Annotated in this window: 44 protein-coding genes (2 of these 44 running past the window's edge); 24 read left to right on the top strand and 20 right to left on the bottom strand. The window is 43.7% G+C overall.

Features of this window, described 5'->3' with window-relative positions:
- From ACS8FC_RS08150 to leuS, 4 genes are all read right to left on the bottom strand, one after another.
- Nucleotides 1-911: the 5' portion of an efflux RND transporter periplasmic adaptor subunit gene (locus ACS8FC_RS08150; protein WP_439296428.1), read on the bottom strand. Its footprint begins 430 nt before the window's first position; only the first 911 of its 1,341 coding nucleotides appear in the window; it begins with the start codon at nucleotides 909-911; the stop codon falls past the left edge of the window.
- A gap of 264 nt (nucleotides 912-1,175) precedes the next feature.
- Nucleotides 1,176-2,246, bottom strand: a complete 1,071-nt coding sequence (gene holA, locus ACS8FC_RS08145; protein ID WP_439296427.1) for a DNA polymerase III subunit delta — start codon at nucleotides 2,244-2,246, stop codon at nucleotides 1,176-1,178.
- 75 nt (nucleotides 2,247-2,321) lie between these two features.
- On the bottom strand, nucleotides 2,322-2,999 hold the full coding sequence (locus ACS8FC_RS08140; RefSeq protein ID WP_439296426.1) for an LPS-assembly lipoprotein LptE: 678 nt from the start codon (nucleotides 2,997-2,999) through the stop codon (nucleotides 2,322-2,324).
- 61 nt (nucleotides 3,000-3,060) lie between these two features.
- Nucleotides 3,061-5,748, bottom strand: a complete 2,688-nt coding sequence (gene leuS / locus ACS8FC_RS08135; protein WP_439296425.1) for a leucine--tRNA ligase — start codon at nucleotides 5,746-5,748, stop codon at nucleotides 3,061-3,063.
- A gap of 214 nt (nucleotides 5,749-5,962) precedes the next feature.
- On the opposite strand from leuS, the gene ACS8FC_RS08130 reads away from it, so the two are divergent.
- On the top strand, nucleotides 5,963-6,340 hold the full coding sequence (locus ACS8FC_RS08130) for a Spx/MgsR family RNA polymerase-binding regulatory protein (protein WP_439296424.1): 378 nt from the start codon (nucleotides 5,963-5,965) through the stop codon (nucleotides 6,338-6,340).
- 85 nt (nucleotides 6,341-6,425) lie between these two features.
- On the opposite strand, the gene argB is transcribed toward ACS8FC_RS08130, so the two are convergent.
- The 10 genes from argB to ACS8FC_RS08080 form a co-directional block, all read right to left on the bottom strand.
- A complete protein-coding gene (argB, locus tag ACS8FC_RS08125; protein WP_439296423.1) occupies nucleotides 6,426-7,337 on the bottom strand; it encodes an acetylglutamate kinase in 912 nt (303 codons plus the stop codon).
- Nucleotides 7,338-7,485: 148 nt separating this feature from the next.
- Nucleotides 7,486-9,378: a phosphohexomutase domain-containing protein gene (locus tag ACS8FC_RS08120; protein ID WP_439296422.1), complete on the bottom strand. Its 1,893-nt coding sequence runs from the start codon at nucleotides 9,376-9,378 to the stop codon at nucleotides 7,486-7,488.
- 113 nt (nucleotides 9,379-9,491) lie between these two features.
- Nucleotides 9,492-9,956 carry a dUTP diphosphatase gene (dut, locus tag ACS8FC_RS08115; RefSeq protein ID WP_439261253.1) on the bottom strand — a complete coding sequence of 155 codons (465 nt, stop codon included), beginning with the start codon at nucleotides 9,954-9,956 and terminating at the stop codon, nucleotides 9,492-9,494.
- Between the two features lie 155 nt (nucleotides 9,957-10,111).
- Nucleotides 10,112-11,515, bottom strand: coding sequence for a magnesium transporter (locus ACS8FC_RS08110; RefSeq protein WP_439296421.1), 1,404 nt, complete (start codon nucleotides 11,513-11,515; stop codon nucleotides 10,112-10,114).
- A gap of 238 nt (nucleotides 11,516-11,753) precedes the next feature.
- Nucleotides 11,754-13,787, bottom strand: a complete 2,034-nt coding sequence (locus tag ACS8FC_RS08105; protein WP_439261249.1) for a UvrD-helicase domain-containing protein — start codon at nucleotides 13,785-13,787, stop codon at nucleotides 11,754-11,756.
- 310 nt (nucleotides 13,788-14,097) lie between these two features.
- Nucleotides 14,098-15,105, bottom strand: a complete 1,008-nt coding sequence (gene hemB, locus ACS8FC_RS08100; RefSeq protein WP_439261247.1) for a porphobilinogen synthase — start codon at nucleotides 15,103-15,105, stop codon at nucleotides 14,098-14,100.
- A 238-nt stretch (nucleotides 15,106-15,343) separates the two neighbouring features.
- A complete protein-coding gene (locus ACS8FC_RS08095) occupies nucleotides 15,344-17,137 on the bottom strand; it encodes an efflux transporter outer membrane subunit (RefSeq protein WP_439296420.1) in 1,794 nt (597 codons plus the stop codon).
- Entirely contained in the window at nucleotides 17,134-20,358 is a 3,225-nt protein-coding gene (locus tag ACS8FC_RS08090) for an efflux RND transporter permease subunit (protein ID WP_439261244.1), read from the bottom strand. Before ACS8FC_RS08090 ends, ACS8FC_RS08095 begins: the two co-directional genes overlap by 4 nt.
- Before the next feature lie 35 nt (nucleotides 20,359-20,393).
- Nucleotides 20,394-21,791, bottom strand: coding sequence for an efflux RND transporter periplasmic adaptor subunit (locus ACS8FC_RS08085; RefSeq protein ID WP_439296419.1), 1,398 nt, complete (start codon nucleotides 21,789-21,791; stop codon nucleotides 20,394-20,396).
- Nucleotides 21,792-22,670: 879 nt separating this feature from the next.
- The gene (locus tag ACS8FC_RS08080; protein WP_439261240.1) at nucleotides 22,671-23,696 is read right to left on the bottom strand and encodes a polyprenyl synthetase family protein; all 1,026 of its coding nucleotides are present in this window, start codon (nucleotides 23,694-23,696) and stop codon (nucleotides 22,671-22,673) included.
- A 436-nt stretch (nucleotides 23,697-24,132) separates the two neighbouring features.
- Here ACS8FC_RS08080 and rplU point away from each other — a divergent pair, with 436 nt between their 5' ends.
- The 17 genes from rplU (at nucleotide 24,133) to ACS8FC_RS07995 (ending at nucleotide 44,097) form a co-directional block, all read left to right on the top strand.
- Nucleotides 24,133-24,444 (top strand): 50S ribosomal protein L21, encoded by a 312-nt coding sequence (gene rplU / locus ACS8FC_RS08075; RefSeq protein WP_439261238.1) that lies wholly within the window; start codon nucleotides 24,133-24,135, stop codon nucleotides 24,442-24,444.
- A gap of 91 nt (nucleotides 24,445-24,535) precedes the next feature.
- On the top strand, nucleotides 24,536-24,793 hold the full coding sequence (gene rpmA, locus ACS8FC_RS08070; protein ID WP_068034744.1) for a 50S ribosomal protein L27: 258 nt from the start codon (nucleotides 24,536-24,538) through the stop codon (nucleotides 24,791-24,793).
- A gap of 491 nt (nucleotides 24,794-25,284) precedes the next feature.
- The gene (gene lolA, locus ACS8FC_RS08065) at nucleotides 25,285-25,977 is read left to right on the top strand and encodes an outer membrane lipoprotein chaperone LolA (RefSeq protein ID WP_439296418.1); all 693 of its coding nucleotides are present in this window, start codon (nucleotides 25,285-25,287) and stop codon (nucleotides 25,975-25,977) included.
- Between the two features lie 872 nt (nucleotides 25,978-26,849).
- Nucleotides 26,850-27,473, top strand: coding sequence for an NADH-quinone oxidoreductase subunit A (gene ndhC, locus ACS8FC_RS08060; protein ID WP_439296417.1), 624 nt, complete (start codon nucleotides 26,850-26,852; stop codon nucleotides 27,471-27,473).
- A gap of 70 nt (nucleotides 27,474-27,543) precedes the next feature.
- A complete protein-coding gene (locus ACS8FC_RS08055; protein ID WP_299219093.1) occupies nucleotides 27,544-28,212 on the top strand; it encodes a NuoB/complex I 20 kDa subunit family protein in 669 nt (222 codons plus the stop codon).
- Nucleotides 28,213-28,360: 148 nt separating this feature from the next.
- On the top strand, nucleotides 28,361-30,136 hold the full coding sequence (gene nuoC / locus ACS8FC_RS08050) for an NADH-quinone oxidoreductase subunit C/D (RefSeq protein WP_439296416.1): 1,776 nt from the start codon (nucleotides 28,361-28,363) through the stop codon (nucleotides 30,134-30,136).
- A gap of 140 nt (nucleotides 30,137-30,276) precedes the next feature.
- On the top strand, nucleotides 30,277-30,786 hold the full coding sequence (nuoE, locus tag ACS8FC_RS08045; protein ID WP_299219096.1) for an NADH-quinone oxidoreductase subunit NuoE: 510 nt from the start codon (nucleotides 30,277-30,279) through the stop codon (nucleotides 30,784-30,786).
- Nucleotides 30,783-32,207 carry an NADH-quinone oxidoreductase subunit NuoF gene (nuoF, locus tag ACS8FC_RS08040; protein WP_439296415.1) on the top strand — a complete coding sequence of 475 codons (1,425 nt, stop codon included), beginning with the start codon at nucleotides 30,783-30,785 and terminating at the stop codon, nucleotides 32,205-32,207. The genes nuoE and nuoF overlap by 4 nt, the downstream gene beginning before the upstream one ends.
- Nucleotides 32,208-32,217: 10 nt before the next feature.
- Nucleotides 32,218-35,355 (top strand): NADH-quinone oxidoreductase subunit NuoG, encoded by a 3,138-nt coding sequence (gene nuoG, locus ACS8FC_RS08035; protein ID WP_439296414.1) that lies wholly within the window; start codon nucleotides 32,218-32,220, stop codon nucleotides 35,353-35,355.
- 52 nt (nucleotides 35,356-35,407) lie between these two features.
- On the top strand, nucleotides 35,408-36,400 hold the full coding sequence (nuoH, locus tag ACS8FC_RS08030; RefSeq protein WP_439296440.1) for an NADH-quinone oxidoreductase subunit NuoH: 993 nt from the start codon (nucleotides 35,408-35,410) through the stop codon (nucleotides 36,398-36,400).
- A 44-nt stretch (nucleotides 36,401-36,444) separates the two neighbouring features.
- Nucleotides 36,445-36,993, top strand: a complete 549-nt coding sequence (gene nuoI, locus ACS8FC_RS08025) for an NADH-quinone oxidoreductase subunit NuoI (RefSeq protein ID WP_058368352.1) — start codon at nucleotides 36,445-36,447, stop codon at nucleotides 36,991-36,993.
- On the top strand, nucleotides 36,990-37,697 hold the full coding sequence (gene nuoJ / locus ACS8FC_RS08020; RefSeq protein ID WP_439261226.1) for an NADH-quinone oxidoreductase subunit J: 708 nt from the start codon (nucleotides 36,990-36,992) through the stop codon (nucleotides 37,695-37,697). The genes nuoI and nuoJ overlap by 4 nt, the downstream gene beginning before the upstream one ends.
- 98 nt (nucleotides 37,698-37,795) lie before the next feature.
- Complete coding sequence (nuoK, locus tag ACS8FC_RS08015) at nucleotides 37,796-38,104, top strand: NADH-quinone oxidoreductase subunit NuoK (RefSeq protein WP_439261304.1); 309 nt, start codon at nucleotides 37,796-37,798, stop codon at nucleotides 38,102-38,104.
- A gap of 4 nt (nucleotides 38,105-38,108) precedes the next feature.
- On the top strand, nucleotides 38,109-39,983 hold the full coding sequence (gene nuoL, locus ACS8FC_RS08010) for an NADH-quinone oxidoreductase subunit L (protein ID WP_439296413.1): 1,875 nt from the start codon (nucleotides 38,109-38,111) through the stop codon (nucleotides 39,981-39,983).
- Nucleotide 39,984: 1 nt separating this feature from the next.
- Nucleotides 39,985-41,613, top strand: a complete 1,629-nt coding sequence (gene nuoM, locus ACS8FC_RS08005) for an NADH-quinone oxidoreductase subunit M (RefSeq protein ID WP_058368355.1) — start codon at nucleotides 39,985-39,987, stop codon at nucleotides 41,611-41,613.
- Between the two features lie 3 nt (nucleotides 41,614-41,616).
- The gene (locus ACS8FC_RS08000) at nucleotides 41,617-43,095 is read left to right on the top strand and encodes an NADH-quinone oxidoreductase subunit N (protein WP_439296412.1); all 1,479 of its coding nucleotides are present in this window, start codon (nucleotides 41,617-41,619) and stop codon (nucleotides 43,093-43,095) included.
- A 168-nt stretch (nucleotides 43,096-43,263) separates the two neighbouring features.
- Nucleotides 43,264-44,097, top strand: coding sequence for a ferredoxin--NADP reductase (locus ACS8FC_RS07995; RefSeq protein WP_439296411.1), 834 nt, complete (start codon nucleotides 43,264-43,266; stop codon nucleotides 44,095-44,097).
- Nucleotides 44,098-44,211: 114 nt separating this feature from the next.
- On the opposite strand, the gene ACS8FC_RS07990 is transcribed toward ACS8FC_RS07995, so the two are convergent.
- The gene (locus ACS8FC_RS07990) at nucleotides 44,212-44,982 is read right to left on the bottom strand and encodes a hypothetical protein (RefSeq protein ID WP_439296410.1); all 771 of its coding nucleotides are present in this window, start codon (nucleotides 44,980-44,982) and stop codon (nucleotides 44,212-44,214) included.
- A gap of 399 nt (nucleotides 44,983-45,381) precedes the next feature.
- Here ACS8FC_RS07990 and ACS8FC_RS07985 point away from each other — a divergent pair, with 399 nt between their 5' ends.
- A complete protein-coding gene (locus tag ACS8FC_RS07985) occupies nucleotides 45,382-46,269 on the top strand; it encodes an energy transducer TonB (RefSeq protein ID WP_439296409.1) in 888 nt (295 codons plus the stop codon).
- A gap of 180 nt (nucleotides 46,270-46,449) precedes the next feature.
- Entirely contained in the window at nucleotides 46,450-47,325 is an 876-nt protein-coding gene (locus ACS8FC_RS07980) for a mechanosensitive ion channel family protein (protein ID WP_299219117.1), read from the top strand.
- A 45-nt stretch (nucleotides 47,326-47,370) separates the two neighbouring features.
- Here the strand turns inward: ACS8FC_RS07980 and ybeY are convergent, their stop codons facing one another.
- A complete protein-coding gene (ybeY, locus tag ACS8FC_RS07975; protein ID WP_439296408.1) occupies nucleotides 47,371-47,976 on the bottom strand; it encodes an rRNA maturation RNase YbeY in 606 nt (201 codons plus the stop codon).
- Nucleotides 47,977-48,249: 273 nt separating this feature from the next.
- Nucleotides 48,250-49,347 carry a PhoH family protein gene (locus tag ACS8FC_RS07970; protein ID WP_439296439.1) on the bottom strand — a complete coding sequence of 366 codons (1,098 nt, stop codon included), beginning with the start codon at nucleotides 49,345-49,347 and terminating at the stop codon, nucleotides 48,250-48,252.
- 584 nt (nucleotides 49,348-49,931) lie between these two features.
- Between ACS8FC_RS07970 and ACS8FC_RS07965 the strand changes: the two genes are divergently transcribed.
- The 4 genes from ACS8FC_RS07965 (at nucleotide 49,932) to ACS8FC_RS07950 (ending at nucleotide 54,052) form a co-directional block, all read left to right on the top strand.
- Nucleotides 49,932-51,185: an FAD-dependent monooxygenase gene (locus ACS8FC_RS07965; protein ID WP_439296438.1), complete on the top strand. Its 1,254-nt coding sequence runs from the start codon at nucleotides 49,932-49,934 to the stop codon at nucleotides 51,183-51,185.
- Nucleotides 51,186-51,432: 247 nt separating this feature from the next.
- A complete protein-coding gene (locus ACS8FC_RS07960) occupies nucleotides 51,433-52,686 on the top strand; it encodes an FAD-dependent monooxygenase (protein WP_439296407.1) in 1,254 nt (417 codons plus the stop codon).
- 17 nt (nucleotides 52,687-52,703) lie between these two features.
- Entirely contained in the window at nucleotides 52,704-53,294 is a 591-nt protein-coding gene (locus ACS8FC_RS07955; protein WP_439296406.1) for an OmpA family protein, read from the top strand.
- A 77-nt stretch (nucleotides 53,295-53,371) separates the two neighbouring features.
- Nucleotides 53,372-54,052 carry an OmpA family protein gene (locus tag ACS8FC_RS07950; protein WP_439296405.1) on the top strand — a complete coding sequence of 227 codons (681 nt, stop codon included), beginning with the start codon at nucleotides 53,372-53,374 and terminating at the stop codon, nucleotides 54,050-54,052.
- 24 nt (nucleotides 54,053-54,076) lie between these two features.
- Here the strand turns inward: ACS8FC_RS07950 and ACS8FC_RS07945 are convergent, their stop codons facing one another.
- The 3 genes from ACS8FC_RS07945 to nadA all read right to left on the bottom strand — a co-directional run.
- Nucleotides 54,077-54,985 carry a LysO family transporter gene (locus tag ACS8FC_RS07945; RefSeq protein ID WP_439296404.1) on the bottom strand — a complete coding sequence of 303 codons (909 nt, stop codon included), beginning with the start codon at nucleotides 54,983-54,985 and terminating at the stop codon, nucleotides 54,077-54,079.
- Nucleotides 54,986-55,094: 109 nt separating this feature from the next.
- Nucleotides 55,095-57,008, bottom strand: a complete 1,914-nt coding sequence (gene nadB / locus ACS8FC_RS07940; protein WP_439296403.1) for an L-aspartate oxidase — start codon at nucleotides 57,006-57,008, stop codon at nucleotides 55,095-55,097.
- A gap of 1 nt (nucleotide 57,009) precedes the next feature.
- On the bottom strand, nucleotides 57,010-57,671 hold the 3' portion of the coding sequence (gene nadA / locus ACS8FC_RS07935; RefSeq protein ID WP_439296402.1) for a quinolinate synthase NadA. 478 nt of this gene lie beyond the right edge of the window; 662 of the gene's 1,140 nt are visible here — the last part of the coding sequence; its start codon lies off the right edge, out of view; its stop codon occupies nucleotides 57,010-57,012.

Below are 57,671 nucleotides of genomic sequence, written 5' to 3'. Positions count from 1 at the left end.
AGTATAGAATCAAACTTTTGATCAGGATTGCCAATGATATTGAAATAGACTGGCATGCCAGCTTTAACATTGATTACATCAGCTTCAGAAATCTGCGCATTGATACGTACGGTCGATAAGTCCGCTAAGGTAACGATGGTCGGGGCTGTTTGATTGGCATTGACGGTAGTGCCTTGTTCAGTAGTAACAGAGACTACAGTCCCTGACATGGGCGCGCGAATAGTGGTATAGCTTAAGTCTTCCTCAGCAGTACTGACGTTGGTTTGGGATTTGCGTAGTGCTGCTTGCTGACTATTGATATTTGCTTCTGTGGTGGCGATAGCAGCCTTAGCCGTATCGATAGCTGCACGCGCATTGGCAACGGCAGCTTTTGCTGTCTCAACACTCGTCGCTTGGGTGTCATACTCCTGCTGTGATATTGCGTCAATGGCAACCAAATCTTGTAAGCGAGCAAAATCAGATTGTGCTTGTTTGAGCTCAGATTGACGGCTGGCAAGATCGGCATAGGCGCTTTTAAGGCTGGCTTGTCGACTTAAATATTCTGCTTGTGCGCTTTGAATGGCCGCTTCACTTTGCTCAAGGCTTGCTTGCTCATTACTTAAGTTGTTTTTTTGCGTGACTTGATCGATCTGAGCAATGAGATCGCCTTCTTGTACTTCATCACCCACCTCTACATAGAGGCGTGTTACTTCACCAGATACCTGTGCACCGACGTCAACGGTATTCAGCGCTTTAACTTTGCCTGAGGCCATGACATTGTTTTCAATATCACCAATTTCTGCAGTCGCTGTTAGATAGCTAGGTTTTTCTTCTTCTGGTTTTAAAGTAGCATAAGCCAACGCAGATAATGCCACGATAACTAGGACGATGATGCCCCATTTGATAGCAGACTTTTTGCTTATTTTGCGCATAAAAAACAATCCAATCACAGTGAACACAAGTGTAGGTATGATAGAGCCTTGATAGGCAAAATGGAAACATAATTAGTTTGCGAAAGGTTAAGGTTGCTCTAAAAAAACAAAAGTGTAGAAGGTAAGTTGAGGCTGAAGATAGATTATCTGAAGTAGGCTATATAAAGATCAGTCGAAAAATAAGAAAGATGACTGTCGTAATTGTTGATGTAATTGGTTTTACAATAATACTTATAAAGAGCAGATGAAATATATTTCTGTTACTTATTGCATAGCGAACAACCTGCGCCCTGATAGCTCTAATGCTGCTTGTAATAGTAGCTCCCAAGCTGGCTGACGAACAAGACCTTTTATCGCTTGGTCACAGCGATACAATAGGGCAGGCCATTTGGCTATTTGCGCTCTTGTTTGGCGGCGGCACGCCTGCTGATATAAGCCTTGTTTGCTACGCCAAATGCCAAGAGCTTGCGGGTCTTGTCCATCCATCAGTTGCATAATTTGGCGCATGTCTTTACTGATCGCCCATAATACTAAGGTCGTTGGCTCATCAGTTGCTTTCAGCTGAAACATGATTTTCGCTACTTGCGCGCTATTACCTGCAAGCATTGCATCCGATAGATCAAACACGCTAAATTGGGCGTCATTGACTAAGGCAGCTTGTAAGTCTTTGACGTCTAAGGCGACGTTGGTAGCAGGCTTAGAGATGTTGTTTTCTGTAGTCTTATCGCTATTTGCCATCAATTGCGGTGCGAACAGATAAGACAATCGCCATAACGTTTGATAAGCACTTAAGAGATGATGCTCGGTATGGGACATGAGTAGTTGCCACGCTTCTTGCGATAGTTTCAAGCCAAACTGCTGTGCTTGTATCTGCAATAGCTGCTGACGTTGTTGTTCATTATATAAATTGCAATCAATAACGTGACCATATTGAGCAAACGGTGCGAACCATTTACTGCTCTGAGACCGCTTGTCTTGTTTAGATGTTAACCATAACAAACTATGACTATGCGCTCCTGTTTGTGCCTCTTGAGCGAAGCGTTCTAGCTCAGCGATGACGGCTTTGTCTGGTTTATGGTTGCCCGTCACGATGAGCGCGCTGGCATCGTCGAATAAAGATTGGCTACCCAGCTCTGACAAAACTTCTTGCCAGCTTTTAACAGATATTAGCTCAATACGCTTAATCGCGTAGTTTTGTGCGCGCCAGTGTGGACGCATGGCATCGATAAGCCATTGACTCAGTAACGGCTCATCACCATGTGCAAGCCACAAGCCTGCGACTGCAACGGTAGGTTGTAGTAGCTTTGGATAGGCTTGTATAAAGGTGTCTTGCATAAGGATTGAGCCATAACCTTTTAAGGTTGAAAAATTAAGGTATAAAAGTAAACAATAATAGCTTGAGCTACCGATCTAAGGGTTGGGTGCAACAATGTTGGTAGTCTCTGGGCTTTCAATCATCGGAGCTGAGTTAGGAGCAACCTTAGGTAAAGATATGGCCACATATTGATCTGTGATCCGGCGTGCTAAGCTATCATAAAGCCAATCGCGGATTTGGTCGCCTTGCTGATCATCAGTACTAACGGACGCCTCATTATACTGATAGCTACGCTCGACTTGGATTGGATTGGTTAAAGTCACAGGTTTGCCATTTTCGACAGTTTGATAATTAACATCTGCTGTCAAGACTAAGCGAATCTCTGTTAATACGCCAACCAGCTCATAACGCTTAAAACGTATGTTTTTTACTGTAATAGCAGCGATTGGTGCAGCATCAGTACTTTGATTGTTGTTCGCTACATCGGTCAGAGTCATGTTATCAATGACATCGACCCCCAAGGCTTCTAAGCGCAGTGTTAATGGCAATTTTAAAGGAAAGGAGGTGCGATCATCTTCAACAATCACTGCTGTTTTGGCAACATCAAATAGCATTGGTGTATCGTAACCACGTAATTGAAAGCCGCAGCCACTAAGTGCTGTCGCGGCACCAAGTACTGTCATCATTGGCAAAGCGGCAAGTAACGCTGTCGCTAGTTTTTGTGCGCTTGCGCTTTTGGGTTGTGACTGTGCAGCTTGATGCTTATACGACATAATCGCTATCCTTACGTTTTAAAAAGGCTTGGGGTCATCAAAATCTCCAAGCCTAAAAGATCTAACCTACCACCACGATATTGACCAATTTATTAGGGACAACGATTTCTTTTTTGATGTCACCAGTTAAGAATTTTGCCACACCTTCAATCTCTTTTGCCTGCGCTTTTAGCAGCACAGGATCGCTGTTAGGGGCGACATCCATCTTACCGCGCATTTTACCATTGACTTGCACCACCATCGTGATCGTGTCTTGCACAAGTGCGCTTTCGTCAACGGCTGGATAATTTAGCGTGACCGTATCGAGTCCCAACTGCTCAATTAAGTGCTCACCGACGTGCGGGGCATAGACTGACAACATAATTAACAAGTCAATCAAAGCCTCATGCTGTACTTGCAGATCTTGCTCATTAGTTGCTTTAAAGCTTGCAAGCTCGTTTGCAAGTTCCATAAGGCTTGATACTGGAGTGTTCAAGGCCAAACGATCACCCAAGTCACTATCAATCTTAGCAATTGTCTCATGCGTCTTGCGGCGTAAATTTTTCGCTTCTTTACTTAGGCCGTCAGTTTGCAGCGCTTCATTGTTTAGCGTATCAAGGCTCAAATTGGCCGCTGCTAACGCTTGCATATGCTCGGTTGCGATACGCCAAACCTTTTTAACAAAGTTATACGGACCTTTTAGTGCGTCATCTGACCATTCTAGCGTTTGATCGGCAGGGGCGGTAAATAGCGTATATAGACGCACCGTATCAGCGCCATACTTATCAATAGTGATTTGCGGATCGACACCATTATTTTTTGACTTAGACATCTTTTCGATTTTACCAATCGTGACTGGCTGTCCGTCAGTTTTTAAAATTGCTTTAATCGGCTGACCACGGTCGTTGTAATCAATCTCAACATCTTCAGTGAAATAATATGTGGTACTGCCATCAGCATTGACGCGGTAGAAAGTACCAGCAAGTACCATACCTTGCGTCATTAAATTGGCAAATGGCTCATCACCTGATACTAGAGACTCATCGCGCATCAATTTATGGAAAAAGCGCGCATAAAGTAGATGCATAACCGCATGCTCGACACCGCCGATGTATTGATCGACAGGCAGCCATTTATTGGCAGCAGATTTGTTGACCATATTTTGCGCATCGTTTGGACTAGCAAAGCGCGCGTAGTACCAACTTGACTCAACAAAGGTGTCAAACGTATCCGTCTCACGCTCAGCAGGATTGCCACACTTAGGACAAGTAGTATTCACAAACTCTGGCATGTTTTTCAAAGGATTACCGCGGCCGTCTGGAACGACGTCAGTTGGCAGTACAACGGGCAAATCCTGCTCTTCAACAGGGACTGTGCCGCAATGCTCACAGTTGACCATTGGGATAGGGCAGCCCCAATAGCGCTGGCGAGAAACACCCCAGTCACGTAGGCGATATTGGATTTTTTTCTTAGCTAGCTCTTGTGGTTCAAGCTTGGCAAGCATAGCTTCAAACGCTTGATCAAAATCCATACCGTCAAATTCATCTGAATTGACTAGGGTGTTGCGCTCAGTATAAGCAAGGTTTGGCTCAGAACTATCTGCTTTGGCGTCAGCGATGACAGACTCAGCATAACCATCAGGAGACTGGATGACATGTTTGATAGGTAGATTGTATTTGGTTGCAAACTCGTAATCGCGCTCATCATGGGCAGGAACCGCCATTACCGCACCTGAGCCATAGCTCATCAGTACATAGTTGGCAACCCAAACTGGCACTTTTTTGCCAGTCAATGGATGCGTCACGGTAAGGCCAGTATCCATACCGATCTTTTCAGCTTTAGCCAAATCTGCTTCAGCGACTGAGCCTTTTTTACATAGCGCATTAAACTGTGCGATGAAGTCATCTTTTTCAGCAGCATATTGAGCCAATGGATGCTCGGCCGCGACTGCCACATAAGTCACACCCATCAAAGTATCAGGGCGAGTAGTGAACACGTCTAAAGTATTGGTTTCGCCAGCCAGCTCATAAGGGAAGTGTACTTCCATACCAGCACTACGACCAATCCAATTGCGCTGCATAGTCAGTACTTCAGAGGGCCAGTGACCTTCTAGCTGGTCTAAATCGTCAAGCAGCTCATCGGCATAATCAGTGATGTTAAAGTAATACATGGGGATGTCGCGCTTTTCAACTGCAGCGCCACTACGCCAACCTTTACCATCAATGACTTGCTCGTTGGCTAATACAGTATTGTCGACCGGATCCCAGTTAACTGTCGCAAGCTTTTTGTAGACCAAGCCTTTTTTGTATAGCTGTAAAAACAACCATTGCTCCCACTGATAATATTCAGGGCTACAAGTAGCAAATTCACGTGACCAATCAATCGATAAACCAAGCAGTTTGAGCTGTGCACGCATGTTGTCAATATTGGCAAACGTCCATTCAGCAGGGGGCGTTTGATTGGCAATCGCTGCGTTTTCAGCTGGCAAGCCAAAACCATCCCAGCCCATTGGCTGCATGACCTCGAAACCTTTAAGACGATAATAACGGCTTAAGACATCAGAGATGGTATAGTTACGCACGTGACCCATATGCAGCTTGCCACTTGGATAAGGGAACATCGAGAGCATATAGCGAGCAGGCTTGTCGCTTGGCTCATTACCAACTTCAAAGCGCTTGTCTGTTGCCCATTTGGCTTGCTGCGCCGTTTCTATCGCTTGCGGATTGTAATGATTGTTTTGTATTTGATCGGATGTCACAGTATTGCTCATAGTCGGCTCGAAATTGAATATTACAGATAAATGGGGTGAAATTTTCCAATGCCATAGCATAGCCTAATTCGGCAAAAATTGCGATGATATGGTATTGTCTTTAATCAATCGTTTTGCTGTTTGAATAGTACATTTGGTTATTGAAGTTTGACTATTATCAGCCCGTGACAATATTTAAATATTATAAAAAAACATAAGTTAATAAGGAAAAGCAATGACCATTACTATTTACGGTATCAAATCTTGTAGCACCATGAAAAAAGCTTTTACCAAGCTTGATGAGCTAGATGTAAGCTATAATTTTCATGATTATAAAAAGCAAGGCATCGATAAGAAAAGCGTACAGCGCTGGGTAGATGAGCTTGGTATTGATAAAGTACTAAACAGGCGCGGAACCACGTGGCGTAAGCTGACAGATGAGCAAAAACAAGTGGCTAATGCCAATGTAGAGAGTGCCATTGATTTGCTCATAGAAAATACCAGCATGATTAAACGACCAATCGTAGAAGGTGAATGGGCAGCCAAAAATAAAGGGCAGCCAATATTGCTTTGCGGCTTTGATGAAGAGGCATTTAAAATGACTTTTTCATAAACGATGCTGATGTAGTCAATTATAAGAAAGCCCGAACTTAATATATAAGTTCGGGCTTTCTTATATGAATGATCGTCACAGCCTGTTAGCTCATTGAAGAGTCTAAATTGCGACTAATCAACGTACCGACACCTTCATTGGTGAAAATCTCTAATAGCGTAGCATGCGGCACACGGCCATCGACGATAACTGCGCTTTTTACACCGCTACGCACCGCATCAAGCGCGCATTGAATCTTAGGAATCATGCCACCTGAAATCGTACCATCTTCGATTAGGCTGTCGACTTTCTTTGGTGTTAGGCCAGTGACTACTTTTCCATCACGGCCTAGTACGCCTTTAATATTGGTCAGCAGCATTAGCTTTTCTGCTTGCAAAAACTCCGCCACCTTACCCGCAACCAGATCCGCATTAATGTTATAAGTGTTGCCTTCTTCATCGACCCCAAGCGGTGCAATGACTGGAATGAAGTTGGAAGCAATGAGCATATTAATCACGTCTTTATTGACGCTGACTACGTCACCGACGTAGCCTAAATCCACAGGTACCGCAACGCCGTCTGCGCCGGGTTTTTCTACTAGCAGCTTTTTAGCTTGAATAAGATTGGCATCTTTACCAGTCAGGCCAATAGCGCTGCCGCCATGTTTATTAATCAGGCTGACGATAGATTTGTTAACACTGCCACCAAGTACCATTTCTACGATATCCATGGTGCGCTTATCTGTCACACGCATACCGTCAATACGGTCAGACTGTCGACCAAGCTCTTTCAATAAATTATCGACTTGTGGACCACCGCCATGGACGACTACTGGATGTAGGCCGACCGTCTTTAGGAGTACGATATCACGTGCAAATGAGCTCTCAAGTGCAGGATCGGTCATCGCATTACCGCCGTATTTGACCACGATAAGCTTACCGACAAAGCGTTGAATATAAGGTAGTGCCGTGGTTAGCACCTCAGCAGTGTTTTTGGCATCATCTAAATTAAGCGACATCAGGCCCTCCTAAAATACAGTAATAAAGTGCAAGTTGTTTATGCACTTTTAGCTTATTATTGTGCCAGTAGTGGCAAAAGTATTGTATTAAACGCTATTTCTCAAGTAACGTTATTATTAAAAATAAAGCACTTATGTCTATTGAGTTTTACTCAGCAGAGATAGCCGCAATTTGCTCAGCCAACTGCGTATCAAAAGCTTGACATAAGGCGATAAAACGCGTTTGCACCTCTGTCATAGCAGCCAAATCATCTCCTGCAAAACGTACCGTAAGACTATGACTAGTGTTTGATTGACGCAATACGCCAAAACCATGCGCAAAATCTAGACGTACGCCGTCGATACGAGACAAAAGCGTACCCTTTGGCAACAGCTGCTCAGCCTGGGCTGGCGTTATGTGTTGCACGCTATCAAAACAATGACAAGGTGGCAACGCGACGTCATGAGTATCCTCAACCAAATGCTGTAAATAATGACAAAGGACTGCCAAATGATGCACAATTGAACAGGTAGTAGTAGCACTCTTAGGCAAGGGCAGGTAGTTGTCAGCGGTACTGACAAGCGTAGGTAGATACCATGTAATATCAGTTAGTCGATACGGCAGAGTCGCTCTTCTACGCGCCCCCCATGCATCGTAAGCTGGCGGTAGCGTATGAGTATTGGAATGAGTATCGTTACCTAATAGTGCGGTAATATCAGACTTGATAACGGTTGATGCCAGCCAATGCAGCAGACGTAGTCCAGCATACATAGCATCATCATAAACAATAAAATAATCGTCGTTAAAGATAAAATGTCCTGATAACTCGCCAGCAAAAATAGCACGATTGTCATGTGATTGAAGCTGTTGGCGCAGTAAACTGCTACCCGTTTTACTCATGACTGGTATTGCGTCGAGTTTTTTGAGTAATCGTGGTAAATGGTGAGAGCACTTTACATCAAATAAAACTTGCGGTGCAGTGGGCTTTTTATTGGATATGGGACGCTCTACAATGGCGACTCGCGCTAGCAAATACAATAAATGATCCGGCGTTACAACCTTACCACTGTTATCAACGATCATCAGTCTATCACCATCACCATCAAAAGCCAGACCCATATCTGCTTCATTAATAATAACGGTTTGCTGAAGCTCGGCTAGACGATTAGGCTCAGTAGGATCTGGATTGCCTGTCGGAAAGTTACCATCAGGAATATCATTTAGCACAATGACTTGCTGACAAAAGCGTTCAAATAAAGGCAGTGCAATTTTACTGGTTGCTCCATTTAGACAGTCAATAACGATTTTTAAATCAAGTTTATTGGTAACATTAGAGCGGTCAGGGGAGTAGTTTTGCGTTTCGATCCGAGTAAACACTTGCGCGATAGCGTCAATGTAAGTAGACACAACGGTATCGGTAGGTAGGCTAACAGGATCGGTTGCCTGTATCTGCGTACAGTAATTATTCGAAGATGGCGCTTTGGGTTTATTGGCAGGATAATCAGCAAGGCTTTTATAAATAGCTTGAATGTCGGCGTCACTAGGAGAGCCGTTATTAACCAACCATTTTATGCCTAAAGTGTTTTTTTCAGAGTGGCTGGCAGTGACTATAATGCCATGCCCCGTATATTGCTGCGCCCAAAATGCCATCATCGGCGTTGTGATAAGCCCCAGCTGGATAACCGTTAACCCATGTTGACTTAAACGATTGGCAAGCATATGCGCTATGGTATCGCTATCACAGCGTACATCATAGCCAATGACCACCACATTAGCTGATGGCACAGAGCGATAAGTTTGAGAATGAGGGTGAACTAAAAATTCTTCTTTATTGTGTTTGTTTTTTAGATTAGGATTTTTTAAATTGTGCTTTTGTATGTCATGTCTTTTTGAATAACGGTTTTTTAGAAAACGACTTTTTATTGAGTGGCTGGCTTGTGTTTTATATAGCTGTGCAAAAACTTCACCCAACGCCGCGATAAATTCAGTAGTAAAATACTGGCGTGCTCCGCGAATATCATAAGCACGAAATAGAGGGAGCTGGGCGGCAAAAGTCGGCATGACTATAAACTCCTCATATCCCTATTTATAATAAATGGCGTACTTACTTACTAAGTTCACCGCGGCTATATATATGTTACTCTGATCTAGGTTTTAACGCAGTTGTTTTAAATTTAATGACGGCCTGAATGTCCAAAGCCACCTGCACCGCGAACACTTTCATCGCTAAAATCTGTTACCACTTCAAATTCTGGGCGGGCAACGGGTACCACAATGTACTGTGCCATACGCTCAGCAGGATTAAGTACAAAGTCGTCACTACTACGATTCCAAACACTGACCATCAGCTCCCCTTGATAGTCGGCATCGATAAGACCCACTAAGTTGCCAAGTACAATACCATGCTTATGACCGAGTCCTGAGCGCGGTAGTATCATTCCGGCATAGTTAGGGTCTTGAATATAGACTGCCAAGCCTGTACCTACTAGATGCGTTGCTCCTGCCTTAATTGTCATAGGCTCATCAAGACAGGCACGCAAATCGATACCTGCTGATCCATCTGTGGCACGGGTCGGCATAGGAAAATCAGGATGCGTACCAATTTTGGAATTAAGAACTTTGACTTGTACAGCTTGCATAACACACTCACTTATAAAATTAGATTACGTAACGATTTTATATCGAACTGGCTATAGCCATTAGTAAATAGATAGCGATTATAAAGAACAACTACTCTTTGTCACGTTGTAGTTTTGGACTCAAATCTTTGCTCATACCTTGCAAAAAGTAACCACTATAATAGCAATACACTTGCCAGTCCTAAAAAGGACATAAAGCCGACGATATCGGTCACTGTGGTCAAAATAACTGAGGCAGATAGCGCAGGGTCAATGTTCATGCGCTTGAGCAGTAGTGGAATACTAATACCAGATACATTGGCAGCCGTCATATTGATGGCAATAGCAAAACCAATCACTGCACTAATCTTACCATCATGAAACCACATTTGTGCAATAATCGCCATGATAAATGCCCAAATAAGTCCATTAATTGCACCAACCCACAACTCTTTATTAAAAAGCCACCAACGGTTAGAACCACCAATTTGGCCCATGGCCATACCTCGAATTACGACAGTCAGCGTCTGAGAGCCGGCGATACCGCCCATACTAGCCACGACTGGCATGAGTATCGCTAATGCCACTACTTTTGCCAGCACTGCCTCAAATTGACCAATGACGATAGCGGCCAATAGAGCAGTACATAAATTGATGCCTAGCCAGACACTGCGGCTTTTGGCACTGGTCAAGATAGGCGCAAATAACTCCTCATCTTGACTAACACCTGCTAAGTTTTTCATTGTGCTATCGACATCATCTTGGATAATTTCCATGATGTCTTCGCCGTTTAATTGTCCAACCAGCTCGCCATGACTATTAATAATAGGCGCAAAACGAATGTCTTCTGAACGAAAAATAGCGGCAGCATCTTGGATGTCTAACCGGTCATTGATAGTAATAGCGTTGTCAGTAAAGCTTGAGACCAGTGAGCTCTGATCATGCTTGATTAGATCAACCAGACTTAGTAGACCCAATAATTGCTGGCCTTGATCAACGACCAACAGCTCTTGGCTTTGGTCATCTAGTAGCTCATCGTTTTCTCGTAGCCATTCTTGTACATGTGCCAAGTTCACATCATCTTGAACCTGAATGATATCAGGGTCCATATAACTGCCAACTTCCCAATCTGCATAGGTATCAAGTTTATTGACTTGCAGACGGATATCTTCGTCTAACGTTGCCATTACCGAAGTACGCACGGTGTCGGTAACTGTCTCTAAGATTTCTGAGATGTCTTGGGCATCAAGATCTTGCGTAAATAAAGAGATCTCTTTTGAGGAGATATTCTCCATCAGCGGCTGACGTGTATCAACTTCTAGCTCGGCAAGCACTTCGCCCCTCAGGTGTTCAGGAACCTGTGCCCAGATAATCTGCCGGTCTTGATTAGGAAAGGATTCTAATAAATTGGCAATTTCGTATTCAGACTGCTGTGTTAAAAAATCAGTAATTGCTGCATACGCATTGTCAGCCACCAGTCCTTGCAGATGGAGTAGCTTATGTTCAGCGTTATACTCTATCAAATTATATTCTGACTGCGGTTTGAATGGTTGTTCTGAGCTTGGCGTGGGGGCAGGCATAGGCATTCCAAAAAACAAAAATAAACGATGAAAAATAAACAACCATCAAGCAAAAATTAATATAGTCGATTCTAAATAAAACAGCCACATTATATGTCAACGCGGAACTGGTATAAATTTTTCTGGCGTGCTGTGGCTGTGCAGACAGAGGCTGCGTAAAATTCATCCCAGTCCCACTGTATCGGTTTTATACCGATCTACTTATAATAAAACAATTAACCTACGATAAAAACGGGCCTTAGCGATTACCAAGTAACGCACGGATATTAGCCAAATACTCATCAGCGACTGCTTCTGGATCTTTGGTGGCTTTTTTCTTTTTCGCTTTGGCTGGCCAGTCAATATGGTCTTCAGGCAGCTCATCCAAAAACCTTGATTCTGAAGTCACACGCATCTGCCCACCAGCGCGGCGCTGGGTTGCAAGTGTCAGTGTCAGCTCACGGCGCGCACGGGTGATTCCCACGTACATTAACCGTCGCTCTTCTTCGATCGTTTCACTCAAGATAGAGTTGCGGTGCGGCAGCATCTCTTCTTCTAGTCCCATGATATAGACAAAATCAAACTCCAAGCCTTTTGCGGCATGCAAGGTCATCAAGTTTACTTTGTTCGTATTCTCTTCTTCTTGCTGCTGCTCGAGCATATCGAGTAGTACTAATTTGCGAATAATGGTATCAATCGTTCGATCTTCATCTTCTTCAGCGCGGTTAATCAAAGACTGAATACTGGTATACAGCATATCAATATTATCGATACGATTTTTTTCTTGTTGCGGGGTTTTGGCGTCGCTACGGACAAAGTCAATATAGCCGGTCTCATCAATCATTTGGCGCACGATTGGTACAGGGTCAGGATGTTGATCCAGTTCACGAGTATAATGCTCGATAAATTCACCGAACTCCTTTATCGTGCCATAAGCTTTAGACGGTAGCACATGGCTAAGACCTGCATGGGTACAAGAAGCGAGTAGGGAGATGCTATGCTCTTGCGCAAATAGACCGAGCTTCTCAAGCGTGGCAGGTCCCATCCCGCGCTTGGGCGTATTAATAATGCGCAAAAAGGCACTGTCGTCTTCGGGGTTTAAGATGAGACGCAAGTAGCCCATGATGTCTTTGATTTCACTACGTGCAAAGAAAGATTGACCACCAGACAATTTATATGGCACTTGCAGCTGACGCAGCTGCGCTTCTAACATTCGCGCCTGAAAGTTACTGCGATACAGGACAGCATACTGCTCCCATTCATTACCAAAGCGTAGTTTATGCGTGACAATCTCTTTTGCCACGCGCTCAGACTCATCGTCATCGTTGCGACAATTGAGAATGCGAATCTTCTCACCATGACCTTTATCTGACCATAGCTTTTTTTCAAATAAATGCTCGTTGTTGGTAATGACGGCGTTGGCAGAGGTCAAAATACGCGTGGTTGAGCGATAGTTTTGCTCGAGCATAACGATTTTGAGCTTAGGAAAGTCCTCTTTTAGTAACGCCATGTTTTCAGGTTTGGCACCGCGCCATGCGTAGATAGATTGGTCATCATCACCCACGACGGTAAAGCGCCCTTGTGGTCCAACCAGATATTTAATCATCTCATACTGGGCAGTATTGGTATCTTGATACTCATCGACGAGTAAATAGCGAATACGGTTTTGCCATTTATCACGCAGCTCTCTGTTTTCACGCAGTATCTTGGTCGGTAGTACGATTAAGTCATCAAAATCAACGGCATTGTAAGCACGCAAATTACGCTCGTATAGCGCATATAAGGTAGCAAATATCATATCCTCTGGATCGTCTAAGGTCTCCATCGCTTTATCTGGCTCAATCAGATCGTTCTTCCAATCTGAAATCATCTTGATAGCCTTTCCGACCAGTTCACGACTCTCAGCACCGCTTAAGTTGTCGCGCATCATCAGCTCCATCAGTAAGCGTTTGCTATCATCGCTATCCATTATAGAGAAGTTGCCCTTTAGAGGCGTATGAATCAGCTCATAACGCAAAAACTGCAAGCCAAATTGGTGAAAGGTTGAGACCGTCAGTCCGCGCGTCTTTTCACTAGGCAACAGTTTACTTACCCGCGCTTTCATCTCACGAGCGGCTTTATTGGTAAAGGTCACTGCCGTGATACGCTCAGCTGGCATGTTGCACTCTTCAATAAGGTAGGCAATTTTGCGCGTGATTACCGAGGTCTTGCCTGAGCCTGCGCCTGCCAATACCAGTAGCGGCCCTGATACATAGAGCATGGCTTCTTGTTGTCTAGGATTGAGTTGACTCATAACGTAACCTGTAGGGCAAAAGCAAAAAAGAGGGTAGGCGCTGATATGTCATCGCAAAAGTGATGAAACATCGAGCACAATAACTGTAATAAAATGTAGAGGATAGCGTCAACACGCCATCAAAATTAGGTGGGTTATTATAAAGTAAAAATGCCACTTTTGGGCAGAAGATAATTAAGAAGCTAAAGCCTTGTATCTTTAGATTATAGTCATATCGTGCTTATAATAAAAAACGACAATCATGGTAATAAAATCGCGCCAACAGACATAAAGCTGTAGACGCGAAAAAACTTTAAAAATTATAAGCAGATTACGCATTATTTAGCTGACGAGCCGCTTCCAATGCAAAATAAGTCAAGATTCCATCGGCACCGGCACGGCGAAAGCCAATGAGCGATTCTAATATTACCGCGTCACTGAGCCAACCGTTTTGAATGGCTGCCATATGCATCGCGTATTCGCCTGAGACTTGATAAGCAAACGTCGGTACACCAAAGGTGTTTTTGACTTCGCGAATCAGATCAAGGTAGGGCTGACCAGGCTTAATCATCACCATATCGGCGCCTTCATTGATATCCATGGCAACTTCATGTAACGCTTCTGCGCGATTGCCAAAGTCCATTTGGTATTGTTTTTTGTGGCCGCCTTTTAAGTTGCCTGCACTACCGACTGCATCACGGAAAGGCCCGTAATAAGCAGAAGCATATTTGGCAGAGTAGGCCATGATAGCCGTATTCACAAAACCCTCGGACTCAAAAGCATCACGCATGGCTTTGATACGGCCATCCATCATATCGCTTGGCGAGATGATATCAGCGCCAGCGCGTGCGTGGACGAGTGCTTGCTTGACCAACACTTCGATGGTTGCATCGTTGATGACATAACCGCTGTCATCGAGTAAACCGTCTTGACCATGTGAGGTATAAGGGTCAAGTGCCACATCCGTCATGACCACCATTTCGGGTACGGCATCTTTAAGCGCTTTGACCGCGCGCGCAGTAAGACCATTTTCGTCGTATGCAGCTTTACCATCAGGCGTTTTTAACGAGTTATCGATGACAGGGAAGATGTCAACAGTCGTGACGCCCTCACTTAGTAATTCTTTTGCATAGTTGATAAGTAGGTCGACTGATAAGCGCTCAACCCCCGGCATGCTCGCAATCGTTTCACGCTGGTTTTTACCTTCTAGTACAAATACTGGCGCGATAAAATGCTTAGGATGTAGCTCTACTTCTCGAATCATTGCCCGTACATTATCATTGTAACGTAGACGGCGTAGACGAGTTTCAGGGTATTGGCGGTTAAAGGTATAAGACATAATCGTTCCTTATTATTTTTTCAGTAATTATGGTTGCAACAGCCTTTTTTCATTTGATATGGCTTTATCTATATCAGTTACACATGAGCGTGTCACCATTTATAAAGTTGGTCTGTATAAAAAGCTATTTAATATAATGACACTACTATAACCAAAAGTAGTCTGCGAAAGCAAAAAGCCCCACCAAGGCGGCAGGGCTAATTGTAGAGTAGCTATTCGCTTGATACCTTGTAATTGTTTAAGGTTCAATAATTTGTGTTACGGGTGCCTGATCGGTAGGGGTTTCTTGCGTCACGATACCGACTGCTGCCTCTTTTTTACCATCGTTATCGACATCGACAATAGCGGTAGGCTTAAAAGTAGAGGTCGCTGGCGTCTTAGCTTGTTTGATCTCTAGCGCTTCTTGTGGAGATGCCACGCGTGCTGACCCTGCAGCGTTGACAGCGTAAGCCGCTTTTGCTTTTGCACTATTGGCCGGTAAGTTAGCGACTTGAGCCAAGTTGGTATATTGCGGTACAGGAATGGCCGTCGGTATATCTAGGTTAGCACCGCCACCAAGCGCTTGGTATAGCTCAATTTGGCTAACGATTTTTTGTAGCTCTAAATCTAGGATACCTTGTTGAGTTGAGAACAGTGAACGCTGTGCATCAAGCACATCTAGATAGTTTGAAATACCTGCTTTAAAGCGGGCATCCGCTATCTGATAGGTTTGTTCAAAATTATCTTGTAAACGATACTGCGCCGCCAATTGCTCACCTAAAGTGGCACGTGTGGCAAGCACATCAGACACTTCACGAAAAGCTGTTTGAATAGATCTCTCGTAGCTTGCCAGTGTCTGCTCGCGCTCGATTTTAGCCACGTCGTAGTTGGCATCTAAGCGCCCTGCGTCAAATATAGGCACGCTAATATTGGGCCCAAAAGACCAACCAAAAGCACTATTATCGAACAAGTCGCTCAAACCATCACTACGCACACCAACGCTACTAGCGAGACTGATCGTTGGAAAATAAGCGGCCCGTGCTACCGCTATATTAGCACCAGCAGCTTTTAGGTTGTATTCTGCTTGTAGTACATCTGGACGATAACGTAGCAATTCGCTTGGCAGACCTGCACTAAATATTTCGTGAGTGGTAATGTTGCTGATCGCAGGCGATGGAATAAGCTCGCTTGGAATAGGAGTACCAACTAAGAACTGTAGGGCGTTACGTGAAGTCAAAATGCTGCTTTGTGCTCGTAAAACTGCAAGCTTGGCATTTTCAAGTGCGGCAGAAGATTGTAGTGAAGGCAGTTTGGGGTCAATACCTGCTTCAAAACGTTTATCAGCAATAAACAAGGATCGCTCACGGCTCTCTACCGTCGCTTCTGCCAATTTTAATTGAGCCAGACTATAACTTAGGTTGGCATAGCTTTGAGCAATATTACTTACTAGGCTGATCTGGGTAGCATCTTTGGCTGCCGCAGTTGCTAAGAAGTTTTGTAAGGCTTGATCTTTTAAGCTATCAATTCTTCCCCAAAAGTCCAACTCATAACTGGCCAAACCCAAATCGACATTGTAACTGTCACTGGTTTGATTGCCAAACTCACTACCTTGACGAGAGCGTGAATAACCCGCCTGACCATTAATCGTTGGTAGATCGTTGATGTCAGTAATACGGTACTGCGCACGCGCTTTTTCGATGGCCAAACGAGCACTTTCAAAGTCTTTATTGTTGTTAAGACCTAACGCAATGAGTCCTTTTAAACGCTCATCACTATAAAAGTTTTGCCAGCGCTGACTGGCAAGGCTTGGCTGCTCAGTACTACTAACCGTCTCACGATCAAACGCGCCATAGCTTTGCCCAACAGGAATGTTAGGCTCAGCGAGTACAGGGCGCGTATCAGCTTTTGGAATGGTATTACAAGCTGCCATACTGACCGCTAAAGCGGTTAGGCTTAAGAGACGAGCGCTATTTTTGCATGTTTGCGACAGCAGCGGTTGTGCAAAGCTCACTAACGCCGCTGATCTTAAGGTAAAGGTTTTTTGAACACTCATTGTGTATTATCTCCAAGACTTGCAGGCTGATATTCCTCAGAAGAAGTAGGTTTTTGTAGATCAGGTGTATCATCGCCGCCGTCATTTGGCCCATTATTCTTATATTTATACGGGAACAAACTACGCACCCAAATATAGAACATAGGAATAAAGAAGATACCTAAGAATGTCGCAGTAATAACCCCGCCAACCACACTAGTACCAATGGCGTTTTGGCTACCAGAACCAGGACCTGTAGCGATGAATAATGGCACAACCCCTAACCCAAAGGCAAGCGAGGTCATGATAATCGGACGCAGACGTTGTCTTGCTGCCGTCATGACGGCCTCTCTTAGACTATAGCCTTCTTCTTGGTGTTCTTTGGCAAACTCAATAATCAAGATGGCGTTTTTGGCTGATAGACCAACCACGGTTAATAGGCCGACTTGTAAGTAAATATCGTTGTTAAAGCCGCGTAGCCACGTAAATATTACCGCTCCTAATACCCCAAGAGGAATGACAAGTAGTACAGAGAAGGGGATAGACCAGCTTTCATACAAAGCAGCCAAACATAAGAATACTACTAAGATTGAAAGGGCATATAGCATTGGCGCTTGAGCACCTGACTTTTGCTCCTCAAGTGACATACCCGTCCATTCGTAACCGACACCGTCAGGCAGTTTTTCCATCATAGCTTCCATTGAGCTCATCGCTTCACCGGTACTAAGACCAGGCGCGGCGCTACCTTGGATGTTCATAGATGGCAAGCTGTTGTAGCGCGTCAGACGCGGTGAGCCGGATTGCCATTCGCTGCTAGAGAACGCATCGAAAGAAATCATATCACCTATGTCGTTGCGCACATACCATTTACCGATATCATCAGGGTTGGTACGGCTGCTAGGCTCACCTTGAACAAAGACGCGTTTGATACGACCGCGGTCGACGAAGTCATTGATGTAGCTTGAGCCCCAAGCGGTAGAGATAACGCTGTTGATACTACCCATTGATAAACCATAGGCAGCTGCTTGTTCTTGATTGATATTTACTTTTAGCTGCGGTGCATCTTCTTGACCGTTAGGACGCACACCTGCGACTTGATCGTTCTGTGCGGCCATACCGAGCAGCATGTTTCGTGCTTCAAGTAAGCCCTCGTGTCCAAGGTTACCAGTATCTTGAATCATCAAATCAAAACCACTGGCATTACCAAGTTCGGTAATCGCTGGCGGTACGATCGCAAATACCTGTGCTTCGTTTAATTGAGTGAAGAAGTACCCCATCGCGCGATCTGCGACTGCTTGTGCGGTATTTTCTTCTCCAGAACGGTTCTCCCAGTCTGATAAACGCACAAAGGCCAGTCCCATATTCTGTCCTTGACCAGCAAAACTAAAGCCTGCGATGGTAAAGACAGAGGCAATATTATCGCCCTCTTGGGTATCATAATAGTTACTGACTTTATCGAGTACATCTTGCGTTTCATCCAGTGTCGAACCAGCTGGTAGCTGAACCAAGGTAAACATAATACCTTGGTCTTCTTCTGGTAAGAATGAGCCTGGAATGCGTAAGAATACAACAGCCATGATACCGATGATGGCGGCATAACCTATTAGGTAAAGCCATTTAAAACGGAAGCTCTTACCAACTGAGGTTTCATATTTGCGGCTAAGCTTAAAGAAACCACGGTTAAACCAACCAAAAAAGCCTTTTTTCTCTTCAGTATTGCCTTTTTCATGACTTTTACCACGCTTTAGTAGCGTCACGCATAGCGCTGGAGTGAAGATAAGCGCAACTAGGGCAGAAAATACCATAGCAGTAATTAAGGTAATCGAGAACTGTCGATAAATTACCCCTGTTGAACCGCCAAAGAAGGCCATAGGAACAAACACTGCTGACAAGATAATGGCAATACCAATAACAATCTTACTGATTTCGCCCATAGATTGAACGGTGGCATCTTTAATAGAAATATCAGGATCTTCTTCCAAAATACGTTCAACGTTCTCCACGACGACGATCGCATCATCGACCAAAAGACCAATGGACAGTACCATTGCAAACATTGTGAGAACGTTAATACTAAAGCCTGCGACATACAATACTGCAAAGGTACCCAGTAGAACGACAGGAACGGCAAGGGTAGGAATAATAGTAGCACGCCAGTTCTGTAAGAAAATAAACATGACGATGAATACTAGTACAATCGCTTCGATAAGCGTATGAACGACCTGCTCGATAGATAAACGGACAAACGGTGTGGTGTCATAAGGTACAACTGAGGTGAGACCTGCTGGAAAATTGGCCTCTAACTCTGCCATACGGGCGCTGACAGCTTCGCGAGTCTCTAACGCATTAGCACCACCCGCTAATGAGATACCTAAACCAGCTGCTTCTTGACCGTTATATAGCGAGATAACACTATAGTTTTCACTACCAATTTCAACATCTGCGACATCACCCAAACGCACTTGTGCGCCTGAAGTATCGGTTTTTAACAAAATATCTTTAAATTCTTTGGGGGTTTGCAGATAGCTCTGTACAGTCACAGTTGCATTGATGACCTGTTGATCAGTATCGGCAGGTGCTTGACCTAATTGACCTGCAGAGACTTGTGCGTTTTGCGCTCGCACTGCATTGACCACATCAGATGGCACCATGTTGTAGCTACGTAAGCGTGCAGGGTCTAGCCAGATACGCATGGCATAAGCAGAACCAAACACCTGTACTTCACCAACCCCTTCGACACGGCTTAGTTGGTCAACGACGTTTGAGTTGATATAGTCGGCGATATCCGAACGATCCATACCCCCATCTTCAGAGATAAAACCCTGTACCATTAAGAAGCTGCTAGAAGATTTGTTAACGTTGACGCCCTGACGCTGTACCGATTCAGGTAATGAGCTCATTGCCGCTTGTAGTTTGTTTTGTACCTGTACCTGAGCGGTATCAGGGTCTGTACCGTTTTCAAACGTCAGCGTAACAGAGGCACCACCATTTGAGGAGCTCGATGACGACATATACATCAGGCCGTCAAGCCCTTTCATGCGTTGCTCAATGATCTGTACGACTGAGTCTTCAACGGTTTGCGCATTCGCACCAGGATAGCTTGCACTCACCGATATAGTTGGCGGTGCAATACGTGGATACTGTTCAATCGGTAGGTTGATGACCGATATCACCCCGATGAGCATGACCAAAATAGCCAGCACCCATGCAAAAATAGGGCGATTAATAAAAAAACGTGACATAGTATATCCCTAAGTCTTCCTATCTTTGAATGGAATTAGTTAGCAGCGGCTTCTGTTGATTTTTCGTTAGAAGTATCATTATCAGATGGTTTCTCATCCATCGTTTTTGCCGCTTGCTGTGGGGTTTGAGCGTTAGCAGTGTCTTGAGCTGAAGGGGCTGAATTGGCACTCTCTAATGGCTTGACCACTACTTCTTGCTCAGGCTTGACTTTCGAGCCGCCAATCACAACCACTTTATCACCCGCTTTTAGACCATCAGTGACAACCCATTGTCCATCGTAAGTACCATTAATAGTGACTGGACGTACTTGGATTTTGTTATCTTTATCAGCGATATAGACCTGCGTATCACCTTTAGGCGTACGCATGACCGCGCTTTGTGGTACCAGTGCTGCATTAGTAATGACACTTTGGGTTAGACGTGCTGTCACATACATACCTGGTAGCAAAATATTATTGCTATTTGGGAAGATAGCTCGCAAAGTAACTGCACCTGTCGATTCATCAACTTTTGCTTCAGATAGTGCAAGCTTGCCGCGCACTGGATAGACTGACCCATCTTCTAGTACCAGCTCAACCGAGTTCATTCCTGGCTGTACTTTGCCTTCAGATATTTGTTGACGTAGCTTCAAAAGCTCAGAAGATGACTGACTGATGTCAACATAGATAGGGTCTAGACGTGAAATGGTTACCAACGGATCTGGTTGTCCTGCACTGACCAGCGTACCAGCGGTGACGCTAGAGCGATCAGTACGACCAGTCAATGGCGCACGTACAATGGTGCGATTAAGATCTAAGGTGCTGGCTTCTAGTCCAGCTTTTGCCGTTTGGATGCCAGCTTTGGCGCTTTCTATACCAGCTTGGGTCTGTCCAACCGCTGCCGCGGCGCTTTGTACGGCAGCTTGTGCTGTACGCACTTGCGTTTGTGCCTGCTCATATTGCTGCTTAGAGATGGCATCTATATCGACCAATCCTTGTAGACGTTGTAGGTCGTTTTGAGCCTGAGCAAGTGATGCTTGACGGCTTGCTAGTTCAGCTTTAGCATTGGCATTGTTGGCCAATGATGTCTGATAGTTGGCTTGTGCTTGCTGTACCGCTGCTTGTCCACTAGTGACAGAAGAGGCATAGTTGTCAGTGTTTATACGATAAAGCGGTTGACCTTTTTTGACGTTACCGCCTTCACGGAATAGTACTTCGTCAATGACACCATTCACCTGTGGACGGACGTCGGCGGTTTGGTAAGCTGTGGTACGTCCAGAAAAAGTCTGTACTTGAGGTACGGTGTCGAAAGTGACAGTCTGGACGTTGACGACGGCTGGCGGCATCTGCTGCTGTGCGGCGGCATCTGCTGAGTCCTCGTTTTTGTCACAGCCAACCAGTACAGCTCCAGATAGTACAGATGCTATTACAAGCGCTAGAGTAGAGTGCTTCATCAATGTCCTCGTCAATAATATAGGTACGGTATAGATAAAATTTTAATAGTGCATCGTAACGTCACACGAATGTAGATGCTACGACTAGTAACTGTTTCTTTGAGCCATCATAATGACTAATATAGAGTAAATGTATAATGTAAACCTTACCGCATAAAAAGCTGAACCGACTTATATTCTATGTGGTCATACATGATTTATATCTTATAAATTAAATCATAAAAACATGCAGGCGAGGTTTTAGCACTAAGAACAACCAAACAATAAAAGTTGGTAAGTAAATTTAGTGCCGTATTATAAACTATAGGGTATACCCTACAGTCAAGCTAATAAAAACAGATCTTTTGCAAAGGAAAGCTATACTTCTTCTTATGAGCTGTACAAACGTTGAAGAGACAAGCATCACAAGAGATAAGACCTATTAAAACACAGCATTATTGATAGCGTGACATAGTGTTGCTTTTTTGTTATAGAAGTTATTTTTACATACATATATGAGATTTTGATTAAAAGATATGATGTAGGCAGTAAAAATGTAGTTTTAGCAACACATAAAACGATTTTTAACCTTAAAAGATACATGAAGCATTCATAGAAGGTTATTGATTGAGCATCGTCAAATTATCAAAACAATCTTTACATGATTATAATACTGCAAATATTTATGAAACTTAAAGAAAGGTAACGATGCCGATAACCTGTTATTTTTAAAAAGGTTAATTTTAGCTTGTTAGTTTCGAATGCAATAGTCGTTAAAAAACTCTATTTAAATAGCGTCCAAATCGCTACTTAGGTAGAGTTTGGACGGTTCAACTACTAAATAGTACTTAGAAATAGAGTTGCCTTTGTCAGTTGATAGTACAGATGACACAGAACTAACTATAGCAATCGCGCGCTGGCAAGCTCTGTGAGTTGATACAAGCCATGACGATAACGGTTGTCAGGTAGCGTGTTTAGTGCCTGCTGCGCCAAGGCTGTCTCTTCTAGCGCGCGTTTTTTACAGTAGTCTAACGCGCCTGAACTACGAACCAATTCTATGAGCTGTTCTGCATTTGGCGTTTTGCCTGTCTGTACGGCAATACGCAGTTGCTCATAACCTTCTGTATCGCTGTCTTTGAGTAGTTCAAGCGCTTTGATTGTGGGTAGAGTTGGCTTACCTTCTGCCAAATCATCACCAAGGTTTTTGCCCATCACTTCACTATCACCACTATAGTCGAGCACATCATCGATAATCTGAAACGCATTACCAAAGTGTTGTCCAAAGTCTGCTAATGCAGATAAATACTGCGTTTGCTCTTGCAGAATAGCGGCACCTTGAGTTGCCATCATGAATAGCCGTGATGTTTTGCCGTCTATGATATTAAGGTAGTCGGCTTCAGTAGCAGTAGGGTTGTGTTGATGCTGGAGCTGTAAAACCTCCCCCTCAGCAATATCACAGGTACCATCCGAAAATAGCTGCAATAACGGTAAACTCTGAAAACTTACTAGTAAATTAAAGGCACGGGCAATGAGATAATCTCCAACCAAAACGGCTGTCGCATTGTCCCATGTGGCATTGGCTGTCGGTTTGCCTCGGCGCTGTCCTGACTCATCAATCACATCGTCATGTACCAAAGTTGCCGTATGCAGCATCTCAGTAATGGCTGCCAAATGCATCGCTTCGCGTGATGGCTCGTCATTAAGCATACGCGCACATAATAGGGTAATTAATGGACGCATACGTTTGCCACCTGCATTGATCACATGCTGGGAGACGCTCATAACAAGCTGTACTTTTGAATTAAGACTGCCAAACACCTGTTTATCCATGATCTCAAAGTCATCAACAACGATACTTTGAATATCGGCATAACTTGGGGCAGATAAAGAGGTGGTTAAGGTGTTCGATAAAGAGGTGGTCGTCATAGTAAATAGTCATATTAATAGAAGATAGAAAAAATCGTTTGATAGCCGTCTCTTATAACACTATCAGCATGCTTATAGTAACATAGCTACATTATCAAATCGGTAGTTAAAGTAAAGCGGGTGTTAATAATGCATTGTAAGTTACTGATTGTATAAGTTATAATAGTGGTACTTAAGCTTAAACTAATCGTTGGCATAATTGCTAATACGGTTTATTTTGTAAAATTTTTGCTTACATAAATTGGTCAGCTCATTGTCAAAATACACAGTACCAAGACATTGAGTAAATATCACCAACTTTCAAAAACAAGATAGGTGGCTTGCTTTTATGAGCAAAAAGCCGTAAAATCTTGCCTTTAATTTTTCCCTGTCGTGTTCGTCGTCGAAGCGTTGGTATGATATCAGCCACGGCACACGGGTTAAACGGAGTCAGACAATGTACGCAGTAATCAAAAGTGGTGGTAAACAGCATCGTGTAGTCGTCGATGAGCTTTTAAGAGTTGAATTGTTAAAAGCAGAAAAAGGCGAGACGATTAGGTTTGAAGACGTGTTGATGGTTGTAGATGGTGATAACGTCAAAATTGGTCAGCCTGTTGTAGATGGTGCAAGCGTAGAAGTTGAAGTGGTTGAGCACGGTCGCGGTGATAAAATCCGTATCATCAAGCACAACCGTCGTAAGCATTATCATAAAGAGCAAGGTCACCGCCAATGGTACACCTTGTTAAAAATCAAAGCGATTAACGCGTAGTTATCAGTTTAGCTATTGATGCTAAATAGCGTACTAACTGCTTAAGATGTATCGCAATAGCGATAAATTATATTAACAAGGAGATTTTCTCATGGCACATAAAAAAGCTGCCGGTTCGAGCCGTAACGGTCGTGATTCAAACCCAAAAATGCTCGGCGTAAAAATCTTTGGTGGCCAAGCTATTACTGCTGGTAACATCATTGTACGTCAACGTGGTACAGAGTTCCACGCAGGCGAAGGCGTTGGTATGGGTCGTGACCATACTTTATTTGCACTAAATGACGGTGTAGTAAAGTTTGCGACTAAAGGTAAATTTAACCGTCGCTATGTAATGGTTGAAGGCGAGTAATTATCGTTTTAAAGCATAAGCTACTTTATTATTTGTAAATAATGTAGTTTGTTACATATAAAAGCTCCTATTACTGATTGGTAATAGGAGCTTTTTTTGTGCTTACTTTTATTTTTAATTAACAGAATAAAGTAGTGAAAGGGTAGAGTAGTGTAACTACTGCCGTTACAAGCGCGTATGGCAGGCGTAGTATTGATTGCAATTGAAGACTAGGCGTGTAATAAAAAAACTGGCACACTGTGCTCATTGGTTATTAGTACTATTTTGTTGAGAGTTGAAGCGATATTAAACAAACAAGCAGCTGATAACTGACGGTTAGATCACTACTAAATATTGTTATAATTATATAGTTGTATACTTACGATATTCATAGGCTTATTGCGATAACTCACACTGCACATGATCTTGTGCAATAGATGAACACAACAAAAACGCGATGATCTAACTTTTATATTCATTGATATTTTATTTTTACTACGAGAGGAAAAATCATGACTTTATCTACTAAAGTAAAATCTACTACAGTAAAACAAAAAATGATGAGCGGCGCACTGACTGGTGTATTAATGACCACGTTGGGTGTTGCAGCGCCAATGATGGCATTGACCCAATCTGCGACAGCGGCCCCTGCTGACAATTTGGTCGCAGCCAAACGTTTAAACAAGCTGTTAACCAATACTAAAAGCATGACTGCCAACTTTACTCAAACGACTAAAGGCGCAACCAATGGCACGTTTAAAGGTTCAATGAGTGTTCAACGTCCAAATAACTTTCGCTGGGAAACCAAGTCACCATCAGAACAGTTGATTGTTGCAAATGGCAACTCAATGTGGATCTATGATAAAGACTTGGAGCAAGCAACCAAACAAGGCGTAGATAGTCAAGTAGGCAATACGCCAGCATTGTTGTTATCAGGTGATCCAAGTAAAATTGATAAAAATTTTAAAGTGACCCAACCGTACGAAAACAAAAATTACTACGTGTTATATCCTAAAACCGGTGATGCTAGCTTTAAAAATCTATCTGTAAGCTTTAGTGGCGGTAAACCGGTCATGATGGTATTAAATGATACACTTGGACAAACCACATCAATTAAGTTTAATGACATCAAGCTTAACCCAAGTGTCAGCAGCAGTCAGTTTAAATTTACGCCGCCAAAAGGGGTAGATGTCATCAACCAATAATCAATTGATGCAAGACGATAGTATTGATTGATTTATAATTTTATTATTGACAAAGAGGTAGTCCATTACTTGGATCTACCTCTTTTTTATTGACTAAAAACCCTATAGCAACACCACGCATAGCAATGTTTATTTAAAGTAGCACTATGGGCAGTTTGCAATTGGATGTATTTGGTTTACAATACTCGCAGTCTTGCCACGCATGTCAAATACTCTGCTGTATAGTGCTATTATATTTAGATAGATCAGTTATGATTCTTGATTCTTGACTACATTGTTCAGGATTTTTTCCACTAATATTGGACTGTCAATCAAACGATCTGTCCTGCTATAGTTTTAGTAGTGGATAGCACATTTTGTTTTATAAAATACATATTTTGTAGCATATAAAATGACTACATAATACTGTTAAAAACTGGCTTTTAATGGGTGATATGCGTATAGTGAGCAAACAGTTTATGCCAGTTGTCATACCATTGTTGATTACGCGTAATGAGTTATTAAATCAATTAAATGTCTAAATATGATATTGATTTAATAAATTTATCTTGCGTCCTTATTAGATGGATTTGATGACCAGCCTTTATCTAGATATGCTACAGTTTTTGTCTGATAGCATAGCTAAAGACTATCAGTGTCTCTGTTCTGAGTGTCAACATCGAAGATCAGTAGATTGCTTTACTGTTTTTAGTACTTAGATAAATTTACGGTTGGTATCGTCTTATACCGTCGTCAATAATTTTGATAATTGGTTGTTACCAGCACAGTCTTTGTGTTTTCGTCTGCGTCAGGTAATGCTATGCTATTATTCTTTGTAGAACAATGGTTTGCGTTATTTATGACACTAGATTGGGTGAGGAGCACGTATTATCATGTCTGCTTTTAATTGGTCAGCAGTCGCCTTTATTCTAGCCGCTATAGGACTAGTCGTTTTTATGCTGGTCGTGCCGCGTTTACTTGGCGGTCGCTCTCAGGGTTTACAAAAAGAAGAAGTGTTTGAAGCGGGCGTTGTCGGATCTGGCAATGCCCGTATTCGTTTGTCTGCCCAATTCTATTTGGTGGCTATCTTCTTTGTTATCTTTGATTTAGAAGCATTGTATTTGTATGCTTATGCGGTCTCAGTTCGTGAAGCCAGTTGGCTTGGGTTTGCGGCGGCGGCTGTGTTTATTGGTATTTTAATCATCGGTTTGGTATACGAGCTGAGTTTGGGTGCGATGAATTGGGCACCTGCCGATAAACGCCGTAAAAAAGAGCGTCTTTACGCTGCACCAGCAGGCTTTAATCTGGCTGATATTACCAAGTTCAATGGTACTCATGAGCTGATGGTAGACCCTACTGGTAAAATACCTGCGCAATCTTCGGGACAAGTCAATGTTTCAAACAACATTGAAACCAATCGTCGCCATCTACAAAGCATAGACCATATCAATACTACAGGTAATATTACGTCTGTAGATTTTGCAGCAGCTGCTCAGCAAGAGAAAAATAAACGTTAACTATTTTGTTTATAGCAATAGTGATGGTAAGTTGATTAGCCAGCTTTGCTTAATATAAAGGTTGTATGTTATGAAATACACATTAACAAAAGCCAACCCTGATGCAGATACCTATCCTGCACAGTCTCGCCAAACGGTCAATGACCCTATCGAAGATGAAGTCAATAAAAATGTCTTTATGGGTCGCCTAGAAGATCTGGTTCATTCAACAGCAAACTGGGGGCGCAAGCACTCACTGTGGCCATTTAACTTTGGTACTTCTTGCTGTTATGTCGAATATGCAACAACACTTACTGCGGTTCATGATCTATCACGCTTCGGTGCAGAGGTTATTCGTGCCTCGCCTCGACAAGCAGATGTGATGATCGTTGCAGGTACTTGTTTTATTAAGATGGCGCCCGTCATTCAACGTCTCTACGAACAAATGCTTGAACCAAAATGGGTTATCTCAATGGGGGCATGTGCCAACTCTGGCGGTATGTATGATATCTACTCAGTAGTACAAGGTGTCGATAAAATTATTCCTGTTGATGTTTATGTTCCAGGTTGCCCGCCGCGTCCAGAGGCATTGATTCAAGGTCTTATGCTATTGCAAGAGTCTATTACTCATGAGCGGCGTCCGCTAGGGGTTCACGTTAATGATCAGGGTATCTATCAGCCACAAATGACCCCTGAACGCGACCGTAAACAAGCAGATCGTATCGCTGTAAAAAACTTGCGTAGTCCAGATAGTATTTAGTACTGCTTATATTTGGCCAGACTTTATAGTATGTATTGGTTTGGTCAGTCGTAAATAACTCGTAAAAATGCGAAGTGCGCATACGCTTATCATAGTTTGATTATGATTAACATCGTTTAGTTATGATTAATGAAGGAATGTATCATTCATGGTCACGGTAGTCGAAAACAAAGATTCTAAGATAAAGTCTGTACCTGCAGTTATTAGAGAACTGGGGCACAATTATGCAGGTAAGTTTGTCGTGCAGCAGACTGTTGATGATATTCCAACGGTTTGGGTGGCGCGTGCCGATTTGCTTGATGTACTTTTATTCTTACGTAAATTACCAAAGCCCTATGTCATGTTATTTGACTTATCAGCGATAGATGAGCGTCTGCGTCAGCATCGGGCCGGATTACCTGATAGTGACTTTACCGTATTTTATCATCTCATGTCGCTTGAACGTAATAGTGATGTACGTATTAAGGTTGCTCTGAGCGAAGAGGATTTAAGTTTACCGAGCGCCACTAATATCTGGCCAAATGCCAACTGGTATGAGCGCGAAGTGTGGGATATGTTTGGCATCGTTTTTAGTGGTCATCCACATCTGACTCGTATCTTGTTGCCTAAATATTGGGAAGGCCATCCACTGCGCAAAGAGTACCATGCACGTGCGACCGAATTTACGCCGTACTTCTTGAACACTGCCAAACAGCAGTATGAACAAGAAAACCTACGTTTTGTGCCAGAGGAATGGGGCATGAAACGCTCAGGGCGTGATGAAGACTTTATGTTCCTAAATATCGGTCCCAATCATCCCTCTGCTCACGGTGCATTCAGACTTGTATTGCAGCTTGATGGTGAAGAGGTGGTCGATTGTATTCCTGATATCGGTTATCACCATCGTGGCGCTGAAAAGATGGCAGAGCGCCAAACATGGCACTCATTTATCCCTTACACCGATCGTATTGATTATCTTGGTGGGGTGATGAATGAGTTACCGTACATCATGTCGGTCGAAAAGCTTGCGGGTATTACTGTACCAGATCGGGCGCAGACCATTCGCGTGATGATGAGTGAGTTTTTCCGCATTACTAATAACCTGCTATTTGTCGGTACTTTTATTCAGGATGCAGGTGGTATGACCCCTGTGTTTTATATGTTTACCGATCGCCAAAAAGCGTATGACGTTATCGAGGCTGTGACGGGTTATCGTATGCACCCAGCGTGGTTCCGTATTGGAGGTACAGCTGCTGATCTACCGCGCGGCTGGCAACGTCTGGTTCGTGAGTTTTTAGATTGGATGCCAAAGCGTCTGGATGAATATGTCAAAGCAGCCCTACAAAACAGTGTGCTAAAAGGACGAACCCAAGGCGTTGCGCAGTATAATGCCAAGCAAGCATTAGCTTGGGGCGTTACTGGAGCTGGTCTACGTGCGACGGGTGTGGATTTTGATTTGCGTAAAGCGCGTCCTTATATGGGTTATGAAAACTTTGATTTTGAAGTACCTATTGGTTACAACGGCGATGCTTATGACCGTTGTATGATCAAAGTCGAAGAGATGCGTCAGTCGTTACGCATTATTCGACAATGTATGGATCATATGCCGCAAGGCCCTTACAAGGCTGACCATCCACTAGCCGTACCACCGCCAAAAGATCGTACATTGAATGACATTGAAACACTGATTAACCACTTTATATCCGTATCTTGGGGTCCTGTAATGCCAGCGGGCGAGTGTACAACGATAGTGGAGGCCACCAAAGGTCTGAACAGTTATTACATAACGTCTGACAAAGCCACAATGAGCTATCGAACCCGTATTCGTACCCCAACATTTGCACATTTGCAGCAAATGCCTTCTGTGATTAACGGCTCATTGGTATCTGATGCCATTATGTATCTGGCATCAATTGATATTGTGATGGCAGACTGTGATCGATAAAACATTGAAAAAGATAAGTTAATCAATGCGTTATTGCTAAGCGGTATGCCAAGTTTGGTAACGTCTTAAAATAACGCCAATCGCAATAAAATATCCTTGTAGTGTGGTAAAGCGTGATGATTGAGGAAAGATAGAAGACTATGAAAATTGTTTCCGACAAAATGCCAAAAGTAGATGTGGCCAGCATCCTCACTACCGAGGAGATTGCAGCGATACATGAATTTATGCACCATTACCCACATGCTCGCGCAGCCTCATTAGATGCATTAAAGATCGTACAAAAACGCAACGGCTGGGTAGATGACGCGCAAGTAAATGCAATCGCCAATATTCTAGACATACCAGTGACAGACATGGACGGGGTTGCCACTTTCTTTAATCGTATTTATCGTCAGCCTGTTGGTCGCCATGTCATCTTAATTTGTGATTCTGTTGCCTGCTACTTGACTGGCTATGAAGCATTATCAGCTGAGCTTAGATTACAGCTTGGTATCGAATATGGTCAGACGACACCTGATGGCCGTTTTACTTTACTACCAATTTGCTGTTTGGGTAATTGCGATAAAGGGCCAGCTGTACTGATTGATGAAGACACTTATGGTCCTATTCAGCCCTCCGAGGTCGCACAGTTATTGGAGCTATACGCATGAGATTAACACTGTCAGAGCAGATCGCTCGCCGTCGTCAAGGTCAAGCACCAAGCCAGCTTAATGATCAGCGTGTGCCAATTTATGGTGACAAAGCTACAGCCAATAGCAAAACCAAGCCATTAACATGGCGCTTAGCTTATCACGATGCTGTATTAGATTTGACGACGTATCAGTCTTTAGAAGGCTTTACTGGCCTAAAACAAGCTTTAAATAAAGCCCCTAAAGCTGTTGAAGATATGATTAAGGCGGCCAATGTTAGAGGCCGCGGCGGTGCAGGTTTTAATGCTGGCCTAAAATGGTCATTTATGTCACCGCCAGATGGTTTGCCGCGTTATCTTATCTGTAATGCTGATGAGATGGAGCCAGGTACCTTCAAAGACCGCTTGTTAATGGAACGTCTGCCATTTCAGCTTATCGAAGGCATGCTTATCACTGCGCACGCTATTGGCGCAACCGATGGCTATATCTTTATCCGCGGTGAGTATATTTTGGCAGCTGAGCGTTTGGTTGCGGCCATCGAAGAGTGTTTGGCTAACAACCTAATGGGCGACAACATCTTAGGCTCAGATTTTAGTTTTCATTTACATGTGCACACAGGCGCTGGACGCTATATATGCGGTGAAGAAACCGCGCTTATCAATTGCTTAGAAGGCCGCCGAGCCAATCCACGTACCAAGCCGCCTTTTCCGCAAATCTCTGGCGCGTGGGGTAGACCAACAGTGGTCAATAACGTCGAGACGTTGAGTAATATGCCAGCTATTTTAAACCATGGCGTAGACTGGTATCAGTCGTTGTCTGAAATTAAAGGCAAAAGTAAAACCCCTGGTACAAAAATATTTGGCTGCTCAGGCTTGGTCAACGATCCAGGCTTATGGGAGCTACCATTTGGGTATACCGCTCGTGAGATTATCGAAGATTTGGCTGGTGGTATGATCGAGAGTAAAAAGCTAAAAGCTTGGTTACCAGGTGGGGCATCGACTGACTTTTTAACGGCTGATCACTTAGATGTGGTAGTAGATTTTGACACCATTCAAGAAGCCGGTAGCCGCATGGGTACTGGACTGATTATGGTGGTCGATGAAGCACAAGATATGGTGCCACTGCTGCGTAACCTTGAGATTTTCTTTCAGCGCGAATCTTGCGGCTGGTGTACGCCATGTCGTGATGGCCTGCCATGGGGCGTTAAGCTACTCACCGCTATCAACGATGGTGAAGGGCAAGTGGGCGATGTGGAAAAACTAGAGGGCTTAACACGTGACTTATGGATTGGTAAAACTTTCTGTGCCCATGCGCCAGGTGCGATGGAACCACTGATGAGTGCGATTAAATATTTCCGACCTGAGTTTGATCAAAAAATCGCACAGGCGGTTGGTGTAGATGTTATTGAAGCAGCAGCTCATCAACAGCCAGTAGTGAAATAAGGAGAACGGCATGGCAGTCATACATATTGATGGGACCACTGTCGAAGTAGATAGCAGCGACAACTTGCTACAAGCCTGCTTGTCACTCGGCATTGATGTGCCATACTTTTGTTATCATCCAGCCTTAGGTTCAGTGGGCTCGTGTCGTCAGTGCGCCGTCAAGCAGTATCAGAATAAAGAAGATATGGAAGCGGGTAAAGGTCGTCTTGTGATGTCGTGTATGGTTGCGCCAGACGATGATATGTACATTTCAGTCACCGATGATGAAGCCAAAGCGTTTCGTAAGTCGATGATTGAGCTACTGATGACCAACCATCCGCACGACTGTCCAACTTGTGAAGAAGGTGGCCATTGTCACTTGCAAGATATGACTTATATGTCAGGTCATAACAGTCGTCGCTACCGCTTTACCAAACGCACGCACCATAATCAAGAGCTTGGGCCGTTTATTGCGCATGAAATGAACCGCTGTATCGCTTGCTATCGCTGCGTACGTTTCTATAAAGACTACGCTGGTGGCGAGGATTTGGGTGTTTATGGTTCAAATAACCGCGTTTATTTTGGCCGTGATAAAGATGGCCAATTTGAAAGTGAGTTTTCAGGTAACTTAACCGAAGTTTGTCCCACTGGTGTATTTACCGATAAAACCCATTCTGAGCGCTACAACCGTAAATGGGATATGCAGTATGCGCCTAGTATCTGTCACGGCTGCTCGGCTGGCTGTAACATCTCACCAGGTGAGCGCTATGGGGAGCTACGCCGTATTGAAAACCGCTATAACGGTGAAGTAAACCGTTACTTCTTATGTGATCGTGGTCGTTTTGGTTATGGCTATGTCAACCGTGCTGATCGTCCTACCCAAGCGCTCGAGCGTATCAATGATAAACACGTCAAAATCAATATTGACTATGCCTTAGACGAAACTATCAAGCGTATTAAAGACAAAAAGGTCATTGGTATTGGCTCGCCACGTGCCAGCTTAGAGACCAACTTTGCGCTAAAAAACCTAGTAGGTTTCGATAACTTCTCGACGGGTCTCAATCATCAACAACAAGCGCTGGTTAATAAATGTATCGAAGTACTCAGTACTGAAGGTATCTACAACCCGAGTCTGACGGATGTTGAAAGTCATGACGCAGTATTGGTTTTGGGTGAAGATATCACGCAAACCTCATCGCGCGTCGCATTATCAGTACGTCAAGCTGCAAAAAACGAAGGCCTAAAAATGGCCGCCACACTGAAAACACAGGCTTGGCTTGCTGAACCGGTTAAGCGTATTGCACAAGATGCGCTAAGTCCAGTCTATGTGATTGATGTGACCCAGACCAAGCTTGAAGACATCAGTAAAGCTAGTGTGGTCGCAACGCCAGAAGATATTATCAAGCTCGGCTTTAAAGTGGCTAATGAGATTGCTAATTTTGCAGATGATTTAAAACAAATTCAAGATCCACAAGCGACTGAACAACAAGATACAGATGTCAGTGCTGATACTGACGGTATGCAGGCACTGGCTCAGCAGATCGCCTATGATTTGATTCAAGCAGAAAAGCCACTAGTCGTCTCAGGTAGCAGCTTATCATCGACTGCGCTGATAGAAGCAGCGGCACAGATTACTCAGGTACTCACGCAAAAACGAGTGGCTATCAAAGCAACCGAGCAACAACAAGTTGAAGCACATAACGCTAAGGTTACCGCCGCTCAGGCACAGGCAGCGGACGATCAGCCTGAAGAAGATAAAGAGCTCAAAGCCAAACCAGAAAAACCGAATACTGGTACTGATAAAGACGCACAAGATGATATTAAGCGTGAGCCTGCCGACAGCGATGAGCTAAGAGAAAATAGTCTTGAGCTAAAAGAGACAAATGACAGTTATCATGCACAAGCCGGTATTTATTTAGCGGTTCCAGACGCTAATAGTATGGGTGTTTGCCTACTTGGTGGTCAATCTACAGAAGAAATATTGGCCACTGATTTTGATGTTGTTATCGTTGCCGAAAATCAGCTGACTGATGCGATCGATGCCAACAAACTAACACAGTTGCTCGCTGACAAGACAGTCATTGCTTTAGATCATCAGCTGCTTGACTGGCACAAAGATGTCGATATTGTATTGCCAGCGGCAAGCTTTGCTGAAGCGGATGGTACTTTGGTGTCAAGCGAGGGCCGTGCTCAGCGCTTTTTCCAAGTTTACGATAACAACTACTACCATCCGATGAGCAGTATTAAAGAAGGCTGGCGCTGGTTGCATGCGGTCCATAGCAGCTTGGAAGGTCGAGATGTTGACTGGACACAGCTAGATGATGTAATTAACGCCCTAGTAGCGACTCATCCTAAGCTTGCTGGTATTAAGGACGCAGCTCCTAATGCTGATTATCGTATCACAGGTCTTAAGATTGCTCGTCAGCCGCGTCGTTACTCTGGTCGCACCGCAATGCGTGCGCCAATATCTGTGCATGAACCAATGCAGCCAAAAGACTGGGATACCAGCTTAACTTTTTCGATGGAAGGCTATAGTGGCAAACAAACCCCAAGCTCGATGATTCCTTTTGCTCATGCGCCAGGTTGGAATTCTCCACAAGCATGGAACAAGTATCAAGATAAAGTTGGCGGTCATCTCAAAAACGGTGACCCAGGCGTACGTTTGTTCGATACGACAGAGCGTCTCTCAAAACGTCAATATATCGCACCAGAAACAAGTTCGATCACAACGACAGACATAGCGCAAGGTCAAGCCAAATTAGTACCTATTTATAATATCTACGCCAGCTCAATAATGGCATCACGCAGTCCAATCGTTGCAGAGCAATTACCTGTAGCAGCGTGGCATATCAGTGTTGACGATGCCAAAGACTGGAATATCGCGACTGGTGATTACCTAGCTATTGAGATCAATAAGCAACAAATTATCTTGCCCGTTCAGCTTGTTGGTTATTTAGCAGAAGGCTGTATCGGCTATCCAGTTGGACAAGTAAACATCATTCATCCATCAATGCCAGCTTCGGTACAAAAAGTAGATGCACCAGTAACGATGGTAGGCGATATGGCTGATGACCGTTCTTTGACTCATACTAGTGAAGCTTATAATGGTCTTGATGATAATCGCTCAACCCAAACAACGATAGCTCCGACCACTACACAGGAGATGTAATATGCAAGTGACCCGTATTATTCCTGATGTACCAACATTTTTGGCTGACAGCATGACCTTTGACACTTGGTCTATCCTGTTTTTGGTCGGGCAGTCTTTGATGATTTTTTTGGTCGTCGTTTTGGTAGCCGCGATTATGATTGTCTACGAGCGTCGTATGTTAGCACTATGGCAAGATCGTTATGGTCCTAATCGTGTTGGGCCTTTTGGTTCTTTGCAGCTGGTCGCCGATATGCTCAAAATCTTCTTTAAAGAAGATTGGATACCAAAATTTACCGATAAGTTTATGTTTACCTTGGCGCCTGCAGTAGCTATGTTCACTGCGTTGGCCTCATTTGCCATTATCCCTGTTTCGCCAATGCTTGGTGTTGCTGATTGGGATATTGGCATTCTGTTTTTCTTTGCCATGGCAGGTATAGCTGTCTACGCGGTTATGTTTGGCGGTTGGGCTTCTGCAAACAAGTTCTCACTACTTGGTGGCCTGCGTTCAGCAGCACAAACAATTAGCTATGAGGTGTTTTTAGGCTTGTCATTAATGGGTGTGGTTGCACTGACAGGCTCTTTTAATTTGCGCGAAATCGTTGAGTCACAAATTGATGGCTGGTATATCATTCCGCAGTTTTTTGGTTTTTTAACCTTTGTGGTCGCTGGTGTTGCAGTGACGCATAGACATCCATTTGATCAGCCAGAAGCAGAGCAAGAGCTTGCCGAAGGTTATCATGTCGAATACTCAGGTATGAAATTTGGCATGTTCTTTATTGGTGAGTATGTCAATGTGGTACTCATCTCTGCGCTGATGACTTGCTTGTTCTTTGGGGGCTGGCTTGCACCCTTTAATTTAGATATTCCATTTATCCCGCCAGCTTTTTGGTTCATGATAAAAACGCTATTTTTTATGACCATGTTTGTTTTGGCTCGAGGCTCACTCATGCGTCCGCGTTATGATCAGGTGATGAATTTTGGTTGGAAAGTCTGTCTGCCAGTTACTTTGATCAATCTACTGATTACTGCTGCTGTTATATTGATGTTTTCTCCAGCACTGTAGTTTTGGTAAAGATCTAAAGTAATGCTGATAAGGATAATAATCCCATGTTTACTACGATAAAAAAGATTGTCATTGGTATTTTTACCATTGTCCGCAGCATGTGGATGGTCAATAGCCATGCGATTAGGCCACGCGATACAATATTGTATCCTGAAGAGCCTGTGCCAGTACCGCCGCGTTTTCGTGGACGTATTATATTGTCACGTGATCCAGACGGTGATGAGCGCTGCGTTGCTTGTAACTTATGTGCAGTGGCGTGTCCAGTTGGTTGTATCTCGTTGCAAAAAGCTGAGCGTGATGATGGACGCTGGTATCCAGAGTTTTTTCGAATTAATTTTTCACGCTGCATCTTTTGTGGATTATGTGAAGAAGCGTGTCCAACGACTGCAATTCAAATGACACCAGATTTTGAGTTGGGTGAGTATAATCGTCAGGATTTGGTCTACGAAAAAGAGCATTTACTTATTTCAGGACCAGGTAAGTATCCTGATTATAATTACTATCGCGTATCTGGTATGGCCGTGGCAGATAAACCAAAAGGGGCTGCACAAAATGAAGCCGCACCTATTGATCTTCGGAGCTTGTTGCCATGATGAATATCTTAAACAACCCTGAGTTAGCAGGTTTTTATTCACTTGCGGCAGTCGCTATTTTTGCTAGTCTGCGTGTGGTCACTCATGCCAACCCAGTACATGCTATTTTATCAATGATCGTATCATTGTTAGCGATAGCCGGTATATTTTTTGTATTGGGTGCGCCCTTTGCTGGGGCGCTTGAGATCGTTGTATACGCTGGCGCAATTATGGTGCTTTTCGTCTTTGTGATTATGATGCTCAATCTTGGTATGGCTAATGATGCTCGTGAAGAGCGTTGGCTCAATGCAGGAACATGGGCAGTACCAACTGGATTGACGGTAATTATTGCGGTTGTGCTGTATGCGATGATTGGTCTTAACCATAATGAAGTCGCCATGATTGGCGGTACGACCATTTCTGCCAAAGCGGTTGGTACGGCACTGTTTACTAAGTATGTCATGTTGGTTGAGGTAGCCGCGCTGCTATTATTGGCAGCCCTAGTTGCTGCTTATCATTTGGGCAAAGAGTCTGTAGATGATGAGATCACTGGTAACGATAGCCAAAACTTTCATCCAAGTGTGGGTAATATCATAGAACATGAGAGTAATGACAGTTATGCAGATAATGAAGCTGTCAGAATAGCTGAACCATACGAATACAAAGAAGTAGATCCACATGACTATGTAGGTGTGCAACGAGTCACGCGTAAGGAGTCCGACTGATGATATTAGCAGCGAGCGTGGCACAAGATGTGTCCACCGTCCCGTTTGCCCATGAAGTAGCAGGCTTCGTGCAGCCAGTTGCTGAGGCGCAGGGCGTACTGGGTATGATACCTATGAGTCATGGACTCATCTTGGCAGGTGTATTGTTTGCTATTGGACTATGCGGTGTCATGGTACGTCGTAACTTTTTATTCATGCTAATGAGTCTTGAGATTATGATGAATGCAGCGGCATTAGCATTTGTAGTGGCAGGTAGCCGCTGGGTCGACCCAGACGGACAGATCATGTTTATCTTTATATTGACATTAGCCGCCGCTGAGGCAGCCATCGGTTTAGCGATATTACTACAGTTTTACCATAAGCGTGGACATCTCGATGTCGATAGCGCCAATGAGATGAAGGGATGATGTCATGAGTTTATTACCATTAACCTTTATACTTCCGCTCATTGGCTTTTTAATATTAGCCTTTATGCGTGACAAGCTGACTGAGCAAGCCGCTGCATTCGTCGGTGTTGGAAGCATGCTGTTATCAGCATTGTGTACCTTGGTTGCCAGTTATGCTTTTTTAATGGACAATCCAGCAGGTACGGTCGTGCAAGTACCGCTATGGACGTGGTTTCAAGTTGGCGACTTTGCACCAAGCTTTGCTCTAAGCTTTGATGGTTTAGCATTGACCATGACTGGGATTATTACTGGTATTGGCTTTTTAATCCATCTGTTTGCCGCTTGGTATATGAAAGGTGATAAAGGCTTTGCCCGTTTTTTTAGTTATATGAACCTATTTGTCGCCAGCATGCTGTTGCTGGTACTCGCAGACGATTTATTACTGCTCTATCTTGGCTGGGAAGGCGTAGGTATTTGCTCATACCTATTGATTGGTTTTTACTTTGAAGATCGTGCCAATGGCCGAGCTGCGATGAAAGCCTTTACTGTTACTCGTGTCGGTGATGTCTTCTTAGCATTTGGACTGTTTTTACTGTTTCGTGAATTTGGTACGCTCAATATTCAAGAGATTATTACGCGAGCGCCAGAGATGGTTGATCTTAACAATCCAACGATGATGTTGACTACTATGATGCTGGTTGGCGGTGCAATGGGTAAGTCCGCACAGTTGCCACTACATACGTGGCTTGCCGATGCGATGGCAGGCCCAACACCCGTTTCGGCCTTGATTCACGCAGCGACCATGGTGACCGCGGGCGTTTATCTAATCGCACGTATGCATCCGTTATTTATTTTGACTCCTGGTATTCTTTTATATTGGGTCGGGGCAGTAGGCGCGTTGACACTTGTTGTCGCTGGTTTTTGCGCATTAGTGCAAACAGATATCAAGCGTATCTTAGCGTATTCGACCATGAGTCAAATCGGCTATATGTTTTTAGCATTAGGCGTTGGTGCATGGCAAGGTGCGATCTTCCATTTGATGACCCATGCTTTCTTTAAAGCCTTGCTATTCTTATCATCAGGTGCAGTCATCCTTGCAGTCCATCATGAGCAAGATATCTTTAAGATGGGCGGCTTACGCAAAAAGATACCATTGGTATTTTGGTGCTATATCGTCGGTGGCGGTGCGCTTGCAGCCATACCTTGGGTGACGGTAGGTTTTTACTCCAAAGAAGCCATTCTTTGGGAGGCCTATGCTACTGGTCATCAAGTCTTATTCTATATGGGTGTATTCGGTGCATTCTTAACGGCAATCTATACTTTCCGTATGATTTGGATTGTCTTTTTTGGCGAAGAGAAAACACCTGCACATAAGTTATCTGGTGTGTCGTATTGGTTGCCATTGACTGTACTGTTAGTACTATCCACGGCAGTGGGCGCACTCATAACGCCACCGTTACAAGGTGTGTTGCCAGAGAGCGTAGGGCATTTATTAGAAGTTGCAGGTCAAGCGCACGCCAAACATACGGCGGAATATATCGCGATGGGTGCAATGCTGGCTGGATTGATAATAGCCGCTTTATTATATGTGGTTGATAAGGGCCGGATGTTATCGCGCTTTAAACAATCAAGTATTGGTGGCGCGCTATATTACTGGTGCTATAACGGTATGGGCTTTGATGCGCTATACGATTTGATTTTTGTAAAACCCTTTTTATTCATTGGTCGCTTATTTAAAGCCGATCCCATTGATAAAACATGGAACATATTACCTATGTTGGCATCAGCAGGGAACAAAGCGATGTCTGCAACGCAAACAGGGTCACTTCGAGGTTATGCTGCAAGTTTTGGCTTGGGTATGGCTGTGCTGTTAGTGCTGGTAATGATGATGGTGGTATAAGATGATAGAGTTACAACAAACGTGGATGCTGCCAGCATTGATTGCAATTCCATTTATTGCAGGGTTGTTATGCTGGTTGGTTGAGCGAATAAACAAGCGTCTGCCGCGGTGGATTGCTTTGATCGGCATGATGCTGACCTTTGGGTTGTCACTTGTATTATGGCAGTATGGCGACTTTTCAGGCATGAGTAAGCAAGTCATAGCACCGCAATCTGCTGTGCCATGGGTCGCTGAATATAATGTGCCATGGATACCAAGTTTTGGTATTAGCTTTCATTTAGCAATAGATGGTATGTCGCTGCTGATGATTGCACTGACAGGGTTACTTGGTGTTGCTGCTGTTGCTTGTTCATGGAATGAGATTCAACGCCGTGTTGGGTTTTTTCATCTGAACTTGTTATGGAGTTTGGGCGGCGTTATAGGCGTGTTCTTAGCGATTGATATGTTCCTCTTCTTTTTCTTTTGGGAGATGATGCTGGTTCCTATCTATTTCTTGATTGCTATCTGGGGTCATGATGTCGCTGGTGGTAAGACTAAAGAATACGCTGCCACCAAGTTCTTTATCTATACCCAAGCTTCTGGGCTTATCATGCTCATTGGTATCTTGTTATTAGTACTATTCAATTATGCCAATCGCGGTGTGGTTAGCTTTAATTATAATGACTTGCTCGGTACGCCACTTGGCGGCTGGGAATATCCAATCATGCTTTGCTTTTTTATTGGTTTTGCCGTCAAGTTGCCAATTATTCCTTTTCATGGCTGGTTGCCTGATGCTCACGCGCAGGCACCAACAGCAGGCTCGGTGGACTTGGCAGGGGTACTAATTAAGACAGCAGCTTATGGTTTGATTCGTTTTGTATTACCTTTATTTCCTGCAGCGTCTCAAGAGTTTGCACCGATTGCGATTACGTTAGGTACGATTGGTATCTTTTATGGGGCATGGCTTGCCTTTATGCAAACCGATATGAAGCGCTTGCTTGCCTATACCAGTATTTCGCACATGGGCTTTGTGGTTTTGGCGATTTATGCAGGCACATTACTCAGTCTGCAAGGCTTAATGATTCAGATGCTCGCGCACGGGCTTAGCTCGGCTGCGCTATTTATCATGGCAGGGCAGCTCTATGAGCGTCTACATACTCGCGATCTGACTTTGATGGGCGGTATGTGGGGACAGTTTCGTTATTATGCTCCGATATTAATGTTCTTTTGCGCGGCACTTCTAGGTATTCCTGGTACAGGTAACTTTATCGGTGAATTCATGATTTTATTTGGCGCATTTGCTCAGTACCCCGTATTTGTAGTACTAGCAACCTTTAGCTTAGTGTTGGCTGGTTTATATTCTTTAATCTTAATTTACCGCGCACTGTTTGGGATTAATAATATCGAAGAGGTGGCGTTGCACGAGACCAAATCACATGGTTTGCCAACACGCAAATTAAAAGACCTGGGCAAGCGTGAGCTGTCATTACTACTGATGTTAGCGGCTGGATTGGTATGGCTTGGCCTTTACCCGCAGCCGATACTGGATACATCAAGTCAAGCCATGCAGTGGATTAATAATGCATATGTCTACAGTGAAATCACTCAAGTAGATGCGTCACAGTTACTTGATGCAATGGAGGCACGTTAAGTCATGAATGATATTACGATGAATGATTTGATGGGGCTAATGCCTTATGCACCAATCATTGCAGTAGTGGTTACAACGTTATTGGCCATGATTGCGATTACTATTAAGCGCTCGCATGTTATCACTGGCACTATTACCGTGACTGGACTAAACGTTGGTCTATTTATCCTACTTGCACAAATAGGAGGAGTAGTAGACAGCAGATATGCATTGCCAAGCGCTGAGCAGTTATTTGTAATCGATAATTTTGCTCAGTTTAATATGGTCGTTATTTTTATCTGTGCATTGGCATGTTGTACATTAGCTTACGCGTATTTGGCCAATCTTAAAGACAATAAAGATGAGCTGTACTTACTGATGTTAGTGTCGACCACTGGCGCGCTCTTAATGGTATCGGCGCAGCATATGGCGGCATTCTTTATGAGCTTAGAGCTGTTGTCTATACCGCTATATGGTCTGCTGTCTTATACTTTTTTACGTAATCGCTCACTTGAATCGGGGCTTAAGTACTTAGTATTGTCAGCGACTGCCTCTGCTACCTTATTGATGGGGATGGCTTTCATTTATGCCCAAGTTGGCTCATTGGCATTCAAACCTATTAGCTTAGTATTGGGTGATATATTTGAATCACCATTACTGATATTGGGTACGGCATTAATGATGTTTGGTATTGCTTTTAAGCTATCAGCAGCTCCTTTTCATATGTGGACGCCAGATGTATACGAGGGAGCGCCAGCTCCTATAGCGACTTATCTGGCTTCAGTCTCTAAAGTTGCTATGATGGCACTTGCTGTCCGCTTTTTGATTGATACGGCTTTATTGGCATTACCATCAGTACAGATACTAATTATGGTCATGGCAACCTTGTCTATTTTGGTCGGAAACTTATTGGCAGTACGTCAAACCAATTTAAAGCGCTTACTGGGGTATTCTTCTATTGCTCATATGGGTTATGTGCTGATTGTAATCGTTAGTATTGGTAGTGCCGCTGATAGCATCACTAGTATGTATATGGCCGTTTATGCCTTTACTTCTATCGGTGCGTTTGGTGTTGTGACTTTAATGTCTAGCCCTTATCGATTGGCCGGTGAAGCTGATGAGCTGATACATTATCAAGGATTGTTCTGGCGTCGTCCGGTACTAACGGCTGTTATGACAATTATGATGCTCTCATTGGCTGGTATTCCATTGACGGCTGGCTTTATTACCAAGCTATTTGCCATACTGGCAGCTGTTCAGGGTACGAACTGGTTCTTGGCTGCGATGATTGTTTTGGGTAGTGCTATCGGGTTGTTCTACTATTTACGTGTCATGCTGACACTGTTTAAACGTCCAAAAGAGTTTATTGAGTTTGATGTGGCAGGACAATGGGGCATTCGCATGGGTGGACTGATGGTCATCGGTGTGACCGCAGTGATTATTTTCTTTGGTATATTACCCAACAGTATGATTGTATGGTCGAGTATGGCTCGTATCTGGTAATATAAGCTATATATAAAGAGGCTTAATAAGCTTAACTTAAGCTGCGCTGTAGCAGTTACTGATAGAAAACCAAGATGCGCTGAGTTTATGATAAGCTTGGCGCATCTTTTTTATTTGTTCGTTTTAATAACCACGCAAAAATTAACAAAATATAAGTGACTAATTATTATGAGTGAAGACAATATTCAAACCGTTAAAGTACTGAGTAAGACCACTTGGACACCCAGTCTGTTTAGCTTTACCGTAACGCGTCCAGACAGCTTTAAGTTTACTGCCGGGCAGTTTGTACGTTTGGGCGTCAATCCTAGTAAGCTACAATACTACAAGCAGCAAGACAAGACACCAAGCCAAGTAACTGACGCCGCGCCGGACGAGGATATATTCCGCGCTTACTCGATAGTATCTTCACCGTTTGATGAAGTGCTGGAGTTCTTCTCTATTGTGATTCCTGATGGGGCGTTTACCTCACAGTTGCAGCATCTCCAAGTGGGAGATGAGTTACTCCTCAATACTATGCCATTTGGCTTTTTAACTTTGGCTCGCTATCAACAGCCGTTACCAAAAGATTTATGGTTGCTTGCAACTGGCACTGGCTTGGCACCTTTTTTGTCGATGCTACAAGATTTGCAAACATGGCAAGACTACGAGCATATCGTCCTAGCCTATAGTGCGCGCTCAAAAGAAGAGCTGGCGTACGTTGAGCAGATAAAGCAGTTGCAAGCTGATTTTGGTTCGTTAGTTGATGATCCTGCCCGCTTAATCTTTGTGCCGATTGTGACTCGTGAACCTATGGAGGGTGCACTTACCGAGCGTTTGCCACAATTATTACTAAATGGTGAGCTTGAGAAGCAGGCTGGCATAAAGCTAGATAATGATAGCGCTCATGTGATGCTGTGCGGTAATCCAGAAATGGTGGAAGATACCAAAGAGACCTTGAAAGAATTAGGCTTTGTTATGAACCGCCGCGGTGAAGGAAACATTGCAGTAGAAAACTATTGGTAATCGATAGATAAGTCATTGGCTTTGAGAGAAATGACAAATGATTAAAAAAACGCTGCAATCTAACCATTGGCAGCGTTTTTTGTTACCCAATAAAAGCTGTAATATAGATCGTAGCTATTCTGTACTGGGCTCAGTTGCGTCATTTATAGGATTGATAGGTCCATGCATTAATTCGGGTTCATCATCATCACCAATGATATCTTCGCCACTACTACTGCCCAATAAGTCGCGATAATTGATCTGCGCTTTTAGAATCAATTGATCTTCTTCAACCTCTCCGTAATTTACCTGTACCTTGTGTAGGGTACTCATGATTTTTTGGTTCTTCTTAAGCCAGCGATTGATATCGAGATAAATGATATCTTCTTTAGCACGGGCGATATTGATATAAGTTAAAATTACGCCTAAAGGGTCTTTTTTTAGGACGCTATGATAAAACCAGATAGCAAGTTTGATACCTTGAAGCTTTAAGAATGATTCGCAGCGTAAGTTAAGCACATCTGTATAGGTCAACTGACCAAACACAAAACGCTGCACATTACGATCAAGTTGGGCATGTACTAAACTAAAATTACCAGCTACTTCAGCATAAATGCCAGCAGCATTTACTGTACAGTATAGGCGAAACCAATCATCGTGTAACTCGACTCTCAACTCTAAAATAGATTTGACATTGTCCGTGACGAACTTTTGCAGCGCATCGTTGACGTATTTTTGGGCAACTGGCAAAGCCAATTCATCATCCAGCTTATCAGCAGTTTTATTATAAATATTCTTAATACTTTGGGTTAGGCCCTCCCAACCGTCACTAAACGACTCGTTGAATTGATAGCCAAGATTATCGGAGAAGTCATCGAAATTATCGAAGTTATCGAAGTTACTCAAACTTGTTATCCTTATGATTATAGTAGGATTGTTTTTACCAGATGATTAATCGTCAGACGCTAATCGATAGCGTAGATAGCACTATGACGAGTGAAAATAGTATATAGCAAAATAGCATACCAAAAAACGCAAGGCCTTATATTGTAGCAAATAACCTAAAAAACATAACGAAGAGTGTCAAGCAAGCACAAGTTGGTCGCAAGGCTTTTAGTCACAAGCTTTATTTGCACTTTGATTATGATAAAGTGTCGTATAGCGACATAACTGCTGCCCATGTTATGATAGCGCGAATACCATGATTGGTCGGCATAATTATTGCTTATAAGAGAGCTGCATGATGCGGAATAATCAGACTAAAATGATGTCCGGTGTTTTTACGCTTATAATTTGAGATTGATTGTGGCCCATATTAAAGACTCTCAAAGCTATCATTTTTCTGCGCAAACTGCGACGCGTGATTTTAGCTTACCCGTTGCTATTGTTATTGCGTTGTTAACACATGCTGTCCTTATCTTTGGTATCAGCTTTTCTATGGGACAAGATCCTGCTGCGTTGATGCAAGATGTGGCAAAAGCTTTGACAGATAATATGCAGCCAAACGAAGATGCTCATTATATTGCTAATGCTTCACAGCAAGGTGGAGGCTCAGTGCGCCAACAAGTGCGACAAGAAAGCACTCAAACGAGTCCATTAACATCAGAGCAGATAAGTAAAACGCAAGATGCTATCAATCTGCAGCGCCAAGTACGTCAACAGCGTTATCAAGAAAGCTATCTACGTACTACTTTGAGTTGGCGTAAAGCCGATGTAGAAGCAGATAATGACAGCAAGCAAGCACAAGATGATATGATGGCGCAAGAAGAGAGACTACGGCAGCAGATTGCAACTTTAGAGGCTCAGTTGTCTCAGCGTCAACAGATATATGCCACCAAATCTAAAGTGGTGACCATTGATAGTAACTCGACGACACGCGGCGCTGCAGCAGATTATATCGAAACCTTCCGTGAGCATGTCGAACGGGTTGGCAACTTGCACTATCCGGCTCAGGCGCGTGCCCAAGGTATCACAGGTGAAGTACGCCTTATGGTGATTATTAGTAACGATGGCAACATCAAAGCCATCCGTTTGCTTGAAAGTTCAGGCTCAACGATATTAGATGAAGCCGCCAAGCAATCAGTACGCCAAGCTGCACCTTTTGGGAAGTTTACTGTAGATATGAAGGATATTGTCGAGCTGCGTTTGATACGTACCTATCGTTATAGTGATAAAGTAGAAGTCACCTATTAAGAGTAAGTAAGTGAAGAGCAGTGGGTTTACAGATAGGGTATCAAAGAACCGTTAGATAAAACAGAATACAAACCATTGGCATAAGCAGGTTAAGATACCAGAGTCATTAAAGAGATAACTGGTATCTAATTGTGACCGTAAATCTGATAAACAAACGAAGCTATAAAATAAAGAGTCGGTATGGAATTTTTAGGTTTTACTATTGATGTTGCGACATTAACGAATAATGCATTAAGCTTAATGTTTAAAGTGGCTTTAGCGATACTAATATTTGTAATAGGTCGCTGGCTTGCCAAAAAGGCCGTGACATTTGCTCATCGTATCATGCTACGTAGTCGTTTGGATGATACTGTCGCCAGTTTCTTAGGTCGTCTTATATACGGCGTATTGCTGGTCATTGTGGTCTTAGCCGCACTGAGCAAAGTTGGCGTACAAACCACCTCAGTCGTTGCTATCTTGGGCGGTGCTGCGGTCGCGATTGGTTTGTCGTTAAAAGATCAGTTGTCAAACTTTGCCGCTGGCATTATGATTGTGACTTTTCGGCCGTTTGTAACTGGTGACTATGTACAGATTAGCAGTTACACAGGGACAGTTACTGAAATTACTTTGGTTAACACTCATCTAACTACGATAAACAATCACGATATCATCATCCCAAATGGCGATATCACCACATCAGCTGTAATCAATTATACTGCATTGCCCAATCGCCGCGTCGATATCACGGTCGGTATTGGCTATGATGCCAACATTAAAACCGCTAAAGAGGTGATGCTAAGCTTGGCCAGAAATAATCCGATGGCCTTTACTGACCCTGAGCCTATTGTACGAGTGACCAATCTGGGTGATAATTCTGTTGATCTGACGCTAAATGTTTGGACAACCAATGCAGATTGGTGGACCATGCAGTGTGATTTGCTTGAGCAGTTTAAATATGCGCTGGATGATGAAAAAATCGAGATTCCATTCCCGCAGCGCAGTGTCCATGTTAAAGGCTTGGATCAGATGATTAACCAGATGGGCCAATCACAAAAACTGCCCATGACCAAGGACTGATTGTTTTAAGAGATTGATTAGGTCAAAAAACTGACCTCGTCAAAATCAAACGTTTGGTAGATAGGGGTTTGGTAGGTTCAAACTTGCCAAAACCTCTATCTCAAACCTTTCCATCTCATCTTGTTCGGCCTGTCCAAGCTCGTGATCAAAACCCAATAGATGCAGCAAGCCATGTATTAGTAGATGGCTGATGTGCTGTTCCACTGTTTTTTGTTGCTCTACTGCTTCGCACTCCACGACGTCATGACATATGATTAGCTCACCAAGTGGCAGCATTGGCATTAGCTCGATAATATTAGCTGGCATCTCACTTGGGTACGACAGAATGTTGGTTGCGTAATCTTTGCCTCGCGCTTCTAGGTTCAGTTCACGACCTTCAGTCTTGTCGGTAATATATACATCCAACGCTTTGACTTTATCCTGCCATATCTCAAGGCTGATATTAGCGAAGTAGGGGAGCGTCAGTCCGTTCTCGATATGTCTATCTATATATTTTAAAGTCGCTACTATGATTGGTAATAGACACTCTTCACTATAGTAACAACTGATTAACCCCTCATCGATACTATCAATAGCGCTGACATCAAGCTCAACCTTGTCTAGTTCACTTGTCTTTAGTACGTTTATATTATCGTTGTTAGATTGGTTCATAGCTTCACCTTAAGGAGAGGTATAGTTGATTCTAAATAAAACAGATACATTGTATGTCAACGTGGAACTGGTATAAATTTTCCTTGCGTGCTGTGCCTGCGCCGACAGAGGCTGCGTAAAATTCATCCCAGTCCCACTGTATCGTTTTTGTACTGAACTCATTATATTACGCTTATCAAGACTAATTTTATTTAATGTTAATTAAAAGACCGGATCACTATTTTTAGTAATCCGGTCTTTTGAGTTAGACGTACACTGTTTAAAGATGCTTAGCTACAGCTTGGAGACTGCATCCGCCACCGCTTGTCTACGCTCTTGCTCAGCAATACGCTCTTGTTTGCGTTTTTCTTCCAATATCAACTGCTCACTGTCAAACACATCGTAAGCTTCAACGATTTGTTGTACCAACTGATGGCGTACCACATCTTTTGAATCAAACCGAGTGATATGGATCTCTTCGATACCGCTTAAGATATCTAGCGCTTGCGTCAGTCCAGATTTAGTACCACGTGGCAGATCGACCTGCGAGATGTCCCCTGTAATGACGGCTCGCGAGCCAAAGCCTAAACGTGTCAAAAACATTTTCATTTGCTCAGGTGTGGTGTTTTGCGCTTCATCTAAAATCACAAATGAGTTGTTTAACGTGCGCCCACGCATATAGGCCAATGGCGCAACTTCGATAATTTGACGTTCAATCATTTTGCCAACTTTTTCAAAGCCAAGCATTTCATATAGTGCGTCATATAAAGGGCGTAAGTAGGGGTCAATTTTTTGTGCCAAGTCACCCGGTAAAAAGCCCAGCTTCTCCCCAGCTTCTACCGCTGGACGGACCAGCAAAATGCGCTCGATCTCATTACGCTCTATCATATCGACAGCACAGGCTACCGCAAGATAAGTCTTACCCGTACCGGCAGGGCCAATACCAAACGATACATCGGAGCTGAGCACGTTTTTTACATAACGCTGCTGGTTGCCACCGCGTGGGATAATTTTGCCTTTACGAGTACGTAGACTGATGGGGGTAAAGTCACTTGCCGACTCCAAATTATCCAAATCGTCTTCGTTATCAGCAGCTTGCTCTTGTTGTTCATCTTCTCTATCTTGCTCACGCGAGATACTAGACTGAATGATAAGATGCAACTCTTCTGCACTGATATCTTTGGTGTTTTGAGCTTCGTCAACCAGCTTATAAATGATGCGTTCACCGCGTTCAACAGCAGTCACATCACCGCTCAGGCAAAAGTCGCCTTGACGTTGGCTGATTTTGATATCGAGACGGTCTTGTAGGTATTTCATGTGATTGTTATATTCACCAAGCACAGTTTTGAGCTGCGCTGGCGTCAATGATTCAAACTTTATACGGCGGTTCATAGAATCAGTCAAGCGATTATCCTTGTATTTGTTCCCAATGATGCTCTTAGATATCAGCGAATCTAGGGTCTTAATAAATAAAACAATGGTAGAAACTTATTAATTTTGAGTAGTAGAAAAACGACAGTAAAATTGTTAGATATATAAAGGGTGATAAGTAACTATCCTGCCTTTATTATGGTTGATAGTTTTTAAATTTCAAGCCATACCTAAGGCCGGATAGCTTGGTTTTTGTATGGGGATTGCAACACTTACACTGGTTATCAGTTTTCTGTTGTATGAAAAAATTGTTGATGGACGACATCGGTTTAAGCTTACTGTAAAGGACACAGAGATTTGGGCAATTTGTGGTAATCTATCAGCTATCAAAACATGGCCTAGTCGTTATATAAATGCCTCAAAATCGGTTGAATCATTGTCAATAATGCAGTAAAAAATACTTAGTAAGCGTGTATAACAGCTCTATCCAATCAGTTCCAATAGGAATAATAATGATACAAGATACTCATTCAAATATGTCAGCGCAGACAAATGCTATGCAATCGAGCACCAGCAATCAGACTTTCGATACGAAAAATAATAAAATGGCCATGACTGAGCAGCAAGTACTGATCGCAGGCGGCGGTCATGTAGGGTTATCCTTTGCTTTGTTACTGGCCCATCATGGTATCGCCAGTACTTTGCTAGAAAAGATGAGCTACCCAACTATTAGCCCAAATGATGACAGTACGCGCAGTCATTATTTAGACAGTCGCAATACAGCATTATCACGGCGCACAGTACAGATTTACCAAGAGATAGGATTGTGGGATGAGCTGCAAAGTCATGCCTGCCGCATTGATGCCGTGCAAATCAGTGAGCAAGGTAGCTTTGGGCGCGCACAGCTTAATAAAGCAGAAGAGCAGGTAGAGTCATTCGGACAAGTGATGGAAAACGCTTGGCTTGGACGTAAGCTATTACTGGCGGCTCAGCAAGAACCGCTAATTACTTTGATTGATAATGCTAGTGTCATTGCCGTGGAACAACAGAGCGATGGTATAACGCTCAGCTTTAGCTATTATGGCGAAGCAGAGCACGAACAACAACTAGAGGCCAGTGTGTTAGTTGCTTGTGATGGGCGGGACTCTACCGTGCGTCAGTTATTAGATATTGGTACGACGACCTATGATTATCAGCAAACCGCTATCGTCGGTGTGGTAGAGACAGACAAGCCGCATGAGCATAAAGCGATTGAGCGATTTAGTCCAGCAGGGCCGCTTGCAGTGTTGCCCTTGACCGATCCAGCAGGTGACGGCAATGATGAGTACCAAAAGGGCTATAGACGCTCGGTGGTCTGGGTCTGTCCAACAGGTGAAGAAGATAAATACCTAGAAGACGACGCGCATTTTTTGGCGACCTTACAGCAAGCATTTGGTGAGCGTGCTGGCAAGTTTGTCGCTGCTGGTCGCCGCGGTGCTTATCCGCTGACACGCGTACTGGCAGATAAGCAAGCAGATGGTCGCTGCGTCATCATGGGCAATGCTGCTCATACCTTGCATCCTGTGGCCGGCCAAGGCTTTAATCTGTGTATGCGTGATGCACATGTATTAGCGCAAATGATGAGTGCACAAGTCCTTAAGGGTGCAGATATCGGCGACCCAACGCTGCTTAAACGCTATGAAAAAGCGCGTCTAAGCGATCAAAAACGCGTTATTCGCTTTTGCGATGCGGTCGTTCATGGCTTTACTCATCCCAATCCAGCAGTAAAGCTGGCGCGTAATGTTGCTTTGATTGCTTTTGATAAGCTGCCCAACATTAAGCCGCTGGTGGCAAATTATGCGATGGGTTTAAAATCGTAATATAGTTAATCCTAAATAAGAAGAATACAGCTATGCCAGCGTGCTACTGGTATAAGTTTTCTTTGCTTGCTATGTGACTTCATCACTCCAGAGGCTGCATAAAATCCATCCCAGTAGCACTGTGTTTATTTTATAGTAGAACGACTATATCCATAACTAAAGTGATGCGCTATTTTTAGTCCATTTAGATAACTATCAATTGAATTGAAGACACGCCCTAACACGTCCTGATATCGAGAGCTAACTTATGACAAACAACCATACACTCATTATCGGCGGCGGTATCGTCGGTGCGACGCTGGCGCTAAAGCTGGCGCAGGCCAAAATGCCCGTGACCTTAATCGATGCGCGTCCTGTCCGAGATAAGTCTGCATGGCAGCAAGTGCTACGCCGCCGCGATGCCCGCGTTTATGCGCTGAGCATCGCCAGTATTGTGCTGCTAAAAGACGTAGGCGCTTGGCAAAAGATAGCACTATCTGGACGCAAGGCGGATTACTCGCAGATGCAGGTATGGCAGCTCAATGGCATAGGCGAGCTATTATTTGGCGATAGTGAGAGCATTGCGCCAGAGCTACTTGGCAGTATGGTTGAACCAGCGGTCATCGAGTATGCCTTGTGGCAGTGTCTGTCTGAGGAAGATGTCAGTGACTATCTGACTGTCATCGCTGGACATAAAGTTGTGGGAATGGATTGGTTAGGAGCACAGCAAGGCTACCGTGTGACTTTAGATAATGATACAGCTATCGATGCCCAACTGTTGATTGGTGCAGATGGTCGTGGCTCATTTGTGCGTAAGCAAGCCGGGATTGAGATTGACATCCTTGATTATAATCAAACGGCGATTTGCTGTGCGATTCAAACTGCCAAACCCCATCAAGCCACCGCCCGCCAAGCCATGTTACCGACCGGCACGCTGGCACTGTTGCCATTAGCGGATATCACTGATGAAGATAAAGCCAGTCCGCAACATTGGCAGTCGATTGTCTGGACACTACCGCGCAATCAAGCATTAGCATTGCTTGAAGAAGAGCCGCGCTACATCGCTGATAAACTGGCTGCTGCCTGTCATTACGAGCTGGGCGCTATCCATAAGATTGAATCAATCGCCAGCTTTCCACTGACCGCGCAACAATCGAAGAGTTATGTCGCTGATAATTTGGTATTAATTGGTGATGCTGCGCATGGCGTGCATCCACTCGCTGGACAAGGGCTAAACCTAGGGATGCTCGATGTTCAAGCGCTAAGTGAACAGCTGATGCATGACTTTGCCCGTAGTGGCAGTACGCTTTGGGGCACCAATCAAACCCTACGTACTTATGAGCGTCTGCGCCGTCCCCATAATAGTCTAATGATGCATAGCTTTTCAGCGCTTAATTGGCTATTTGCAGGAGACATCGCTCAGCTACGTCCCATCCAGCAGATACGTAGCGAAGGTATGTACCGTGTGGGGAAGATTAAGCCATTAATGCGGCTATTTGCGAAGCAGGCGAGTGGAGTTTAACTGAAAAGGAGTTTGCTATGAAAAAAAGTATATATTCGGCGATTATTATTTTTAGCAGCGCTTTGAACTTATATGCATGTCAAACTACGCCACAATTAGTAGCGGCTAATCAGCAAGCGCCTATCGTAGCGCTCGTCGTTCCAGCGATTTTAGACTCAGATGGCGATGGCGTTCCTGACGACATCGACCAATGTCCTGCTACGCCGTGGAATGTAGTCATCGATGAAAGAGGCTGTCCCCATTCCTTACTTTTTGGTGAAAACGAATTTATGATGGAAGCTAGAGCCTATTATGATGAAAATAGCAGTGAGATAAAAAGTGAGTATTATGAACAGCTAGATAACGCAGGCAAAAAAATGCAAGATCATTTGGACGCTGTCATGCGTGTTGAAGGGCATATATCCAAGCGTGAAGAAACTAGCGCCAATCAAACATTATCAAGATACCGTGTGGAAGGGATTAAAAATTATATGATCATGAAACATAATATTGATCCTGATCGTATTAAGACCGTTTACTATGGATCAGAGCGCCCGATTGCGCTAAATGATGCCGAAAACAGTTGGCTCAACCAGCGTATTTATGCGCTTATTAGTAATGTTGAGTAATATATTGAGCATTTTAAAAAACGTGAAAGTGATGATAGGCAAGGCCTTTAGTTATTCTAGATGAAGAGAGCGTAATAATGACCATTAAAACCCATCGCACGTTGTTGTTACTAGCAGCATCTATAATATTAGCTGGCTGCCAAACTACCGAAACTATACCGCAATATGAAAACATCAGGACGATGCAGGCGGATAGCGATTTAGATGGCGATGGTGTGCTTGATGCCATAGATGAATGCCCTGAAACGCCACCTAACGTAGTGGTCGATGCTAAAGGCTGTCCAGTAGTGGTTTATACAGGTTCGCTAGAAATGCAGTTGCAAGGATTTTTTGAACCGATGAGCAGTCAATTAACTGACGAATATGATCAAGCACTTGCAATAATTGAAGAAAACCTTCATGAACAACCAGATGCCAAGGTTTTTATTTTTGGTCATGTAGCATCAAACGAGCTTGCGATGATAGCGCCTGATGAAAATAATTTATCACGTAACCGTGCTATTAATGTCAGGAATAGGTTAGTAGAAAAACATCACATTACCTCTGATCGTATTTCTACTTATGATTGCTCAGATAGATATCCATTTATAGCTACAGACTTTAGCGAAAGTGATCTTTCAGGTATAGAGTCAAAAGATAGAAGGGTAACTGTCAAAGCAAGTACGCAAGTCAAAGACCTAGCAAATATAGAAAACCCAAGTGATTGGAAAAACTATGAACCATATCTAAAGCGCTGCGAGATATTTAAATCTGAATGATAACGTCAAAAAAACGGTCGGTTTTTAAAAAGCCGAAAACAGCACCATCAACACCGGCGAGACGATATTAATAATAAAACCAAAGCTAATTGCCAGTGGCACGACCTTTAAACCGCCTGACTGTTGAATAATTGGCAGCGTAAAGTCTAAACTGGTTGCGCCGCCAAGGCCGACCGCAGCTGATGGATACTTACGCATAAACACAGGAATAAATATCAAGGCAAAAAACTCACGTATCAAGTCATTAAATAGGGCGACACTGCCCCAAACTGCGCCATAAGCATCGGTCATAACGATTGCTGATAGCGAATACCAACCAAAGCCAGACGCTAGTGCCAAACCTTTCGTCCACGACACTTCACTAAATAGCAGGGCAAAAACAAGACCGCCTGCTAATACGGCAAAGGTAAAGACGATGCTCATCTCAACGCCCCGCTTATTAAGCAGCACCTCTTTCAAAGTAATGCCTGAACCTTTGAGACCAATACCGACCAGTAAAATTAATATCATTAGCATGACGGTCATAGTATTTTCAGGCGGCATATAATCAGCGGGTAAGAAATAGCCAATGATCATACCTAGCATGACACAAAAAACTTGCGCTAAGCTACCTCGAATACTGACGCGGTGCTCTTTAGATTTTGCGACAGGTTTTTTGGCTTGCCAAGGTTTTAGATGATCAAATATCATCAGGCCAAATAGCCCAGTACCGATAGTCAATATCGATAAGATGGTGACATACAGCGAGATTTCACCTATTTGACTACTCAGCCCTTCTACTTGCGACAGCTCAATACCAATCAAAGTTAAGATGATAAAAACCAAATAAGACAAGCCTTTATCGGCAAGCCTAGTCATTTTAGGATTAGAGGGAATGGCAAAGCCAATAAACATTGGCATTAATACCAAAACAAGGGTAACTAGGCTTTGCATGATGATGGGCTCGCAGCTTTTGAAGGCGTTTTTAGGAAGCTGGAGATTGTATCATATTAGGCTATAAATGCTGGAACAAGCAGACAAAAATTGCCATATTCTCACTATTTTATAAGGTGCTAATAGCTGATCGCGAAAGCTTATCTTGTTGGCTATATTCTTGACCGACTACAGCAAATTTATCAGATGCGTAAATATGACTAGGCAAACTGTTCAATAAAGGGGCAATTACACTCACTTTAGGCTTACTTGCTAGGTTTGGATAATCCTTTCGGTAATGTCCACCGCGACTCTCATGACGCTGATAAGCAGACTGAATAACCAAGATCGCCAATCGCAACTGTCTTGCTAATTGAAAGTAGGGCAACTCATTCAGAATAGTGGCGTTATCTTTGTTACTGATATCCGTTTGATTGGGGTTTGTACAGCCAAGCTGTTGTTGCCACTTTTGAATTTGTACCAGTGCTTGTGCTAATGATTTAGCTTCTCGAGTAATACCCATATGAGACGTCATCAAAGCTTTTAATTCTGCGGTTATTGCAGTGATGTCGGCATTCGTATTGATGCTGACGTTGACGTTGTGATTAACGTTAAAGTTACTTTTACACTCAATAAACGGTGGCAAAGTAATACGCTGACAATCTTCAAACGTTGGCAATGTCCAAATGTCATGGATTGATTGGTCTAAACTGGTATAAATTGACGTTGTATCTAACTTTTCAGTTGCTTTTAGATAGCGCGGTAAGTCAGCCGCGATATTGCGCCCAACCACCACACACTCCGACAATGAGTTGCTCGCTAAGCGATTGGCTCCATGTAGCCCTGTATAAGCAACTTCACCTGCCGCATACAGCCCTAGCACATCGGTCAAACCATTAGCAGACGTCACCACGCCACCGCAACTATAATGAGCGGTAGGGGCGACTGGAATGGGATCGGTAGTAATATCGATACCGATGTCTAATAGTGTTTGATAAATCTGCGGAAAATGCGCTTGTATAAATGCAGCTGGCAAGTGACTAATATCAAGATGTACGTAGCCAAGTTCATTCTCATTAATTTGCTCAGCAATCGCTCGGGCGACGATATCTCGCGGTGCTAACTCTGCACGCTTATCAATATCGAGCATAAAACGCTTTCCGGTTTGCGGACAATACAACCGCCCACCTTCACCGCGCAGTGCTTCAGAGATTAAAAAGCTGCTATCATCTAACGCTAACCCCGTCGGGTGAAATTGAATAAATTCTAAATTGGCTAGTCGACAGCCTGCTTGCCATGCCATCATCACGCCATCGCCGACACAGACATTGGGGGCGCTGGCACGTTTAAATAGTTGCCCCAAGCCGCCACTAGCCATTACGACAGCGCGACTATGAAAGGTAAGCTTACGATTATTAATGTGGTCAAAAACCAGCGCACCTTGGCATTGGTTATTTTGATTAGCGCTATTTTTTAAAAGGTTAAGTGCTTCATGGTAGGGAAGGATAGTGATGTTAGATGCAGCTTGCGCTTTTAAAATCAAAGCTTCCATAATATGTCGACCGGTTGCATCATCAGCATGGGCAACTCGTCGGCAGCCATGCCCACCTTCTTTGGTTAGATGTAATTGAGAGAGCTCAAAACCTGATTTTATATGATCTTTTGATTCTTGCTGAGGAATTTTAGTAAACGGTACGCCTTGCTCGCACAGCCACTGTACCGCTTGCTGTCCAGCGCTTAGAATATTGGTGGTATTATCAGTTTCACATAAGCCTGCGCCAGCGACCAAGGTGTCAGCGATATGGGCAGCTATTGAATCGTTTTTGTCCAAGCTGGCTGCGATACCACCTTGCGCGTAATGACTTGAGCAAACCTCCAATGCTGCTTTACTTAGTATCATAATGCTCAGCGATTTTGGCAAAGCAAGAGCAGTGCTTAGTCCCGCTAGGCCAGCACCAATAATAAGTACGTCTGTTTTCCTAACATCATTAACATCAGTAGTAGCGTTATTGTTTGCTCTAGCCAATACGCGCGCCTCATTCATATTAGGCAGCTCCAACGTTAGCAAATAGCGCACGGTCTTTGACAATATCTCCGCTCGCGGCCACACGTTGCTTTTGCGCTTCGGCAAAATCAAGCATGCGTTGTAGTGGTTTTTTTGCACCTGCTGCCAGCTCAGGCGTCATTAATATTTCACCGCTGCGCTGAGACAGACACTGCTCAATTCCTTTTAGGCCATTCATCGCCATCCATGGACAGAATGCACAGCTTTTACAACTGGCGCTCTCACCAGCGGTCGGCGCAGCTAAGAAACGTTTGTGTGGCGAGCGCTTTTGCATCTCGTGCAAGATACCCAGGTCGGTAGCGACAATAAAGGTATCGGCATCCAGCTCATACGTTGATTTTAATAGTTTGCTGGTTGAGCCAACCACATCAGCGAGGTCGACCACGTTATCAGGTGATTCAGGATGTACCAAAACCTTAGCGTCAGGGTGTTCTTCTTTTAATTGTATCAGCTCAGTCGCTTTAAACTCGTTATGTACTAGACAAGACCCTTGCCACAGCAACATGTCTGCGCCAGTCTCTTGTGCAATGTATTTACCCAAATGACGGTCAGGCCCCCAAATGATAGGCTCGCCTTGGGCATGCAAGTGACGCACGATGTCGATACCAACGGACGAGGTCACGACCCAATCAGCTCGCGCTT

This window comes from Psychrobacter sp. 1Y4 (assembly GCF_051847555.1).
Note: the sequence above shows the minus strand (reverse complement) of the source record. Positions and strands in the feature narration are given on the sequence as shown.

What these genes read in the sequence shown, in the direction of transcription:
- ACS8FC_RS08120 (WP_439296422.1), bottom strand. Translation starts at nt 9,378, where the DNA reads ATGCCGACTTTTGCCGCCCAGCTCCCTCTATTTCGTGCTTATGATATT.
- ndhC (WP_439296417.1), top strand. Translation starts at nt 26,850, where the DNA reads ATGTCTGCTTTTAATTGGTCAGCAGTCGCCTTTATTCTAGCCGCTATA.
- ACS8FC_RS07950 (WP_439296405.1), top strand. Translation starts at nt 53,372, where the DNA reads ATGACCATTAAAACCCATCGCACGTTGTTGTTACTAGCAGCATCTATA.
- nuoH (WP_439296440.1), top strand. Translation starts at nt 35,408, where the DNA reads ATGACCTTTGACACTTGGTCTATCCTGTTTTTGGTCGGGCAGTCTTTG.
- nuoI (WP_058368352.1), top strand. Translation starts at nt 36,445, where the DNA reads ATGTTTACTACGATAAAAAAGATTGTCATTGGTATTTTTACCATTGTC.
- ACS8FC_RS08140 (WP_439296426.1), bottom strand. Translation starts at nt 2,999, where the DNA reads ATGTCGTATAAGCATCAAGCTGCACAGTCACAACCCAAAAGCGCAAGC.
- ACS8FC_RS08105 (WP_439261249.1), bottom strand. Translation starts at nt 13,787, where the DNA reads ATGAGTCAACTCAATCCTAGACAACAAGAAGCCATGCTCTATGTATCA.
- ACS8FC_RS07970 (WP_439296439.1), bottom strand. Translation starts at nt 49,347, where the DNA reads ATGAACCGCCGTATAAAGTTTGAATCATTGACGCCAGCGCAGCTCAAA.
- nuoF (WP_439296415.1), top strand. Translation starts at nt 30,783, where the DNA reads ATGAGATTAACACTGTCAGAGCAGATCGCTCGCCGTCGTCAAGGTCAA.
- ACS8FC_RS08095 (WP_439296420.1), bottom strand. Translation starts at nt 17,137, where the DNA reads ATGAGTGTTCAAAAAACCTTTACCTTAAGATCAGCGGCGTTAGTGAGC.
- rplU (WP_439261238.1), top strand. Translation starts at nt 24,133, where the DNA reads ATGTACGCAGTAATCAAAAGTGGTGGTAAACAGCATCGTGTAGTCGTC.
- nuoJ (WP_439261226.1), top strand. Translation starts at nt 36,990, where the DNA reads ATGATGAATATCTTAAACAACCCTGAGTTAGCAGGTTTTTATTCACTT.
- nuoE (WP_299219096.1), top strand. Translation starts at nt 30,277, where the DNA reads ATGAAAATTGTTTCCGACAAAATGCCAAAAGTAGATGTGGCCAGCATC.
- rpmA (WP_068034744.1), top strand. Translation starts at nt 24,536, where the DNA reads ATGGCACATAAAAAAGCTGCCGGTTCGAGCCGTAACGGTCGTGATTCA.
- ACS8FC_RS08085 (WP_439296419.1), bottom strand. Translation starts at nt 21,791, where the DNA reads ATGAAGCACTCTACTCTAGCGCTTGTAATAGCATCTGTACTATCTGGA.
- nuoG (WP_439296414.1), top strand. Translation starts at nt 32,218, where the DNA reads ATGGCAGTCATACATATTGATGGGACCACTGTCGAAGTAGATAGCAGC.
- nuoM (WP_058368355.1), top strand. Translation starts at nt 39,985, where the DNA reads ATGATAGAGTTACAACAAACGTGGATGCTGCCAGCATTGATTGCAATT.
- nadB (WP_439296403.1), bottom strand. Translation starts at nt 57,008, where the DNA reads ATGAATGAGGCGCGCGTATTGGCTAGAGCAAACAATAACGCTACTACT.
- holA (WP_439296427.1), bottom strand. Translation starts at nt 2,246, where the DNA reads ATGCAAGACACCTTTATACAAGCCTATCCAAAGCTACTACAACCTACC.
- lolA (WP_439296418.1), top strand. Translation starts at nt 25,285, where the DNA reads ATGACTTTATCTACTAAAGTAAAATCTACTACAGTAAAACAAAAAATG.
- leuS (WP_439296425.1), bottom strand. Translation starts at nt 5,748, where the DNA reads ATGAGCAATACTGTGACATCCGATCAAATACAAAACAATCATTACAAT.
- dut (WP_439261253.1), bottom strand. Translation starts at nt 9,956, where the DNA reads ATGCAAGCTGTACAAGTCAAAGTTCTTAATTCCAAAATTGGTACGCAT.
- ACS8FC_RS08110 (WP_439296421.1), bottom strand. Translation starts at nt 11,515, where the DNA reads ATGCCTGCCCCCACGCCAAGCTCAGAACAACCATTCAAACCGCAGTCA.
- ACS8FC_RS08080 (WP_439261240.1), bottom strand. Translation starts at nt 23,696, where the DNA reads ATGACGACCACCTCTTTATCGAACACCTTAACCACCTCTTTATCTGCC.
- hemB (WP_439261247.1), bottom strand. Translation starts at nt 15,105, where the DNA reads ATGTCTTATACCTTTAACCGCCAATACCCTGAAACTCGTCTACGCCGT.
- ACS8FC_RS08055 (WP_299219093.1), top strand. Translation starts at nt 27,544, where the DNA reads ATGAAATACACATTAACAAAAGCCAACCCTGATGCAGATACCTATCCT.
- ACS8FC_RS08090 (WP_439261244.1), bottom strand. Translation starts at nt 20,358, where the DNA reads ATGTCACGTTTTTTTATTAATCGCCCTATTTTTGCATGGGTGCTGGCT.
- ybeY (WP_439296408.1), bottom strand. Translation starts at nt 47,976, where the DNA reads ATGAACCAATCTAACAACGATAATATAAACGTACTAAAGACAAGTGAA.
- ACS8FC_RS07995 (WP_439296411.1), top strand. Translation starts at nt 43,264, where the DNA reads ATGAGTGAAGACAATATTCAAACCGTTAAAGTACTGAGTAAGACCACT.
- argB (WP_439296423.1), bottom strand. Translation starts at nt 7,337, where the DNA reads ATGTCGCTTAATTTAGATGATGCCAAAAACACTGCTGAGGTGCTAACC.
- ACS8FC_RS07960 (WP_439296407.1), top strand. Translation starts at nt 51,433, where the DNA reads ATGACAAACAACCATACACTCATTATCGGCGGCGGTATCGTCGGTGCG.
- ACS8FC_RS08000 (WP_439296412.1), top strand. Translation starts at nt 41,617, where the DNA reads ATGAATGATATTACGATGAATGATTTGATGGGGCTAATGCCTTATGCA.
- ACS8FC_RS07945 (WP_439296404.1), bottom strand. Translation starts at nt 54,985, where the DNA reads ATGCAAAGCCTAGTTACCCTTGTTTTGGTATTAATGCCAATGTTTATT.
- ACS8FC_RS07980 (WP_299219117.1), top strand. Translation starts at nt 46,450, where the DNA reads ATGGAATTTTTAGGTTTTACTATTGATGTTGCGACATTAACGAATAAT.
- nuoL (WP_439296413.1), top strand. Translation starts at nt 38,109, where the DNA reads ATGAGTTTATTACCATTAACCTTTATACTTCCGCTCATTGGCTTTTTA.
- nuoC (WP_439296416.1), top strand. Translation starts at nt 28,361, where the DNA reads ATGGTCACGGTAGTCGAAAACAAAGATTCTAAGATAAAGTCTGTACCT.
- ACS8FC_RS07955 (WP_439296406.1), top strand. Translation starts at nt 52,704, where the DNA reads ATGAAAAAAAGTATATATTCGGCGATTATTATTTTTAGCAGCGCTTTG.
- ACS8FC_RS07965 (WP_439296438.1), top strand. Translation starts at nt 49,932, where the DNA reads ATGGCCATGACTGAGCAGCAAGTACTGATCGCAGGCGGCGGTCATGTA.
- ACS8FC_RS08130 (WP_439296424.1), top strand. Translation starts at nt 5,963, where the DNA reads ATGACCATTACTATTTACGGTATCAAATCTTGTAGCACCATGAAAAAA.